Origin of the sequence: Acidovorax soli, assembly GCF_900107605.1 — a bacterium.
Taxonomy (GTDB): domain Bacteria; phylum Pseudomonadota; class Gammaproteobacteria; order Burkholderiales; family Burkholderiaceae_C; genus Acidovorax; species Acidovorax soli.
The window spans coordinates 1-55,014 of record NZ_FNQJ01000021.1; the positions used below are offsets into that span (position 1 = coordinate 1).

General features: G+C 63.0%; 55 protein-coding genes, 1 tRNA gene, 3 pseudogenes and 1 riboswitch (1 of these 60 only partly in view). Of the genes and pseudogenes, 28 read left to right on the top strand and 31 right to left on the bottom strand.

Annotated features, from left to right (window positions below; translation table 11 throughout):
• Positions 1-96: 96 nt before the first annotated feature.
• The 9 genes and pseudogenes from BLW02_RS13330 to BLW02_RS13370 form a co-directional block, all read left to right on the top strand.
• Positions 97-918: pseudogene (locus tag BLW02_RS13330) on the top strand (type IV secretion system protein); the annotation flags it as partial.
• 11 nt (positions 919-929) lie between these two features.
• A complete protein-coding gene (gene trbF, locus BLW02_RS13335; RefSeq protein WP_092699355.1) occupies positions 930-1,634 on the top strand; it encodes a conjugal transfer protein TrbF in 705 nt (234 codons plus the stop codon).
• Positions 1,631-2,620: a P-type conjugative transfer protein TrbG gene (gene trbG, locus BLW02_RS13340; RefSeq protein WP_092699357.1), complete on the top strand. Its 990-nt coding sequence runs from the start codon at positions 1,631-1,633 to the stop codon at positions 2,618-2,620. The genes trbF and trbG overlap by 4 nt, the downstream gene beginning before the upstream one ends.
• Positions 2,621-2,622: 2 nt before the next feature.
• Positions 2,623-3,894 carry a TraB/TrbI/VirB10 family type IV secretion system protein gene (locus tag BLW02_RS13345; RefSeq protein WP_092699359.1) on the top strand — a complete coding sequence of 424 codons (1,272 nt, stop codon included), beginning with the start codon at positions 2,623-2,625 and terminating at the stop codon, positions 3,892-3,894.
• The gene (locus tag BLW02_RS13350) at positions 3,891-4,136 is read left to right on the top strand and encodes a DUF2274 domain-containing protein (protein ID WP_092699361.1); all 246 of its coding nucleotides are present in this window, start codon (positions 3,891-3,893) and stop codon (positions 4,134-4,136) included. The genes BLW02_RS13345 and BLW02_RS13350 overlap by 4 nt, the downstream gene beginning before the upstream one ends.
• Positions 4,137-4,395: 259 nt before the next feature.
• A complete protein-coding gene (locus BLW02_RS13355) occupies positions 4,396-4,827 on the top strand; it encodes a hypothetical protein (protein ID WP_208859735.1) in 432 nt (143 codons plus the stop codon).
• 624 nt (positions 4,828-5,451) lie between these two features.
• Positions 5,452-7,482, top strand: a complete 2,031-nt coding sequence (locus tag BLW02_RS13360) for a hypothetical protein (RefSeq protein WP_092699363.1) — start codon at positions 5,452-5,454, stop codon at positions 7,480-7,482.
• Complete coding sequence (locus BLW02_RS13365; RefSeq protein WP_139285379.1) at positions 7,479-10,205, top strand: site-specific integrase; 2,727 nt, start codon at positions 7,479-7,481, stop codon at positions 10,203-10,205. Before BLW02_RS13360 ends, BLW02_RS13365 begins: the two co-directional genes overlap by 4 nt.
• A complete protein-coding gene (locus BLW02_RS13370) occupies positions 10,198-10,974 on the top strand; it encodes a hypothetical protein (protein ID WP_086926340.1) in 777 nt (258 codons plus the stop codon). The genes BLW02_RS13365 and BLW02_RS13370 overlap by 8 nt, the downstream gene beginning before the upstream one ends.
• Positions 10,975-11,021: 47 nt before the next feature.
• On the opposite strand, the gene BLW02_RS13375 is transcribed toward BLW02_RS13370, so the two are convergent.
• From BLW02_RS13375 to BLW02_RS20230, 7 genes are all read right to left on the bottom strand, one after another.
• Positions 11,022-11,243, bottom strand: a complete 222-nt coding sequence (locus tag BLW02_RS13375; protein WP_066785945.1) for a type II toxin-antitoxin system HicB family antitoxin — start codon at positions 11,241-11,243, stop codon at positions 11,022-11,024.
• A gap of 502 nt (positions 11,244-11,745) precedes the next feature.
• Positions 11,746-12,117: a hypothetical protein gene (locus tag BLW02_RS13380; RefSeq protein WP_232476455.1), complete on the bottom strand. Its 372-nt coding sequence runs from the start codon at positions 12,115-12,117 to the stop codon at positions 11,746-11,748.
• 61 nt (positions 12,118-12,178) lie between these two features.
• Complete coding sequence (locus tag BLW02_RS13385) at positions 12,179-12,853, bottom strand: hypothetical protein (protein ID WP_232476454.1); 675 nt, start codon at positions 12,851-12,853, stop codon at positions 12,179-12,181.
• A gap of 13 nt (positions 12,854-12,866) precedes the next feature.
• Positions 12,867-13,121 carry a hypothetical protein gene (locus BLW02_RS19715; protein ID WP_139285380.1) on the bottom strand — a complete coding sequence of 85 codons (255 nt, stop codon included), beginning with the start codon at positions 13,119-13,121 and terminating at the stop codon, positions 12,867-12,869.
• Between the two features lie 21 nt (positions 13,122-13,142).
• Entirely contained in the window at positions 13,143-13,760 is a 618-nt protein-coding gene (locus tag BLW02_RS13390; RefSeq protein WP_139285381.1) for a hypothetical protein, read from the bottom strand.
• A gap of 122 nt (positions 13,761-13,882) precedes the next feature.
• Entirely contained in the window at positions 13,883-15,154 is a 1,272-nt protein-coding gene (locus tag BLW02_RS13395; RefSeq protein WP_086926343.1) for a site-specific integrase, read from the bottom strand.
• Positions 15,147-15,386: a hypothetical protein gene (locus BLW02_RS20230; protein WP_026437435.1), complete on the bottom strand. Its 240-nt coding sequence runs from the start codon at positions 15,384-15,386 to the stop codon at positions 15,147-15,149. Before BLW02_RS20230 ends, BLW02_RS13395 begins: the two co-directional genes overlap by 8 nt.
• Before the next feature lie 175 nt (positions 15,387-15,561).
• On the opposite strand from BLW02_RS20230, the gene BLW02_RS13405 reads away from it, so the two are divergent.
• The 6 genes from BLW02_RS13405 (at position 15,562) to BLW02_RS13430 (ending at position 23,379) form a co-directional block, all read left to right on the top strand.
• Positions 15,562-15,756 carry a helix-turn-helix domain-containing protein gene (locus BLW02_RS13405; RefSeq protein ID WP_335622319.1) on the top strand — a complete coding sequence of 65 codons (195 nt, stop codon included), beginning with the start codon at positions 15,562-15,564 and terminating at the stop codon, positions 15,754-15,756.
• Between the two features lie 61 nt (positions 15,757-15,817).
• Complete coding sequence (locus BLW02_RS13410) at positions 15,818-17,560, top strand: type I restriction-modification system subunit M (protein WP_092699365.1); 1,743 nt, start codon at positions 15,818-15,820, stop codon at positions 17,558-17,560.
• On the top strand, positions 17,557-18,954 hold the full coding sequence (locus BLW02_RS13415) for a restriction endonuclease subunit S (protein WP_092699367.1): 1,398 nt from the start codon (positions 17,557-17,559) through the stop codon (positions 18,952-18,954). Before BLW02_RS13410 ends, BLW02_RS13415 begins: the two co-directional genes overlap by 4 nt.
• A gap of 362 nt (positions 18,955-19,316) precedes the next feature.
• Positions 19,317-19,616 (top strand): hypothetical protein, encoded by a 300-nt coding sequence (locus BLW02_RS13420; protein WP_139285382.1) that lies wholly within the window; start codon positions 19,317-19,319, stop codon positions 19,614-19,616.
• Complete coding sequence (locus tag BLW02_RS13425) at positions 19,613-20,143, top strand: DUF6036 family nucleotidyltransferase (RefSeq protein ID WP_086926346.1); 531 nt, start codon at positions 19,613-19,615, stop codon at positions 20,141-20,143. The genes BLW02_RS13420 and BLW02_RS13425 overlap by 4 nt, the downstream gene beginning before the upstream one ends.
• A gap of 83 nt (positions 20,144-20,226) precedes the next feature.
• Positions 20,227-23,379, top strand: a complete 3,153-nt coding sequence (locus BLW02_RS13430) for a type I restriction endonuclease subunit R (RefSeq protein WP_092699369.1) — start codon at positions 20,227-20,229, stop codon at positions 23,377-23,379.
• 383 nt (positions 23,380-23,762) lie between these two features.
• Here BLW02_RS13430 and cobA read toward each other — a convergent pair whose 3' ends face one another.
• From cobA to BLW02_RS13490, 12 genes are read right to left on the bottom strand one after another with little or no spacing between them, the layout of a single operon-like run.
• Entirely contained in the window at positions 23,763-24,509 is a 747-nt protein-coding gene (gene cobA / locus BLW02_RS13435) for a uroporphyrinogen-III C-methyltransferase (RefSeq protein WP_008906444.1), read from the bottom strand.
• Positions 24,499-24,849: a (2Fe-2S) ferredoxin domain-containing protein gene (locus tag BLW02_RS13440; RefSeq protein ID WP_008906445.1), complete on the bottom strand. Its 351-nt coding sequence runs from the start codon at positions 24,847-24,849 to the stop codon at positions 24,499-24,501. Before BLW02_RS13440 ends, cobA begins: the two co-directional genes overlap by 11 nt.
• A complete protein-coding gene (cobJ, locus tag BLW02_RS13445; RefSeq protein WP_086914286.1) occupies positions 24,846-25,865 on the bottom strand; it encodes a precorrin-3B C(17)-methyltransferase in 1,020 nt (339 codons plus the stop codon). The genes BLW02_RS13440 and cobJ overlap by 4 nt, the downstream gene beginning before the upstream one ends.
• A gap of 43 nt (positions 25,866-25,908) precedes the next feature.
• Entirely contained in the window at positions 25,909-27,033 is a 1,125-nt protein-coding gene (gene bluB, locus BLW02_RS13450) for a 5,6-dimethylbenzimidazole synthase (RefSeq protein ID WP_024814081.1), read from the bottom strand.
• Positions 27,030-27,809, bottom strand: coding sequence for a cobalamin biosynthesis central domain-containing protein (locus BLW02_RS13455; RefSeq protein ID WP_204246749.1), 780 nt, complete (start codon positions 27,807-27,809; stop codon positions 27,030-27,032). Before BLW02_RS13455 ends, bluB begins: the two co-directional genes overlap by 4 nt.
• Complete coding sequence (gene cobI, locus BLW02_RS13460) at positions 27,806-28,624, bottom strand: precorrin-2 C(20)-methyltransferase (RefSeq protein ID WP_008906449.1); 819 nt, start codon at positions 28,622-28,624, stop codon at positions 27,806-27,808. The genes BLW02_RS13455 and cobI overlap by 4 nt, the downstream gene beginning before the upstream one ends.
• Positions 28,617-29,972 carry a bifunctional cobalt-precorrin-7 (C(5))-methyltransferase/cobalt-precorrin-6B (C(15))-methyltransferase gene (locus BLW02_RS13465; protein WP_008906450.1) on the bottom strand — a complete coding sequence of 452 codons (1,356 nt, stop codon included), beginning with the start codon at positions 29,970-29,972 and terminating at the stop codon, positions 28,617-28,619. The genes cobI and BLW02_RS13465 overlap by 8 nt, the downstream gene beginning before the upstream one ends.
• Complete coding sequence (locus BLW02_RS13470) at positions 29,969-31,168, bottom strand: cobalt-precorrin-5B (C(1))-methyltransferase (protein ID WP_008906451.1); 1,200 nt, start codon at positions 31,166-31,168, stop codon at positions 29,969-29,971. The genes BLW02_RS13465 and BLW02_RS13470 overlap by 4 nt, the downstream gene beginning before the upstream one ends.
• Positions 31,169-31,849 (bottom strand): precorrin-8X methylmutase, encoded by a 681-nt coding sequence (locus BLW02_RS13475; protein ID WP_024814083.1) that lies wholly within the window; start codon positions 31,847-31,849, stop codon positions 31,169-31,171.
• Positions 31,846-32,736 carry a sirohydrochlorin chelatase gene (locus BLW02_RS13480; RefSeq protein WP_008906453.1) on the bottom strand — a complete coding sequence of 297 codons (891 nt, stop codon included), beginning with the start codon at positions 32,734-32,736 and terminating at the stop codon, positions 31,846-31,848. The genes BLW02_RS13475 and BLW02_RS13480 overlap by 4 nt, the downstream gene beginning before the upstream one ends.
• The gene (gene cobM, locus BLW02_RS13485; RefSeq protein ID WP_008906454.1) at positions 32,733-33,515 is read right to left on the bottom strand and encodes a precorrin-4 C(11)-methyltransferase; all 783 of its coding nucleotides are present in this window, start codon (positions 33,513-33,515) and stop codon (positions 32,733-32,735) included. Before cobM ends, BLW02_RS13480 begins: the two co-directional genes overlap by 4 nt.
• A 13-nt stretch (positions 33,516-33,528) precedes the next feature.
• Complete coding sequence (locus BLW02_RS13490) at positions 33,529-34,206, bottom strand: energy-coupling factor ABC transporter permease (protein WP_008906455.1); 678 nt, start codon at positions 34,204-34,206, stop codon at positions 33,529-33,531.
• A 230-nt stretch (positions 34,207-34,436) separates the two neighbouring features.
• Positions 34,437-34,677, bottom strand: a riboswitch (cobalamin riboswitch).
• A 294-nt stretch (positions 34,678-34,971) separates the two neighbouring features.
• Between BLW02_RS13490 and BLW02_RS13495 the strand changes: the two are divergent.
• The 8 genes and pseudogenes from BLW02_RS13495 to BLW02_RS13530 all read left to right on the top strand — a co-directional run.
• Positions 34,972-35,475 (top strand): annotated as a pseudogene (locus BLW02_RS13495) (tyrosine-type recombinase/integrase); the annotation flags it as partial.
• Between the two features lie 79 nt (positions 35,476-35,554).
• Entirely contained in the window at positions 35,555-35,983 is a 429-nt protein-coding gene (gene tnpA, locus BLW02_RS13500) for an IS66-like element accessory protein TnpA (protein ID WP_092699419.1), read from the top strand.
• Positions 35,980-36,312, top strand: a complete 333-nt coding sequence (tnpB, locus tag BLW02_RS13505) for an IS66 family insertion sequence element accessory protein TnpB (protein ID WP_159433789.1) — start codon at positions 35,980-35,982, stop codon at positions 36,310-36,312. The genes tnpA and tnpB overlap by 4 nt, the downstream gene beginning before the upstream one ends.
• A gap of 82 nt (positions 36,313-36,394) precedes the next feature.
• The gene (gene tnpC / locus BLW02_RS13510; RefSeq protein WP_092699421.1) at positions 36,395-37,906 is read left to right on the top strand and encodes an IS66 family transposase; all 1,512 of its coding nucleotides are present in this window, start codon (positions 36,395-36,397) and stop codon (positions 37,904-37,906) included.
• A 52-nt stretch (positions 37,907-37,958) separates the two neighbouring features.
• Positions 37,959-38,087: pseudogene (locus tag BLW02_RS13515) on the top strand (integrase); the annotation flags it as partial.
• Between the two features lie 411 nt (positions 38,088-38,498).
• Entirely contained in the window at positions 38,499-39,749 is a 1,251-nt protein-coding gene (locus BLW02_RS13520; protein WP_235516236.1) for a site-specific integrase, read from the top strand.
• A complete protein-coding gene (locus tag BLW02_RS13525) occupies positions 39,746-40,747 on the top strand; it encodes a tyrosine-type recombinase/integrase (RefSeq protein ID WP_092699375.1) in 1,002 nt (333 codons plus the stop codon). The genes BLW02_RS13520 and BLW02_RS13525 overlap by 4 nt, the downstream gene beginning before the upstream one ends.
• A complete protein-coding gene (locus BLW02_RS13530; RefSeq protein WP_008903159.1) occupies positions 40,740-41,759 on the top strand; it encodes a tyrosine-type recombinase/integrase in 1,020 nt (339 codons plus the stop codon). Before BLW02_RS13525 ends, BLW02_RS13530 begins: the two co-directional genes overlap by 8 nt.
• Before the next feature lie 415 nt (positions 41,760-42,174).
• Here BLW02_RS13530 and BLW02_RS13535 read toward each other — a convergent pair.
• Positions 42,175-42,250: transfer RNA gene (locus BLW02_RS13535), tRNA-Arg, on the bottom strand.
• Positions 42,251-42,631: 381 nt separating this feature from the next.
• Here BLW02_RS13535 and BLW02_RS13540 point away from each other — a divergent pair.
• The gene (locus BLW02_RS13540; RefSeq protein ID WP_092699377.1) at positions 42,632-43,444 is read left to right on the top strand and encodes a c-type cytochrome; all 813 of its coding nucleotides are present in this window, start codon (positions 42,632-42,634) and stop codon (positions 43,442-43,444) included.
• Between the two features lie 83 nt (positions 43,445-43,527).
• Here the strand turns inward: BLW02_RS13540 and BLW02_RS13545 are convergent, their stop codons facing one another.
• Together BLW02_RS13545 and BLW02_RS13550 are read right to left on the bottom strand one after the other, a co-directional pair.
• Positions 43,528-44,058 (bottom strand): DUF2946 family protein, encoded by a 531-nt coding sequence (locus BLW02_RS13545; RefSeq protein WP_092699379.1) that lies wholly within the window; start codon positions 44,056-44,058, stop codon positions 43,528-43,530.
• On the bottom strand, positions 44,051-45,115 hold the full coding sequence (locus tag BLW02_RS13550; RefSeq protein ID WP_208859736.1) for a YheT family hydrolase: 1,065 nt from the start codon (positions 45,113-45,115) through the stop codon (positions 44,051-44,053). The genes BLW02_RS13545 and BLW02_RS13550 overlap by 8 nt, the downstream gene beginning before the upstream one ends.
• 269 nt (positions 45,116-45,384) lie before the next feature.
• On the opposite strand from BLW02_RS13550, the gene BLW02_RS13555 reads away from it, so the two are divergent.
• Genes BLW02_RS13555 through BLW02_RS13565 form a run of 3 tightly spaced genes read left to right on the top strand, consistent with a single transcriptional unit; the run spans position 45,385 to position 47,427 of the window.
• Positions 45,385-45,978: a LemA family protein gene (locus tag BLW02_RS13555; protein ID WP_092699381.1), complete on the top strand. Its 594-nt coding sequence runs from the start codon at positions 45,385-45,387 to the stop codon at positions 45,976-45,978.
• Positions 45,979-45,991: 13 nt separating this feature from the next.
• A complete protein-coding gene (locus BLW02_RS13560; RefSeq protein WP_092699383.1) occupies positions 45,992-46,900 on the top strand; it encodes a TPM domain-containing protein in 909 nt (302 codons plus the stop codon).
• 2 nt (positions 46,901-46,902) lie between these two features.
• Positions 46,903-47,427, top strand: a complete 525-nt coding sequence (locus tag BLW02_RS13565) for a TPM domain-containing protein (protein ID WP_092699385.1) — start codon at positions 46,903-46,905, stop codon at positions 47,425-47,427.
• A gap of 101 nt (positions 47,428-47,528) precedes the next feature.
• Here BLW02_RS13565 and BLW02_RS13570 read toward each other — a convergent pair whose 3' ends face one another.
• From BLW02_RS13570 to BLW02_RS13610, 9 genes are all read right to left on the bottom strand, one after another.
• Positions 47,529-47,945, bottom strand: a complete 417-nt coding sequence (locus tag BLW02_RS13570; protein WP_092699425.1) for a F0F1 ATP synthase subunit epsilon — start codon at positions 47,943-47,945, stop codon at positions 47,529-47,531.
• A gap of 75 nt (positions 47,946-48,020) precedes the next feature.
• Complete coding sequence (gene atpD / locus BLW02_RS13575; RefSeq protein ID WP_092699387.1) at positions 48,021-49,427, bottom strand: F0F1 ATP synthase subunit beta; 1,407 nt, start codon at positions 49,425-49,427, stop codon at positions 48,021-48,023.
• A 33-nt stretch (positions 49,428-49,460) separates the two neighbouring features.
• A complete protein-coding gene (atpG, locus tag BLW02_RS13580) occupies positions 49,461-50,327 on the bottom strand; it encodes a F0F1 ATP synthase subunit gamma (protein WP_092699389.1) in 867 nt (288 codons plus the stop codon).
• A gap of 18 nt (positions 50,328-50,345) precedes the next feature.
• Entirely contained in the window at positions 50,346-51,899 is a 1,554-nt protein-coding gene (atpA, locus tag BLW02_RS13585; RefSeq protein WP_092699391.1) for a F0F1 ATP synthase subunit alpha, read from the bottom strand.
• Between the two features lie 41 nt (positions 51,900-51,940).
• On the bottom strand, positions 51,941-52,483 hold the full coding sequence (locus tag BLW02_RS13590; RefSeq protein WP_092699393.1) for a F0F1 ATP synthase subunit delta: 543 nt from the start codon (positions 52,481-52,483) through the stop codon (positions 51,941-51,943).
• A 9-nt stretch (positions 52,484-52,492) separates the two neighbouring features.
• A complete protein-coding gene (locus BLW02_RS13595; RefSeq protein ID WP_024813794.1) occupies positions 52,493-52,963 on the bottom strand; it encodes a F0F1 ATP synthase subunit B in 471 nt (156 codons plus the stop codon).
• Positions 52,964-52,997: 34 nt separating this feature from the next.
• Positions 52,998-53,267: a F0F1 ATP synthase subunit C gene (atpE, locus tag BLW02_RS13600; RefSeq protein ID WP_007847749.1), complete on the bottom strand. Its 270-nt coding sequence runs from the start codon at positions 53,265-53,267 to the stop codon at positions 52,998-53,000.
• 54 nt (positions 53,268-53,321) lie between these two features.
• A complete protein-coding gene (gene atpB / locus BLW02_RS13605) occupies positions 53,322-54,200 on the bottom strand; it encodes a F0F1 ATP synthase subunit A (RefSeq protein WP_092699395.1) in 879 nt (292 codons plus the stop codon).
• Positions 54,201-54,219: 19 nt separating this feature from the next.
• On the bottom strand, positions 54,220-54,693 hold the full coding sequence (locus tag BLW02_RS13610; protein WP_092699397.1) for an ATP synthase subunit I: 474 nt from the start codon (positions 54,691-54,693) through the stop codon (positions 54,220-54,222).
• Between the two features lie 287 nt (positions 54,694-54,980).
• Here BLW02_RS13610 and BLW02_RS13615 point away from each other — a divergent pair, with 287 nt between their 5' ends.
• On the top strand, positions 54,981-55,014 hold the beginning of the coding sequence (locus BLW02_RS13615; protein WP_092699399.1) for a YbeD family protein. It continues 284 nt past the right edge of the window; only the first 34 of its 318 coding nucleotides appear in the window; the start codon lies at positions 54,981-54,983; the stop codon falls past the right edge of the window.

Sequence of the window (55,014 nt, forward strand, 5' to 3'; positions counted from 1 at the left end):
CATCGCCATCACACCCGAGTCGTCATAATCTGGTCGTCCTGCCTGGGGGAATTTGGGGTGGCCAAGGGTGGGGGAATTTGACCTGGCCATCGGGGGCTTTTCGTGACGTTGATCGAGTTCAAGCTGACCACGCTCGCGGGCTTCGTGCTGGTGCCGTTCGCGCTGTGGAACAAGACGGCCTTCCTGGCCGAGAAGGTATTGGGCAATGTGGTGTCCTCGGGCATCAAGGTGCTGGTGCTGGCGGTCATCGTGGGGATTGGAACGGGGCTTTTTTCGGAGTTCAACATTCCCGCAGGGGCCGAGCCCTCCATTGACCAGGCGCTGGTCATCATGCTGGCCTCGCTCTCCATGCTTGCCCTGGGCATCTTTGGGCCTGGCATCGCCACTGGGCTGGTATCTGGTGGGCCGCAGCTTGGTGCGGGAGCCATGGCTGGAGCAACGCTGGGCGCGGCAGGCGCCGCCCTTGGCGTTGGCGCCGCTGCTGCCGGCACCGCTGGCGCGGTGGCTGCCGGCGCACGCATGGCTCCCGGCGCGGCGCGGCTTGCAGCCAGCGGTGCGCGTGGTGCCAAGGCTGCTTTCGCTGAAGGCTCCACCGCCGCGGGGGGTGGCATCAAAGGCGCCGCCGCGGGGGTGGGCAGCGTGGCCAAAGTCGGCGCGCAGGCTGCAGGTCAGAAGCTGGCGGATGGAGCGCGCTCGATGAAGGGGCGCATGGCCTCGGCATTCCGACCTGATGAGGCATCGGTGTCCAGCGCGGGCGCCGCAGATTCGCCCGCAGCGGCTGAACAGCCCGCCTGGGCCAAGCGCCTGCATCGCAGACAGCAGCTTACCCACGCCGCAACGACCACCGCCCACGCGCTGCGCGGTGGCGATGGTGGCAGCTCCAGCCAGGGGCCAAGCCTGCGTGATTCCGATTCATAAGGAGAACTCCCATGCGATTCAAACGACCGCAGGTGCGCTATGCCGACACACCGCAGCCTGCCACACCGTACCAATCCGCTGCCCAGGTCTGGGACGAGCGCATTGGCTCGGCCCGCGTTCAGGCGAAGAACTGGCGCTTTATGGCCTTTGGGTGTCTCACCTTGGCCGTGCTGATGGCGGGCGGGCTGGTGTGGCGCTCGGCGCAGTCCATCGTCACGCCCTACGTCATCGAGGTGGACAACGCGGGCCAGGTGCGCGCCGTGGGCGAAGCCGCCACGCCGTACCGGCCCAGCGATGCCCAGGTGGCCTATCACCTGGGCCGCTTCATCGGCCTGGTGCGCTCGCTGTCCATCGACCCGGTGGTGGTGCGGCAGAACTGGCTGGATGCCTATGACTACACGACCGACAAGGGCGCGGTGGTGCTCAACGAGTACGCCCGCGTGAACGATCCGTTCGCGCGCATCGGCAAGGAGTCGGTGACGGTGCAGATCAGCAGCGTGACCCGCGCCAGCGAGCAGTCCTTCAACGTGCGCTGGACGGAGACGCGCTTTGTGAACGGTGCGCTGGACCGCACCGAGCGCTGGAACGCGGTGATCTCGACAGTGCTGCAAACCCCGCGCACCGAGCAACGCGTGCGCAAGAACCCCCTGGGCATTTACGTCAACGGCTTGTCGTGGAGCCGTGAACTGGAAGCGAATGAAGGAGCAAAGCCATGAATGACCTTTTCCGTAAATCCACTGTGCTGTTGATGTTCGCCGCTTTGGCGGGCTGCGCCAGCCAGGGCAAGCCGCCGCCGACTATCTCGCTCGATGAGCCGGTGCAGGCCCAGCCGCTGCCCGAGCCGCCAGCGCCGGTGGAGGTGGTTGCCATGCCCGAGGTGCTGCCGATGCCGGCGCAGTTGAAGCCAGCATCTCAGGCAGAAGACGTCAAGCCCGCGCCGGAGCCGGCCGACGAGAAGGTGCGCGTGTCGCGAGCGAACACCGAGGCCCGCGTCGCGCCCACGCGAGAGGGCTACGTCAATGCGATTCAGGTCTGGCCTTTCACGGATGGCGCGCTCTATCAGGTCTATGCGGCCGTGGGCCGCGTGACTGTGATCGCGTTGCAGCCGGGCGAGGAGTTGGTGACAGTGGCGGCCGGCGACACGGTGCGCTGGATCGTCGGGGACACATCGAGTGGCAGCGGCGATGCGCTGCGGGTCAATGTGATGGTGAAGCCGATCCGCTCGGGATTGAAGACAAACCTGGTCATCACCACCAGCCGCAGGACGTACCTGCTGGAGTTGACCTCGACCGAGAAGACATGGATGGCATCGGTGTCCTGGGAGTATCCGAAGGACAAAATGCTGGCCTTGCAGCGCCAGGCGCAGGCGGCTAGCGCAGCCGCGCCGGTCGATGCCGGGCTGTCGCTGGAGAAGCTGCGTTTCCGCTACGCGGTCAGCGGCAGCAATCCGCCGTGGAAGCCGCTGCGCGCCTTCGATGACGGCGAGAAGGTCTATATCCAGTTCCCGCCGGGCATCGCCCAGGGCGAGCTGCCGCCGCTGTTCGTCATCGGCGCGCAGGGCGACGGGCAACTGGTGAACTACCGTTTCCGTGCCCCGTACTACATCGTGGATCGTCTGTTCGGCGCCGCCGAGCTGCGCCTCGGCGGTGACAAGGGTGACGTGGTACGGATCGAGCGCACAGACGGCACGCGGAGGAACTGACCATGAGCCAGGACGACACTCCCGACCTTGCCACGCCACAGGTGGGGAAGGTGGCGCCCGAGGCGGTGGCGCTGCGCGCCCAGCCGCGCCCGGTCACGCGCCTGAATCGGCGCACGCTGGCCATCCTCGTCGGTGGCCTGTCGGTCGCCGTGCTCGGGGCCACGATCTGGTCATTGCAGCCGCATCGACGTGGCGCGGGCGAGCAGACCGAGCTTTACAACGTCGATCGCATCTCGAAGTCCGAAGGGCTGGACGGCCTGCCGGCCGACTACTCCAAGCTGCCGAAGGTGCCGGAGCTGGGGCCGCCGCTGCCGGGCGATCTCGGCCCGGCCATCGTGAATTCGCAGCAGCCGGCCGTGGCCGCATACGCAGCCCCCGGCCACGATCCGAACGACGCCCTGCGCAAGGAGGCAGAGGCTGCGGCGGCTTCGTCGGTGTTCTTCCGCTCGGGTCGCCCAGGTCAAGCCGCCGCCACGGTGGCGCAGGCGGCGCCAGGGGCGCCTGGTGCTGCAAGCACGCTTGCTGCCTTCGATCCGCTCGCCGCCGGGCCGGCCTCGACGGCGGCGCCGCGCGCTGACCCGGCCACCACGCAGAACGGGCAGGATCAGAAAGAGGCATTCCTGAAATCCGGTTCCACAGAAACCCGCAATTCCGGCGACCTGAAGACGCCGGCGTCGCCGTATCAGGTCATGGCCGGTACGGTGATCGCGGGAGCGCTGGTGACGGGCATCAAGTCGGACTTGCCGGGCGACGTGATCGCCACGGTGACGGAGCCGGTCTATGACACGGCCACGGGCAAGTTCCTGCTGATTCCGCAGGGATCGCGCATCCTCGGACGCTACAACAGCCAGGTCAGCTACGGGCAGAGCCGTGTGCAAGTGGTGTGGAACCGGGTCATCCTGCCCGACACGTCATCGCTGACGCTCGACAACCTTGTCGGCACCGATCCGGCCGGCTATGCGGGCCTGGAGGACGACGTGGACTGGCACTGGGGCCGCGTCTTCGCGGGCGCGGCGCTGACCACGCTGCTGGGCATCGGCGCCGAGTTGGCCGCGCCGGAGAACCGCCAGGACGGTAACCGCATCGTCATTGCTGGGCGCGACAGCGCCCAGGACAGCATCAACCAAGTCGGGCAGGAGATGACCCGGCGCAACATGAACATCCAGCCGACGCTGACGGTGCGTCCGGGACTACCGATGCGGCTGGTCGTGGCCCGCGATTTGGTATTGCGTCCCTACCAGCCGATGTTCTATCAACTCGGGAGAACTCGATGAACACGACGAAGAAACTCCGCCTGGGGCCGCTTCCCCGCTTGGATTCCACGAAGATGACCTTCACATGTCCAGCCCGCTTGAAAACGGATCTCGATCGCTATGCAGCGCAGCACGCGCAGACCTATGGCGAAGCGGTTGATGCGGCGACGTTGATCCCGCACATGCTCGATGCCTTCATGGCTGGGGATCGTGGATTCAGGAAAGGAACGACGGTCAAGGCTGTCCCACCGAAACAGCCCTGATGGCCCGGCCATCGCACCACGCCGAAAGCGCAGCCCATGGGCTGCGCTTTCGCTTATGGACGAGGATGGCGACAAGCTGGCGCTACGATCTTGCCTGCTGCGATGCCCCCGCGTTTGCTACCGCGAAGCGCCCATGTGGCACCTAGCTTAAAAGGTGGCAAGAGCCCGCAGTGGCCAGAATCTGGTCTAACCTATTGCCCCATATGACCTTTTGCTTCGCTGCAAGTCTGCATCAAAGGCTTGACAACGGACATTTTTCATGGCCGCATTGGGCCAGGTGCTCAGTCCCCTCGCTGCCCTGACCGGGCGCTTTGAATCGGCATTGCTGGATGCGGCTCAACAACAACAAACCCACGACGAAGCGCAGATGGAGTCGGACTACCTGGGGCTGAAGCCCACCGAGCAGGCCGTGCTGTGGCGCATGCTGACGCAAGGTTCACGATACCGCCCTTACGATGCCGAAGCACTGCGCTTTTACCGGGAAAGAACTGGCCACCCAGTAAACGCTACCCAAGTTCAGCGGGCGCTGGAGGGTTTGCGACAGCGTATGCCCGCGTTGGTATGGAAGTCGGCCCGCGGTGAATACGCGCTAGAAGACGTGGCCATGCACCGCTGGTTTGAAAAGCGCGGCGGCGCAGGAAAGTGGCCACCCACACCGCCACAGGGCGTGCTGCCCCTTGATGATGATTGAATACAGGGCAGAAGGGAACAGCCCTCTTGTCCCATCGACCAGTTGCTGATCACATGCATAAAGTTACCGGGCAGTCAGCTTCTGATCGGACGCGCTCAATGGGCATTGACAAAGAGCCATCAGCTCCGCTAGATTAGCGCGAGCTAGCTTTATGGCCTGCTGGTGTGAGCCCGCCGCACCAAAAATACTTGCGGGCCCCTGAACAAGCTGGGCCCGATCCCAGCAAAAGGCCCCTAGGCCGGATATTTCTGCCTGCGCAGATATAAATTTCGTGGGCTTTTGCTCGCGATGGCTTTTTTGCCAAAAGTCTCTTTGAGGTCGTCCTGTACCTCAGTGGAGGGCGTTCGACTGAACGATCTCCGATGTCCGGAAATTAGGCCAGCAAAGCCAAGCCCCAAAAGTTGCCCTGATTAGGGGCTATCAATGCGGCGCGCTCACGCGCGCCCCTTCAATGCTGCCCGCCTGACGCGTACCACGTTCGGGCCGGCGCAGCCACATCACGAGCGGCGTCACGCCGCCCCCCTTGATGCCCGACACCTCGGCTGGCGCCGATCGAGGTGCATCCGCGCGCGCCTACATGGCCCTTCCCCCCTTTCTCGGCCCGGCTTTTTCTATGGAGTTGCTATGACTATTCCGGCGTCCTTCGTTTTCGCTCACACCTCCGTTGCCGTGGAGGGGCCTGATGCTGCGCGACTGCTTTTGAGCATCATTCCGGCGCCACCGCATCAACCGGGCATCGGCTTAGTCGCTAAAAATACCTTGACCTGCCTGACGGCACTGCTGATCGAAGTTCCCGCTGCCGGATCTCATCTCGCGCAACATATCTCGTTGCTTGGCAAGTTGAGCGACGATTCAGGCGCCTGCATTGCTCAGCCCAATGCAATGCTCGGCCTCGCGAGCGATTACCCAGCCTGGGCGTGGTTCGTATCTGCGAGCTTTCCTTACGCGCATCGACTCCAGAGCTTGGTCGGCAAGCATTTAGTCGCGGCCCTCCTGAAAGAAGCCTCCATAGAAAAGAGCTTCGTTCAAAAACTGCGCAAGCTCATCAAACAATCACACGACGAGATCCTGACAAACCAGCAGTTCGAAGCGGAGGTCACCAAGCTTGAAGGGCAAGCACATCAAAAGCTCCTGCAGTTGCTGGCGTTGCACTCCTGCTCCACGAACAGCGCGCAACTGTCATTTAACGCAGCGGTGACCTCCTGCCTTTCCAATCGACTGAGCTCCCTACGTCAAACCGAGCGCCAGGCCGTAGATACCGGCCAAACACTCAGCCGCAGCGAGCTCACACGCACCGTCGTCCTTCTTCTCGACCAAGCACAGCAGGGTCACTCTGATGACCTGGTCACCCTCATCTGCCTATGCGTTGGCCTCGGCCTAAACCTCGGCAAGCGAATACCACTGGTTTCCGGAGAAAGCGGACAAGGCTGGATGGCCTGGATCGATCCGGTTGCAGGCTCAACATACGTGGACTTGTCATTCGCACTGGCAGGTCTTGGTAAACGTTCAAGCCCGCGGCATCAAGCGTCCACGCTGATCCTGAAGCGCCCACTGCCGCAGGGTGTTGCCACCATGCTGCGAGAGGCCCACACGCAAAACAGCCAGTTGCGCACGCTCGCCGATCTGTGCATTAACAAACCAACCAGCCGCAAAAAAATCTCGTTGCCGGGGGTTCATCACAGCGCTTCGTTGGCCGGACTGATGAACTCCGCGCGATCGATTTCATTAGCGACCACCGACAGGCGTGATATCTCTGCCTACGCGACTCTTGCCCTTGAACTGGTAAACAAATCCGATCTCCATTACGTCTGCCCACGCGAGCGCGAGATCTGGCAGGCCTGCTCCGACTTCTATGACGCCGTCGGCCTGGGGCCAGCAGTACCGCAAAGTGGTGGCAACTCCAACCTCCGCATCGGCTCCCGCCTGACACCATCGGCGGATTGGATCAAAGAAGTATTTGCAAGCGCTGGCGATGAACTGCTCGCGAAAAAGTGTGGTCGCAGGTACTCGTTGCCATCATTGATCGAGCACCACAACGCGTGCGCGCGTTACGTCGGCCTCTTGATGCAGTTTGTCGTCGGAGGCCGCGACCGCCGCCTTATCGACTTTCGTGCGAGCGTTTGGAGCGGCACCACGACCTTCGGCTTGATGGAAGACAAGCCCTTGAGTGCCACGCGAGGCACGACACCGATCCCCATCCCAGCAGCGCTCTCCGAGCAGCTCAAGCTTTGGCACGCGCACATCGCCGCGCTGGATAAGCGGCTATTGAAATTGCAAGCCCCCGGCTCTTCGGCCGCCTTTCAACTCATCCGCCAGATCAGGGAACTCCAGAACTTGCCCATGCTTTTTTTGCTGGACACGCATGGCGCCCCCGTCCCCTTGAGCTCAGATGTCCTTTTCACAGGCCCAGCCAGCCAGCTCAACCGGGACTTTGGTCGCCATTCTCTGCCGGATCTTTTGCTGGATGCGGGCATGCCATTCGAGGATATCCAAGACTGGCTCCGCCATTTCTCGCCGGGAATCTCAACGCACGAACTGAATTCCAACCGCGTCAAGTACCACAGCACCGAACGCCTTATTTCAGGCATCGACCAAGTGCTACTGGAGCTGAACATCCGACCCAGGTCCGGCCTGAGCAAGGAAATCGCTCCATGACATCTCTGTCACAACCCTGGACAACAACAAAACGAAATCCAGTCCTGATTCCGGCCTTCAGCGCTCCCGGCGGGGTCGCTCGCTTCGACAGCTTTATTCGATCGGCCGACCGGCTGGTGACCCAACTCGCGCCTTCGCATGCCCTGATCTTGTGCGCCATCCTCTACGAAGGCATGGGCTCATCCGCAGAGCTATCGAACTTCCTTCATGCCTTGGTGTCATCGCACTCCACCTGTGACGGCCACTACGTCCAATGGTCCGATGAACAGGACCGTCTGCATAGCCGGGCGCTCGATCCACGCACGCGCATCGCATTGTTCCGAGTCCCCAGTGGAACGTTGCCCAAGAAGGACCTGGACTCCTTCCATCAAGTATTGCTGAAGAACTACCCAATGGCCCAATCCCAGATGGGCAAGGACCTCTGGCATCTCATCTTCCACGACGCGCTGGCCTGGCTACATCAGCACATCCCCAATTTTTGTCTGGGGATGCTCACGGGCAGTATTCCCATCACGGCACTGCCCCGCGATGTGCTTACGCGATGGAACCTACGACAAAAGGACGTGCACTGGGAAACGCGGGATGCTGCAGATGATGATGCTCTCAGTCCCTCCCACGACGGAGCATTGGAAATACTCCTTGAGATGGAGGCGCCCATCAACCGCCGCGCTCGGTGCCTGAAGGAGATTCAAGACCTGTTTACTCTACCCAACCAGGCAACAGACATCCGGCTTTCTGATCAGCGTTGGCGAACAAGCCTGTACAGCAGGTTGGCCATGACCGCCGACTTGATTGCACGCCAAGGCACAGAAGGCGATGCGCTGGTCCTGCTGTGGGTGCACCACCTGCTTAGCGTTGGCAGCGTGCGCCTGAAGAATCCTTCCGTCGCAACAATCTCTCGCTACGTCAGCGCTACCGCGGGGCTCATCTCCGAAAACTACACTCAATGCCCGTGCTCTGCAGTTCACATGGACGATGAACAGTGGATCGCCTTCTTCGATGCACTGAAGCATGCCGTTAACAGCGACCCACAACGCCCGGCCCTTGCCTCCTTCCATCAGTTTTGCATCCAGACATTTGGCGCCCCGCCGATGGCGCAGGTACTTTTTTCGGGTGACGGAAACACCACGGTAGTGCACGCCAACACGGTCTGGTCCCAAGAAATCCACGGGGCCCTGGAACTTGCCCTCACTGCCAGCAGCGATGCACGCATCTGCGCCAGTGTGCAAGCGCTGCTGGCTCTTGCCGCTATTTTTCCCCTGCGCATCGGCGAGGCACAAGCCCTACGCCTAGAGGACTTCGTCATCACTGAAGAAGGCATCGAACTCCGATACCACCCTCGGCGAGGGCAGCATCAAGGTAAAAGCTACAGCGCGAAGCGATGGATGCGCAGCTTCGGCGAGCCGGCGTGGGTGGCGTGCGTAGCCAGCTGGATCAAGCGCAGGAAGAGTGAAGAAGAGGGCAGACATGGCAAGTCTGCTCTGCTGTTTGGAGATCCCCACAGCAGCCATCGCACCTACATGTTTGCCGCCTGCAGCCGACTGGTCAACCGCGCTCTTAAGCAAGTCTGCGGCGACAAATCAGTTTCCTTCCATACGCTGCGGCACGCATGGGTCAACCGCAACATCATCCATCAGCTGGATCAGCCTTCTTCTCGTCCAAGCCCCGTTTCCTGGTTGCAAAAAGTTGCCGCTGAGGTGGGACATGCCCAAGTTCCGACAACCCTGCAGCACTATTTCCACCGACCCGACATGGCCTTGCGCTGCTCTCTGAACAGCTATTGGCAGACGAGGCCACTTACCGCTGAAGTCGCAGCCTTCTGGACCGGACGTTCCGCTGCCGCATTGCGAAAGGCTAAACAACGCAGTGAGAACAAAGCGGAATTCTTGTGGTCTTGTCTCTTCGAGACATCCACTGGGCTGGCTGTACGCCAAGCGCCGCCCCCATCTCTGCTGGCGGCGTTGCCGCCGCCACCAATAGCGTCAATCGGCCTGATGCATGTACGCAAGATCCTCTGCGATCTTCACACTGGCATACCAGTCGAGGCTGTGGCTTCTCGCTGCAGTGTCCCTTTGGCCACCGTCTTGGAAGTGATCGATCGTGCTGTATTGATCGCCAACCAGCTTCTTGTCTTGGGAAGTGTCCGTGGTCGCCGCCTGATCCTCGAACATGCCACGCGGGTGATCAAACTTGCACGGCTACTTCAGATCTTTATGGATTGCGATATTCGGCCGACGGTCACCGATGAACCTTCCTGGCAAAAGTTGGCACCTCAAAACATTGCTCCTACGTTTGCACAGCGCAATGCCGTGCGCTCATGGATGCACTGCCGCGATGGGCAAAGCATTGCATTGCGACCCGATGGATCGGCCGACGACCTTTTGCGTTGGCTGAGCGACGGCTCCGTTCCTGGCAGCTGCATTGTCCTTCGAGTTCCAATGAAGCATGTTGCTGATCCTCATTCTCGCGCTACGACTGTGCGCAGTGATTCAGCCAGAAGTGCGCAAGATCAGCTAGGACAGTACTTCGGAACCTCCGTCACGATTGAAGGGGTTCGCCAACGGAAACTCGAACAACCTCCCTACATGCTGATCTCAAGAAAGCCTTTCACCAAAACATCCAAGCCTTGCCCTTCCGCCAGATTGCGCATGGGATCTTTTCATGGCCTTATGTTTTCCATGGCCGTATGGCACGGCATGATTGGAATGGATGCGCATGAGTAAGGACCAAGAAATATTTCGGGTGTTCATCAACTCGGTGCAAAAGGCCAGAGATCCCGCCAAGGAGCAGCGGGAGATCATGCTCGTGCAGAACACGATGAACACGGTCTTGGGGCAGCTGTCTGAACAGGACCGCCTGTACTACTCTCTGGAGGTAGACCCGGGCAAACTTGACCAGTGGTTAGTGGTTTCCTGCTGTGACAGTCTTCAGCGCAGGCTCTTTGAGGACAGAAAAGCGCCTTACTCAGCATCCTCCACCGAGGATCCGCTTCTCGCTGGAACAGTCATGCAAGCGACTAACGCATTGAAGCACCTGAGAACATTGTCTACCTCGACGGGCTTGAGCCCTGATGACTTCATCGATGCCATACGCACCACTGCGCCAGCATTGATCCGCCTGCTTACGGACCGGGAAGAAACCACGAGCTTCCGGACCAGCGATGGCGTGACTATCTCTGTGGATCCAATCTACCAATCGCGAAGAACAATGCTTCCCGACCCCGTCTCCGTTCGCTTTCGTGTAGACATGGTAGGTCGCGAGAAAGCTGTTATTGAGCCGACCAAGGAACATCGATCGCAACTGAAGACCAAGAGCAAGCAGATCCAGCTTCACTGGCTTCCGCTGGAGCATCCATTTCTGTATGAAATTCTCCTGGAATCCATGGAGTCACGAGCACTCGTTGAGGTTGACGCATGCCGCTATGTCAATCGGATAGGCCAAACCGTTAATTTGTCTTTTCTTAGGATGATTGAATCGCCCGATGACTGTTGACATACATGAGGAGCGCTCGAATCTGTGCCTTTGCCTTCGGGTAATGTTTACGTTGGGGTGGCAGGGGCATCCACCGTCATTGCGGGTACGCGGAGTTCGATGCGGATGGCGCGCGGCGTGACCTCGCCTTGCTCCAACCGCTCGGCCAGAACGCGCAACGCTACGGCCTGGGCCTTCGCCATGGCATCTTCAGCCGTGGCTCCCAAGGCACGTGCTCCCGGCAGCTCCGGGACAACCTCGGCCAGAAACCGTCCGTCGTTGTCACGCATGCACTCCAACGTGTAGTTGGCGGCGCAGGGGCCAGAAGGTTGCGTTTGGCTCGTGGCCACATATATGCCGAACCAGGTAATCACGCCGCCGATAAGGCATAGGGTAATTAAGCCCACCATGGCGCATATTCCTTTCATCTTGTAGAGAACTGCCAAGCAGATCTCATGCGATACCGATCAACGCCTGCGCACCAGCATGGGTTGCCTCACTCGCCAACATAGACAGGGGCGCGATGTGTACTTTGCGTCAGGGCCTTCGCGGCGGTCTACCGCGCGAGCGGTTTAGTCCTCCGCTGCACAGCCGACTTCAAGTGAGCCCACTTGCAGTGCCCGCACAAAGATCCTGCAGTCTTGCGTCCAACCTTAAAATCGTCTTGAGCTACAGTCCAATGGCATTGGAGAGCACTTCGTCGGTAAATCCCATGAGCGTGCCAGCGCGAAGCGCACCTTGCGTCAACACATGGTCTTCGATCAACAGCGCCGGGGTAACGAGCCAAAGCGTTCAGACGCCCAAAGCGCTTTCGTCCACTGGCCACTGCAGCTCTCGCGCAACCCTGCGCATGATCCATACGCACTGCGCATCTGTGCACCATCGCTTGGCCAGAAGACCTTTTAACGCAGTCTTCACCGTCGCTTCCTGGCCCCCTTCAAAGGTGGGCAGCTTTCGCTGGCAGTACGGAACCATCTGCGAGACCAGGTCGTCACACATCTGAAAGGCTGCCACGACTTCTGAGGGCGAAGTACCTGGCGCATAGAACTTTCCATCTTCCTCAACGAGGCTCATCTTCGGCTGGGCGCCTCCAATGGCAGAGGGAACCGCAGTCACCGGGAAATCATCCGGCACGCCTGGATAGCTGGCACGGTCAATCGTCATATCAATTCCTTGCGTACTACTTCGCCATACAGCCGGTACTGCCCTGTCCATTCAAACCTCTTCAGGCCTTCACTTCAGGGGCAGTGTGGTGGGCGGGAGCCAGTACGGCCCGCTCGCGCAGCCAGCTTGCTTTGTCGTATACAAAGTCCGGAAACTCTTGGGTCAAGGTGGTTTTCTGCAAGATGAGTTCTCGGGCCAAGTGCGCCACTTCTGCCAGCTCCTTTTCATTTCTTACTTCAAACGGTGCCACAAGGCTGACACCCATCGCCCAACTGAGACGCTCCCATTTCCATGAGGGCCGAACCTCCAAGTCAATCCCATCCCGGGTCAGCCGTTCTTCAATTTTCTGAAGCTTTGCGTAGTGCTGTGTCTGGGCCTCGGAAGGTGCGCGGCTGGTGAAGCTGCTCAGTTTTTTCCGCTTGCTCGACTTGCCAACCATCTTGTAGCCTTTGGTCCCGCCCTCAAAGAGCCAGTCATCCCGTGGGCCGTCACCCGCCTCGTCCCAAGCCATGGAAGAAATAGCCTCCCCATAGATGTGTCGAGGGTGATGCCACCAGACGATGATGCGCCGCCCGTTGAGGATGAAACCCACGTCATCCCAATACGACAGACTTTCAGGCCCCATGTTCCAGTAGGCGTGCGGGATGAACAGACCGCCATCTGAAAGACGCCACTGTTGCATGCGGTGATACTCACGCATGCGCCTACCCAAATACTCATAATGCGGATTTCTCATGTGGATTCCTTGGTCAACCCTTGGGTGCTAAGGCCCAGGCAGACGTCGACAGGCGCAGCCAGGGACCCAGTGTTTCCTTCAAACAACTGTGGCAAAGATCGATATCCACCCGCGTTCCATCGCCCAGGGGCGATCCCCAGCCCGCGTCGAACCCCAGCTGCAGGAAGTTGTTCAGGCCATCGCCCTCATCGTGTCGCGCCTGCGTTCCACAGCGGTCGCAAATGAGTTCCGCGACGAACGGTGTCGACATCAATTCATGAACTCTCATTTTGTGCACCTTGATTGATAGCTAAGGCATCTGCATCATCACACTGCCAAGCGCAGCCTGTATACGCGCTACCTGCTGCGGGTCAGCCGTGTCGTCATGTTCCATCCCCAGCACTTGAGCAAGTGTGTATCCCAGATCCGCGTGGCAGCGTCGCAGTTGCCTGAGGGGCTCTTCCAGTAACGCTTTGTGTGCCGAGGCTATGCGGCTGCGATAGAAGCGCATGGTTTCGGCATTCTGGGCAGCAGGCCGCCCCAGGACTTGTTGGTAGGCACACCAATAGTAGCCACAGGATTGCACAAAGGCGGCGACTGCTGCCAACTCTCTTTCGTGGCGGTGCAACAGTCTCGGGTAACGGCTCGCTTGGTTTGCGGCGCGTTCGCAAAGGTCCAGAGGCATGGTCGCCGGCTCTCCCGCAGGAGTTGCCACGGGATGAAGATAGGCACGCACCAGGCCATCATCGCCAAAAAGATTGCGAATGAATGCGTTCAGCGCGCCCTGTGCAGCATCGGGCATACGAGCGTAGATCTCGTCGCGATATTGCGTGATCACGTCACAGTCATGTTGCTGCACGCGCTCCGACATGAGCGTGCGGAGGGAGATGCGGTTACGGTTTCGATGCAAGTGAAGTGATGCGGTCATATGAAACTCCTTGGCACTCGAAGTGCAGATTCGGCCAATCGGGCTTACAGGGTGGGCGCAGGCAAGGCTCCGCCCTGCCCTGCGCGTCGGGCACTTGGCGTAGGTTCAAAAAAGCGATGTGGTTAGGTAGTGGTTGCCACTGCCGGTGAAGCCTCAAGCGCCAGGATCACGGGGGTCACGTTCCCCGTGACGGGCGCTAACGAGATGTGCTGCTTGAGCAAGCGCTCCATGGCAGAGCCGTCCCGGCGCGTCAGGTTGGGCACATACCGGCTGTAGACACGGAACAGCATTTCGGTGCTGGTGTGACCCAACTGTCGCGCAATCCATTCCGGCGCTTCCCCGGCAGCAAGCCACAGCGTTGCCGCCGTATGCCGCATCTGGTAGGCCCTGCGGTGCTCCAACCCCAGGTGACGTAGCAGCGGCGCCCAGACCCGGTTGAGGAAGTTCTGGTTATCAATGGGCTTGCCACTGCGCAAGCTGAATACATACTCCGAGTCAGGGTGCCGAGTCTTGAACTGCGCCTGCAGGGCATCGAACACCATCTCGTTCATCTGGATGTCGCGCATGCTGCCATCCGTCTTGAGCTCGTCTTCCTCGTTGAGCACGATCGACTCACGCACCAGGATGAGCCGACGCTCGAAATCGATGTACTTCCATTTGAGACCATGCACCTCTCCGGTTCGCATTCCTGTGAAAAAGCGCACGGTGAAGTAGTTGCGATAGTCCGCCCTCGCGGTGGACAGGATGCGCTGCACGTCCTCCAGCGTGAAGGGCATGACATCGCTGCGCTTCATCTTCAAGGGTTTGATATTGCGGAAGGCGGACGTAAACTCGAACCGGTCGGCCGCTTCGTTAAGGATCTGTCGCAAAGGCTTCATGATGGAGTTGATGCGTCGGTTGGATAGGGTGTTGCTGGACTTTCGGGCGGGAACTTTGGCGAGTGAAGCCCGAAATGCCAGTACGTCTGCCTTGGTGATCTGGCCGACCTCCTTGTCCCCGAAAAAGGGGATCAGGTATTTGTCCAGTGCACCGCGTTGCGTGATGCTGTAGCTGCGCCGCCATGTCACCTCGGCCTCTACGAACCACACCTCGGCGAAGTCGCTAAACAGCGGGGTTGTGCTGGGAGGCTGCTTCAACGCGCCTGGTGCAGGCCCGGCAAGCATGGGCTCCTGCGGGGGGTCTGTCTCCACGGCAGGCAAGGGTTTGCCGAAGGTTTTTTGGTAATCGAAGGCGCCCAGGGCGATTTCTCCTTCGATGCGCTCCAGCACCTTCAGTAAGCGCTTGCGGTTGGCTGAGGTGTCGGGCAACGTGGTGTATTCCCGCAGCCGCTGCCCCGCATATCGGAAGTCCAGGAACAGCGTCCCTTTACTTTCCAGGCGGCGGATACTACCCATGAATCACACCTCCATTGGCCAGCGGTATGCCCTCTGCACATACGGCCGAATACTGAGTCATGTCTGTTTCGATGTGCTCCCAGATATAGAGAGTTTTGCGTCCACCGAAAGGGCGGATGTAATGCCGACCCTCAAGTAGGACGCTGTCCTTGAGCCTGTCCCGGATGGTCCGTGCGTCGTACTTGATGCGGTCTGACAACTCGTCAGTGGTCAGATAGGTACACGATGTCATTTCTCTCTCCTTGCAATGGTGGACAATCAGGATTCAAAAAAGTCACGCACTGCGTTTTTTTGTCATCCTGGATGGCATTATGAGCGCGAAATCGCCCTTGTCAATGACTTTTTGTCGTTCTGAGCGATATTTCTACATGGAGAATGTCTTGATCAAGTGTCACCTGTCCAGGCTTATGGGAGAACGAAAGCTCAAGATCAGCGACCTTGCGCGGGACACTGGTCTCCATAGGAACACCATCACGCTGCTCTACCAGGAGACGGCTACACGAGTTGATCTGGATGCGATCAACACCTTGTGTGGCTACTTCAGCGTTCCGGTAGGTGAATTGTTCGAATACGTCCCAGACAGTACGTCGGACCAAGAATGACAACCCGTCCCCTGCGGCACAACACGAAGTTGCCTCAGAGATCTGCGTATAACCACCATCAATGAACCAACAAACCCTCTCCGCCTTCATCTGGTCCGTGGCCGACCTGCTGCGCGGCGACTACAAGCAATCCGACTACGGCAAGGTCATCCTGCCCTTCACCGTGCTGCGCCGCCTCGACTGCGTGCTCGAATCGACCAAGCCCGCCGTGCTGACCGAGTTGGCGGCCAAGCAGGCACAGGACGTCAACCCCGAACCCTTCCTGCTGCGCAAGGCGGGGCAGAGTTTCTACAACACCTCCACGCTCGACCTCAAAAAGCTGCTGGGCGACCCCGACCACATCGCGCAAAACCTGTTCAGCTACGTGCAGGCGTTCTCACCTGCCGTGCGCGACGTGTTCGAGCGCTTTGAATTCCACACCCAGGTCGAGCGGCTGGCCAAGGCCGGGCTGCTCTACCAGGTGGCAGAAAAGTTCACCCAGATCGACCTGCACCCCGAAGTGGTCAGCAACATGCAGATGGGGCTGGTGTTCGAGGAGCTGATCCGCAAGTTCGCTGAAATCAGCAACGAGACCGCCGGGGAGCACTTCACCCCGCGTGAGGTCATCCGGCTCATGGTCAACCTCATCTTCATTGAAGACGACGCCATCCTCAGCAAGCCCGGCGTGGTGCGCACCATTTACGACCCCACGGCGGGCACGGGCGGCATGCTCAGCGTCGCCGGCGAATACCTGGCCGAGCACAACCCCCAGGCGCGCCTGACAGTGTTTGGCCAAGAACTCAACCCCGAGTCCTACGCCATCTGCAAGGCCGACATGCTGATCAAAGGCCAGGACGTGGCCAACATCGCCTTTGGCAACACCCTCAGCGACGACGGCCATGCGCACAAGCGGTTCGACTACATGCTCTCCAACCCCCCGTTTGGCGTGGAATGGAAGAAGGTCGAAAAAGAAGTGCGCAAGGAGCACGAGCAGCAGGGCTACAACGGCCGCTTTGGCCCCGGCCTGCCCCGCGTGAGCGATGGCTCCATGCTGTTTTTGCTGCACCTGCTCAGCAAGATGCGCCCCGCGACCGAGGGTGGTAGCCGCTTCGGCATCGTGCTTAACGGCTCGCCGCTGTTCACCGGCGGCGCGGGCAGTGGCGAGAGCGAAATCCGCCGCTACGTGCTGGAGAACGATCTGTGTGAAGCCATCGTGGGTCTGCCCACCGACATGTTCTACAACACCGGCATCAGCACCTACGTCTGGATCATCAGCAACCGCAAGCCCGAGGCCCGCAAGGGCAAGGTGCAGCTGATCGACGCCAGCGGCATGTGGCAGAAGATGCGCAAGAGCCTCGGCTCCAAGCGCAAAGAACTCAGCGACGCCCACATCGAGCGCATCACCCGCCTGTTTGGCGACTTTGCCGAGGCCGAGCACGACGGCAAGCCCATCAGCCGCATCTTCGACAACGAAGCCTTCGGCTACCACGCCATCACCGTCGAGCGCCCGCTGCGCGATGAAGCGGGCAACGTGGTGCTGGGCCTCAAGGGCAAGCAAAAGGGCAAACCCCAGCCCGATGCCAGCCTGCGCGACACCGAGAACGTGCCCTACACCGAAGACGTGGCCGAGTATTTCAAGCGTGAGGTGCTGCCCCACGCCCCGGACGCCTGGATCGACCCAGAAAAGACCAAGGTGGGCTACGAAATCCCGTTCAACCGGCACTTCTACGTCTTCAAGCCGCCGCGCCCTCTGGCGGAGATTGATGCCGATCTCAAGCAAACAACCGACCGCATCCTGGACATGATCAAGGGGCTGTCGGCATGAGCTTTCCGAGATACCCGGAGTACAAGGACAGTGGTCAGGATTGGCTTGGAACTATTCCGAGCCATTGGACTGTCATGCCATTGGCCAAGATAGCCCTGGGGCCAGGCTCACTTTTCATCGATGGGGACTGGGTCGAGAGCAAGGACTTGGCGGATGACGGCATTAGGTACATCACGACCGGCAATGTTGGCGAAGGCAGATACAAGGAACAAGGCAGCGGATACATCAGTCAGGCCAAGTTTGACGAACTGCGATGCACAGAAGTGCTACCCGGCGATGTATTGATCTCGCGTCTCAACCTGCCGATAGGCCGCGCTTGTGTTGTGCCTGATCTGGGTGAACGAATCATCACTTCAGTGGATAACGTGATCACCCGCCCGGATAGCGGTTATTCCCGGGCATATCTTGCCTACATGCTTTCAAGTGCATCGCACTTTGCAAACATGGAGATTTTGGCTCGCGGCACCACCATGCAGCGCATCAGCCGCAGCACTCTCGGGCAAGTCCGATTCGCATTTCCAACTGAAGAACAAACCACCATCGCCACCTTCCTCGACCGCGAAACCGCCAAGATCGACGCGCTGGTGGCCGAGCAGGAAAAGCTGATCGGCCTGCTGCAGGAAAAGCGCCAGGCCGTCATCTCCCACGCCGTGACCAAGGGGCTGGACCCGAACGTGCCGATGAAGGACTCGGGCGTGGAGTGGCTGGGGGAAGTGCCGGGGCATTGGGAGCCAAAGCGGCTCAAGTTTCTTGCTTCAAACATCAAAGCTGGCCCGTTTGGCTCTGCATTGACTAAGGATATGTACGTCGGCTCTGGATACAGGGTGTACGGGCAGGAGCAGGTGATCCCCGGTGATTTTGCTATCGGTGATTACTACATCGACGAGGCCAAGTTTGCAGAGTTGTCCCAGTACGAAACCCGGACAGATGATGTGCTAATCAGCTGTGTTGGCACGTTTGGGAAGATTGCCGTTGTGCCAGCGGACGCTGCGCCGGGAATCATCAACCCACGCCTTATTCGCTTGCGTACGGCGAAAGATGTCATGCCGCTTTTTCTTGCTGAGGTTCTCAGGAGCACCGTAACCTTCGAGCAGTTCTCGGTTCTCAGTAGGGGCGGTACCATGGACGTAATCAACATCGGAACGTTAAGCGACATCTGGATTGCACTCCCACCAATAGCCGAGCAATCAGCGATCCTGAACGAAATCACTACGCAGATGGCACGCTTTGACGCGCTGATGGCCCAAGCCCAATCCGCCATCACCCTCCTGCAAGAACGCCGCACCGCCCTGATCTCCGCCGCCGTCACCGGCCAAATCGACGTGCGCGGGCTGGCGGGCGGTGCAAATGCTCCTGATTCAATAGCTGCTAGCGATTATCCAGCAAGCGCTTGAGGCCAATTTTGCTTCAAACCCACCCTATCCCCTTGCCGCATGAAGCCTTCAAGGCAACCATCGTCGCCTTATGAGCAACAAACAGAACGGACCGCCATAGCGCCCTTGCATGGGCAGATGGGTAGTGAACCGGCGGCCAGGAAACTGAGAAATAAATCGCCCATCCCCGCATTTCTGAGAAAAATCCCCTGGCGCTGAAAATTCCCCCCGATTGTTCGGGCGCAACGCCGACGCCAAGTTCTGCGGGCGCTGTCCAGCAAGGCGCCTCCACGCAAACGCCCTCTGACAGCCCTCCTGCTACCATTCAGTCATCTCATTTCCAGACGGTCCCTCACCCAAGGTTTTTCATGCAAGCGCCCAACATGCAAGCACGCCAAGGCAAGCAAGCGCAGGACGAAGCGCTGCGGTCCTTGCACCGCTATGTCTACGAGCAGCTGCAGTCAGACCGCAAGGATGAGATCCTGCAACATGCGCGCCAGCGCATCGGGCTGTGGAAACAGGGCCGCCTGTGCAGCGATTACTACATCCGGTTTTGGTCTGGTGTGGTGAGCTCGGGCGACAGTGCTGTTTACAAGCAGAAAGTGCTGGAAGCGTCGGAGCGCCGCTCGCTGGGAATGATGCAGAACACGCCCTTTTCGTTCTTGCTGCGGGAATTGCGTTGAACCGCGAACAGCTTCATGCACTGCTGACGCAGGCCAAAGCCATCGTTCACCACACAGACTTCGTGATCGTTGGCTCGCTCTCCATCCTGGGCGCCGTCAGCGACCCACCCCGCACGATGGTGATGTCCATTGATGTGGATACCTATCTGAAGAACGACCCCCAGCGCACCTACGAACTGGCCCAGGCACTGGGCCAGGGCTCTGTGTTCGAGGATGAATTCGGTTATTACCTGGACCCGGTATCCCCCAGCCTGCCCTCGTTCCCGGAGGGGTGGCAGGAGAGGTTGATTCCGCTGGATTTCGGTGACGTGAAGGCTTTTTTTGTGCAGCCTGACGATGTGGCAGTTTCCAAGTACATGCGCGGCGAAGAACGCGACCTGCGTTGGCTGCTCGCTGGCCTGAAAAGTGGGCTCCTCGACATGCACACCATTGAACGTCGGATTGCGAGCGCACCGGCATTGGAAGGGGAGCTGCCCGCTGCCCGCAAAAGGATGGCGCGGCATCGCAAGGCATTGAAGCTCACCTGACCCCCGCTGAATCCAAGGCCAGGCATGGAGTGCAGTCACGGTGTCCCCATGAGACAAACAGCATCGGAAGGAACCTGCAGCCCATGAGCTTGCACAACGAAATCGCGTTCGAGACCGACATCTGCAACCACCTGGCAGCGCAGGGCTGGCTCTATGGTGAACCAGGCACCGAGGGCGACGCCAGCGGCTACGACACCCCCCGCGCCCTGTACCCCGCCGACCTGCTGGCCTGGGTGCAGGCCACGCAGCCGCAAGCCTGGGAGGCGCTGGTCAAGAACCACGGCGCAGCGGCCCCGGCCATGCTGCTGGACCGCCTGCGCAAGGCGCTGGACGACCGGGGCACGCTCGAAGTGCTGCGCGTGGGCATCGACCTGCTGGGGCTTAAAAGCCCGCTGAAGCTGGCGCAGTTCAAGCCCGCGCTGGCGATGAACCCCGACCTGCAGGCGCGCTACGCCGCCAACCGCCTGCGCGTGGTGCGGCAGTGCCGCACCGGGCATGACGACATCATCGACCTGGTGCTGTTCTTGAACGGCATCCCCGTGGCCACGGCGGAAATCAAAACCGACTTCACGCAGGACATGAACGCGGCGGTGGACCAGTACCGCTTTGACCGCATCCCCAAACCCAAGGGCCGGCCGTTTGCCGAGCCGTTGCTGGACTTTCCGCGGGGTGCGCTGGTCCACTTTGCCGTGAGCAACCGCACGGTGATGATGGCCACGCGCCTGCTTGGGCCCGCCACGCGCTTTCTGCCCTTCAACCAGGGCGACCACGGCGGCGCGGGCAACCCGCCCAACCCCGCAGGGCATCGCACCGCCTACCTGTGGGAGCAGGTGTGGCAGCGCGACAGCTGGCTGGAGATCATTGGCCGCTACCTCGTCACCCAGCGCGACAGCAAGAAGAAGGTGACGGGCTTCATCTTCCCGCGCTACCACCAGCTCGATGCCACGCGCAAGCTGCAAGCGGCCGTGCTGGCCGAGGGCGCCGGGCACAAGTACCTGATCCAGCACAGCGCGGGATCGGGCAAGACCAATTCGATTGCCTGGACGGCGCACTTTCTGGCCGACCTGCACGATGCCGACAACCACAAGCTGTTTGACAGCGTGCTGGTGGTGAGCGACCGCAACGTGCTCGATGCGCAGCTGCAAGAGGCCATCTTCGACTTCGAGCGCACCAAGGGCGTGGTGGCCACCATCAAGGGCGAAGGCGGCAGCAAAAGCGGCGAGCTGGCCGAGGCGCTGGGCGGCAGCAAGAAGATTGTGGTTTGCACCATCCAGACCTTTCCGTTCGCCCTCAAGGCCGTGCAGGAGCTGGCCGCCACCCAGGGCAAGCGCTTTGCCGTGATTGCCGACGAAGCGCACAGCAGCCAGACGGGCGAAGCTGCAGCCAAGCTCAAGCAGTTGCTGAGCGCCGAAGAACTCAAAGACCTGGCAGATGGTGGCGAGGTCAGCACCGAAGACCTGCTGGCCGCGCAGATGGCAGCCCGGGCCAACGACACCGGCATCACGTATGTGGCCTTCACCGCCACGCCCAAATCCAAAACACTGGAGCTGTTTGGCCGCCGCCCCAACCCCGAGCAGCCCGCCGGGCCAGGCAACCTGCCCGCACCGTTCCACATCTACAGCATGCGCCAGGCCATCGAAGAGGGCTTCATCCTCGACGTGCTGAAGAACTACACGCCCTACAAGCTGGCCTTCAAGCTGGCGAACGAGGGCAAAGAGTGGGACGAGAAGCAGGTCGAGCGCAGCGAGGCCATGAAGGGCCTGATGCGCTGGGTGCGCCTGCACCCCTACAACATCAGCCAGAAGGTGGCGGTGGTGGTGGAGCACTTCCGCGAGAACGTGCAGCCCCTGCTGAGCGGCCACGCCAAGGCCATGGTGGTGGTGGGCAGCCGCCAGGAGGCCGTGCGCTGGCAGCTGGCCATGCAGAGCTACATCCAGGACAACGGCTACCAACTGGGAGCGCTGGTAGCGTTCTCGGGCGAGGTGAACGACCCGCAGAGCCTGCCCGACCCGGTGACGGAAAACAGCATTCAGCTGAACCCGAATCTCAAGGGCCGCGACATGCGCGAGGCGTTTGCCACCGACGAATACCAAGTATTGCTGGTGGCCAACAAGTTCCAGACCGGGTTTGACCAGCCCCTGCTGTGCGGCATGTACTTGGACAAGCGCCTGGGCGGCATTCAGGCGGTGCAAACACTGAGCCGCCTGAACCGGGCCTACAGCGGGCCATTCGGTGTGAAGGACACCACCTATATCATGGACTTCGTGAACGAGCCGGACGACGTTCTGGCTGCGTTCAAAACCTATTACGAAACCGCCGAACTGGCCGGGGTGACCGACCCGCACCTGGTTTATGACCTGCGCGCCAAGCTCGATGCCTCGGGCCACTACGACGAGTTCGAGGTCGAGCGCGTGGTGCTGGCCGAGTTGAACCCCAAGGCCACGCAGGCCATGCTGGTGGCCGCCATCGAGCCCGTGGCCGACCGGCTGCTCAAACGCTACAAGGCGGCGCGGCAAAAACAACAGGATGCAGAGGGCAGCGCCATTGCAGATGGCCCGGCAGCGCAGCAGGCAAAGGATGAGCTCGCGGCCCTTGTCCTGTTCAAGCGCGACCTGGGCACCTTCGTGCGCGTGTACGCCTTCCTGGGCCAAGTATTCGACTACGGCAACACCGCCATCGAAAAGCGCGCCATCTTCTTCAAGCGCCTGCTGCCCCTGCTGGACTTCGGCCGGGAGCGCGAAGGGGTGGACCTGTCGAAGGTGGTGCTGACCCACCACCGGCTGAAGGAGCAAGGCCAGCGCAGCCTGGCGCTGCACGACACCGACGGCGACTACAAGCTGCAGCCCCTGACCGACACCGGCGCGGGCGCGGTGCAGGACAAGATGAAAGTGCTGCTATCAGAGATCGTTGCCAAGGTGAACGACCTGTTCGACGGCGAACTCAGCGACGACGACCGGCTGGTGTATGTGAACCACGTCAAAGGCAAACTGCTGGAGTCCGACATCCTGGTGCAACAGGCCAGCAACAACAGCAAGGGCCAGTTCGACAACTCACCCGACCTGGACAGCGCACTGACCGACGCCATCATCGACGCCTTTGATGCCTACACCACCATGAGCAAACAGGCGCTGGACAGCGAGCGGGTGCGCTCCGGGCTCAAGGCCATCTTGCTGGGGCCGGCGCAGTTGTATGAGGTGTTGAGGGAGCGGGGGGGCAACAGATTCAATGCTCAGTAGCCATGTCTTGCGCTCGTGAAACGCTACTAGGCTCAGTGGAGTTGATTTCTATGGGGCTGGCAGGTGATGGCCAAGAGCAAGCTTCATGTCTTACGGGCGAACTTCCGCTTCAGGCTGACTGCCGTCACCTTCGGTGTACGACTCAATGATCGCTGATACACACACAGCTGACGCTGAACCGATTGCGGATCGAACGCCGGGTCCTCCTGCAGGACAAGCACTGAGTAGGGGACGCACGGGACACCGCTAACTTCGAGAAGCAGTGCAACACTAGCGTTGGCTGCCGGAAATGTGTCCGAATCCCCAAATTGTCTGCTGCGCCAGGCAGCAGCGATCAGCTCCAAGGAGAGTCAGCGCCCTTGCCGTCGACTCAGACACTCGCATCATTCTTCAAATGACGGGCTCAGTCGCACCGTTTCGCCAATGATCAGCAAGCCCGGTCGAGGACCGTAGGGGGGAGCGATCTCGACCAAGCGGCGCAATGGGTGGGCCAGAACGGACTGTGTGGGTCGGGCACCGTCCTGGACGATGGCCGCGGGTGTGTCGGGCGGCAGCCCGTGGGCGATCAAGGCCTGGGCAATCTGCGCCAGACGCTGAACGCCCATGTAGAACACCCGGGTCTGCCCCGCACCCGCCAGGGCTTGCCAGTCGTGACTGGCCTGGTCGTCCGCCAGATGGCCGGGCAGAAACACGCAGCTGGCTGCAAGGTGGCGGTGAGTCAGCGGAATGCCAGCCGCGGCGGAGCAGCCGCTGGCGGCTGTCACACCGGGCACCACCTCGAATGCAATGCCGGCCGCCTGCAGCGCCAGCACTTCCTCGCCACCACGTCCGAACACATAGGGGTCACCACCTTTGAGGCGAACGACGCGCAGGCCCTGGCGCGCATGCCCCACCAGCAGGTCATGAATCTCTTCCTGCGGGACCGCGTGGTGTCCCAGCGCCTTGCCCACGTACACACGCCGGGCGGCGGCCGGGATCAGCGCCAGCACATCCTCGGCGATCAGCCGATCGTGCACCACCACTTGGGCCTGTTTCAGCCGGTTCAGCGCGCGCAGCGTCATCAGGTCGGCCGGTCCCGGCCCGGCGCCAACGATGCAGACCGAGCCCGCAGCCGGCGTCTCACTCACCATCGATGACCCCCGGTCCCTGGTGGAACACCAGATCGGCGACTACCTGTCCGCCCACCAGGTGCTGCCCGATGATGCGGTCCATGTTGTCGGGGGTCACGCCGTGGTACCAGGTGCCGTCGGGCTGCACGCACAGGATGGGGCCGCCCTTGCAGGCAGCAAAACAGCTCACGCGGCTGCGCTTGACGCGAAGCGCGCCTTCGTTCAGCCCGGCGGCCTTGAACTTCTCGCCCAGGCTGTCGAACAGCACCTGCGCCGCGCCGTCCTGCGTGCAGCGCGTGCCGGTGCAGACCAGCAGGTGCCGGCGGTAGTCGCCGATGCGGGGTTTTTCTGTGCTGCTCATGCCTCGGTCTCCTCTGTGCCGGCCTCGGCCGGTGCGTGTGCATCGGGCGCCGCCAGCACCTGTGCGATGTAGTCGGCGGGCAGGCGGTGTCGGCTGGCGAGTTCGACCAGTCCCGCGCCGGCTGCGTGCTCGGCCCGCAGCCCCTCGATCCAGCCCAGCAGGCCACTGGAGAGCGAGCGGCCGGCCTTCTCGCCTTCGCGGGTCTCGAAGCCCTGGCCCACGTCGTATTTGTTGGCGTAACCGCGCGGGGTGACCATCAGCCCCTCGCGCAGGAAGGTGCTGCTGTTGCCGATCAGCACGGTGCTGAGCATGCCGATCTCCTGTTCGGCCATCTGGTCCAGGGTGGTGTGCACGATGTGCTGGCGGCGCCGGTAAGCGCTCTTGACGATCGCCACCGGCGTGTCCGCCCGGCGGTGGCGCAGGAACAGGCGCTGCGCCTCGACGATCTGGCGCGTGCGGCGCCCGCTCTTTGGGTTGTAAAGCGCCACCACGAAGTCGGCCGCGGCGGCGGCGTCCAGGCGCCGGGCGATCACCGGCCAGGGCGTCAGCAGGTCGGACAGCGAGATGGAGCAGAAGTCGTGCGTCAGCGGCGCGCCGACCAGGGCCGCGCAGGCGTTGATGGCCGACGCGCCGGGCACGATCTCCACCGCCACATGGTCCTCCGGCGTCCAGCCGGCCTGGAACAGCACCTCGTAGGTCGGGCCGGCCATGCCGTAGACGCCGGCGTCGCCCGACGAGATCAGCGCCACCTTCTTGCCGGCGCGGGCCGCGGCCAGCGCGTGCACGGCGCGGTCCAGCTCTTCGGTCATGCCCTTGCGCACGACTTCCTTGCCGTCCAGCAGGTCGGCCACCAGCTTGATGTAGGTGACGTAGCCAACCACCACGTCGGCCTCGGCGATGGCGGCGCGCGCGCGGGCGGTCATGTGGTCGGTATGGCCGGGGCCGATGCCCACCAGGCTGATGCGGCCGGTGGTGCCCGCGTTGCGCGGGGCAGTGACGGGGGTGTCTGTGGTCATGTCGTTCCTTGGGACGGGCGGGGGTTCAATGGCAAGGCCGCGGTCAGCTGTGCAGCGGTTGTTCGGTGGTGGCGCTGGTGTCGGTGTTCCAGGACGGGGCCCAGTTGTTCTCGGTGAACAGGGCCGGCACCGGACGCGCCTGGCGCCACTGTTGCTGGATGAGCAGGGGTGTTTCGTAGAAGCGATCCACCGGACCGATGCACAACAGGCCCAGCGGCACGGCGCCCGCGGGCAGCGCCAGCAGCGTGTGCAGGTCGCCGGGTTCGAACAGCGACACCCATCCGAGACCCAGGTGTTCGGCGCGCGCGGCCAGCCAGAGGTTTTGCACGGCGGCGCCCGCCGAGCACCACGCCATTTCGCTCGCCAGCGTGCGGCGACCGAACAGCGTGCCGTCGTCTGGCGCCAGCACCAGCGCCCACAGTTCGGCGCACTCGCGCACCCCTTCCACCCTCAGTGCCAGGAACTCAGCCGCACGGGGGCCCAGGGCCTGCGCGGTGCGCATGCGCTCCTGGTCCACGGCAGCGGCCAGCCGGTCGCGCAATACAGGGTCGGTGATGCGCAACACCCGCAGCGGCTGCATCAGGCCCACGGACGGCGCGGCGAGCAGCGCCGATTGCAGGCGGGCCCGCACGTCTTCGGCGACCTGCGCACCGGCAGTGAAGTGGCGCATGTCGCGCCGCACCTGCATCAGCGCCTGCACGGCTTCGCGTTCGCTGGCTGTGAAACGGCGCGCCGGATCGGGGTTGGCGACACAGGGCGGGATGGCTGTGCGCGGCATCACCCGCGCCACCGACACCGTGGCGTTGCGCCCGTCGCCGCCGCGCAGCCGGTGCTTCTCGACGCACAGGGCGGAGGCCTCGGTGGTGCCCGCGGCCAGCAGCGCCGCGGCTTCGGAGACCGAAGGGGTGCCGGTGTGGCGGCGCACGGTTTCGGACGGGTGGGGCACCACCACCTCGGCCAGCTGGGTGGCGGGGTAGAAGTGCAGCGGCCAGCCGGCCTGCGCGGCCAGCGCCAGCAGCGCGGGTTCGTCGGCCTTGAGCGTGATGCTGCCCACGCCGGTCACCTGTCCGCGCTGAAGGCCGGCCACGGCCAGGGCTTCGTCGACCGCTCGCGCCAGCGTAGCCAGGGGCGTGCCGCGGTCGCAGCCGATGCCCAGGGCCACCTTCATGCCGCGGCCTCGGTGGTGGCGTCGTTGCCGGCCGGCAGCGGCGGGCGGTACACCACCAGCCGCTCGTGCAGCGTCTGCCAGAGCGTGTCGTCCACCGGGCGGTGGGTGATCCACAGCACCGCGCGGTAGCGGGCCAGATCCACATCCTCCAGGCGCGTGTGGCGGTGGATGTTCGGCGGCAGCGGGGTGGGGCGGGTCCACCAGTGCGGGCTGCCGGCCTCCTGCACCACGGCCACCGGTTCCTCGTTGACCACCGCGGCCGAGACGCGGGTGATGTTGAGTTTGGGCGCCTCAACCAGCCAGCCCAGCTCACGGCCCAGGATGTCGACCGGGATGGTCTTGCCCACGTCCGACGCGGTGGTGAGCACCGCCGTGGCGCCCAGCAGCGCGGCCACGGTCTCGGCCATGGCGTTGGCGCCGCCCACGTGGCCCGAGAGCACGGGAATGACGAACTGGCCGGCGTCATCCACCACCAGCACGCCGGGGTCCTCGTCCTTGCTCTTCAGGTGGGGTGCGATCAGCCGCACCACCGCACCCAGTGAGACGAAGAACACGATCTGGTCGAAGGCCTGGAAGAGCGACCCGATCTGGTCCTTGAACGCGCCTTCGTACGCCTGCACCGGGTTGGACAGGCCCCTTGTGGCTTCTGCAAACTTGGCCGCGACACAGAGCGACGCCTGAGGCAGCTGCCGCGCCAGCGTGGCCGCCTGGGCAGAGCCGTGTTTCGTGATGGCGACCAGGCAGACGCGGGGAGGGGCGGTGATGTCCGGGTTCATGGGGTGGTCTCCAGTGGCGGTGGGCCGCTCTTTTTCAGGCAGCCCTTGATGCGCTCGCCGCGCACGCGATGAGGGTTCTTCACGATCAGCAGCGAGAGGTAGCTGACCTTGCTGCCGCGCAGCGTGAGCAGTTCGGGGCCGGACAGCCGGCGCTCGTCCAGCGCGCCCACACGCTCCACGAAATGCGCGCCGGCCAGCAGGTCGCGCGCCTCCAGCCAGTCCAGCAGGTCCTCGATCAGCGGCTTGATCTTCATCAGCACCAGGGTGTCGAAGTCGGGCAGCAGCCGGTCGACCGCGCCCACGCCGTAGGCCGCCGGCACGATGGCCACTGTGTCGTCCTGCTCGGCGAACGGTTCGCCCACATCCGCACAGGCCGCGGTGAACGAATTGACTCCTGCGATGGTGCGCACCGGCACCCGCTCGTCCAGCCCGCGCAGGGTGCGCGCGAGGTGGCCGAAGGTGGCGTAGGTGGAGGCATCGCCCTCGACCAGGAACAGCACCTCGCGCCCGGCCTGCAGCCAGGGCAGCACGGTCTGCGCGGCCTTCAGCCAGGCGCGCGCCAGCTTCTCGCCGTCGTGGGTCATGGGAAACAGCAGCGGCGTGTGCGTTTCGGGCAACGGCAGCCCGGCGCGCATCACGATGTCCAGCGCATAGCTGGGCGTCTTGCCACTGCGCACCGGGTAGACCCAGATGGCGTCGCGGCACTCCAGCGCGGCCCAGGCCGCGCGGGTGATCAGGCCGGGGTCGCCCGGGCCCAGCGAGATGCCGTGCAGGGTGCCCATGCGCGGGGTGGTTGAAGGCGTGACGTCAGCCATGCGCCGTCTCCTCGGCCGCCACCACCGGCCCGTGTTCGCCGTGGCCCATGGGGCCCACGCCGGCGCACACCAGCCACACCGGGTTCTCGGCCGCCATGCGGTGCATGTGCAGGATGGGGCGGCTGCGCGCCGCCTGCAGCTGCAGCACGTCCCAGTCGGCGTTCAGCTGCTGCAGGGCCTGGGTGGCGGTGGCCAGGTTCTCCAGTGTCACGAAGTTCATCACCAGCCGGCCGCCGGGCCGCAGGCGCCGCAACACCTGCTCGATCAGTCCGGCCAGCTCGCCGCCCGAGCCACCGATGAACACTGCGTCGGGGTCGGGCCAGTCCTCCAGGCCCTCGGGCGCCTTGCCGTGCTGCAGCGTGTAGTTGCTGACGCCGAAAGCTGCATGGTTGCGCCGGGCGATGGCGTGGTCGGCCTCGTTCTTCTCGATGGCAAACACATGGCCCTGCGGGCACAGGCGGGCGGCCTCCAGGCCCACCGAACCGCTGCCGGCGCCGATGTCCCAGACCACGCTGTCGGCGTGCAGCTGCAGCCGCGCCAGGCTGACGGCGCGCACCTCCTGCTTGGTGATCAGGCCTTTCTCGGGCTGGCGCTGCTCGAAGGCGCTGTCGGCCAGGCCGAAGCGCACCGGTTGCGGTCGCGGCCGGGTGCGCCACAGCAGCACCACGTTCAGCTCGGCAAAGCGCATGCTGGCCGCCTCGGTGGGACTGAGCTGCGCATGCACCTGTTCGTCGGGCTGCAGCAGGTCTTCAGCCACGGCCATGTGGAAGTCGCTGCCCAGACCTTCGGCCAGCAGCAGGCGGGCGATGCGGTCGGGGCAGTTGGCCGGGCTGGTCAGCAGCAGCAGGCGCTGCTCGGCGCGCAGGGCCTGGGCCAGCGCGTACAGGCCGTGCGAGGGTGGGGCACCGCGCTGCCACTCGCCTGCGTCGGCGGCGTGCACGGAGACGATGCGTGCGTCCTGCCAGGCCAGGCCCACGCGGGCACAGGCCAGTTGCAGGGTCGAGAGGTTGGGCAGGATCTCCAGCGCGTCCAGGCACAGGTGCTGGGCAAGGTAGGGTGCGATGCCGTGGCACAGCGGGTCGCCGGTGGCCAGCACCACGCAGGACTGGTGGGCCTCGCGTGCGGCGCGCACCCAGCCGGGCACGGCCTTCAATTGTCCTGTCAGGTCGTGGGTGAGGGTGCCGGGCTTGAGTGCGTGGCGGAACAGCGCCAGCGTGCGCGCGCCGCCAATCACCACGTCGGCCGTGCGCAGGTGGGCCAGCGCGGTGGCGCCGAGGCTGGCCACGCCGTCGTCGAGCACGCCGATGACGCGGCAGCGGTTGGGATCGTGGGAGGGCAGGTCGTTCATTCGGTGTCGAAGTCGAAGTGGTGGGTGTGGCCGATGCCGGTGCGGCCGGCGGTGGCGGGGCGGGGGCGCGCCTCGACGGGGGCCGAGCGCACGTCGGCCACCAGCTTGCCGCTGAAGTCGCACACCAGCACGCGCAGCGCAAACGCGTGGCCGTAGCGCTCGGGCGCGGTGAGTGTGTCGATGGCGCGCTGTGCGAGCGCCTGGTGAAAGGCCGGGCCCAGGCCGCGTTCGACCATCAGCTCGGCGCCGAAGCGCGCGGTCTCGGCGGCGGCGATGGCGGCGCAGTCTTCGTCCGTGGCGCCGATCTGCCGGGCGATCTCGGCGACCAGGTCGGTGTCCACCACGTTGCGGTTGGCGTGGGTGATGGTCTCGCCCTGGGCGATCTTGGTCAGCTTGCCCACCATCACGCCCAGCACCACCTCGGGCAGGCCCTGGGCCACCACCTCATCCAACGCGTAGCGCAGGAAGTCGCCCATCTGCACGAAGCAGGCGGCGGGCAGGCCAGGGCGTTCCGCACGCAGCGTCTGCATAGCAAATGTCTCGGTGCGGCCGCCGGTGGTCAGCGCCACCACACCGTGGTCCAGCGTGGCCGCCACCTGGATGCCCTGCACCACGCTGGCCCGCCAGGCGGCGGTGGAATAGGGTTTGACGATGCCGGTGGTGCCCAGGATGCTGATGCCGCCCAGGATGCCCAGCCGCGCGTTGGTGGTCTTCTTCGCCATCTCCTGGCCGCCGGGCACGCTCACGGTGACCTCCAGCCCGTGCTGTGTGAGTAGCCTCGGCGCGGCCTCGCGCAGGTTGTCGGCGATGTTCTGGCGCGGCACCGGATTGATGGCCGGACCGCCCACCGCCAGCCCGAGGCCAGGCAGCGTCACCGTGCCCACGCCGTCGCCGGCCACGAACGCGATCTCACCTGCCTTGCCGGGCAGCAGGCGCAGGTCCACCGTGAGGTGCGCGCCGTCGGTGCAGTCCGGGTCGTCGCCCGCGAACTTCACCACCATGGCGTGGGCGCTGTGCGCATCGCAGCGCCTGTCGTGCACGTCAAAACGCACCCGCTGGCCGTTGGGCAGCAGGCTCTCCATGGCGTCGGGCACCTGCCCGGTTTCCAGCCCCTGCGCCGCGGCCCGGGCGGCCGCGGCCGCGCAGGCGCCGGTGGTGAAGCCGGTTCGTGTACCGCGCGGGGTGGTGCTTTCCATTCAGGCGCCCTCGGCGCGTTGCTGTGCCTCGGCCAGCGCCAGCAGCGCGTGCAGGGCGGCGACCACCAGGGTGGAGCCGCCCTTGCGGCCGCGGATGACGATCCAGGGCACGTCGGCGATCTGCGCCATCAGGTCTTTCGACTCTGCGGCCGACACGAAACCCACCGGCATGCCCACCACCAGGGCCGGGCGCACGCCGTCCTCCATGATCAGCCGCACGAGTTCGATCAGCGCGGTGGGCGCGTTGCCGATGCCGACGACGGCGCCCTGCAGCAGGCCCAGGCGGTGTGCCTTGCGCATGGCCTGCACGGCGCGGGTGGTGTTCTGCGCCTGCGCCTGCGCAATCACGTCGGCGTCGCTGATGAACTGGTGCGTGGACATGCCGAAGTGCGCCAGGCGCGGCCGCGACAGGCCCGAACAGATCATCTCCACATCGGCCACCACGGGGGTGCCTCCGCGCAGCATCGCGGCCACGCCCGCACGCACCGCGCCGGGGTGGAAGTCGGTCAGGCCGTTGAACTCGAAGTCGGCGTTGGCGTGGATCATGCGGCGCACGATCGGCCACTGCTCGGCCGAGTAGGCGTGCCGCCCGGCCTCGGCGTCGATGATGGCGAAGCTGTCGTGCTCGATGGCCTGGCCGGCGGCGGTGAGCTGCTCGGTGACGGTGTTGACCGTGCTCATGCGGCAGCACCCTCGTGCGCATGGCTGTGCACGTGCACCGGGGCGTGCGTGTGCTCGTGGGAGTGCCCATGGCCCATGTCGTGTGCGAGCTCGCGGTAGCTGCAGCCGTCGCAGGGCAGCTTGCTGTCGGGCACACCGGCCAGCAGGTCGTGCACGCGCTGCTCCACCAGTTCGAAGATTTCTTTCTCGAACCCGAAGTGCGTGCCGCAGGCAAAGCGGATCTGCGGGTACTGCGCCCGCAGGTGGTCCACCTGGCGGTGGATGCGCTGCATCAGCGTGCCGGTGTAGAGGTAGTAGGGCAGCACCACCACTTGGCGCAGGCCGATCAGCACCTGCCGCTGCACCACGCGCTCCAGCCGCGGAAAGGTGATGCCGGTGAAGGCCAGGTCCACCAGCTCGTGGTCGCTTTCTTCCTGCAGCCAGCGCGCCATCTTGGCCATGTCGCCGTTGGCGCCACGGTCGGACGAGCCCCGGCCCAGCAGCACCACGCCGGTGGTGGTGGGGTCGGGCATGTCCAGCGTGGCCATGGCCTGGCGCAGGCGGCGCTTGAGGATGGCGAGGATGGGGTCGCAGGCGCTCAGGTGCGGGCCGTAGAGGAACTCGACGCCGGGTGCGTGCTCGCGGGCGTGCTCGATGGCCTCGGGAATCTCCATCTTGGCGTGACCGGCGGCATTCAGGATCAGTGGCAGCACCAGCACGCGGCGCGACGACCGCGCCGCGGCCAGCAGGCCATCGTGCAGCGAGGGCGCGGCAAATTCGATGAAGCAGACCTCGATGCGCCAGGCCGGCTGGCGCGCGCGCCACTGGTCGACGAAGACGCGGATTTCCTGGTTGCCGGTGTCCTCGCGCGAGCCGTGGCCCACCAGCAGGATCGTGGTGTGATTCATGTCGTGGCTTTCCTGAAGCGGTGTGTGAAGCCCGGGTCGTAGAGCCGGGACCGGGTCAGCTCGGGCCAGTGGCGCGCGCCCAGCGTGGGGCTGGCGATCACCATGGCCTGGCTGACGATGCCAGCGTCGCGGCACTGTTGTTTGATGGTGGCCAGCGTGCCGCGCACGATGCGCTCTTCGCCGGGCCAGCTGGCCTTGTGCACCACGAGCACCGGCGCGTCGTCGGACCAGCCGGCGGCGCGCAGGCCGGCTTCCACCTTGTGCAGCAGCGTGATGGACAGAAAGATGCACAAGGTCGTGCGGTGCGCCGCCAGCGCGGCGAGGTCCTCGCCGTCGGGCATGGGCGTGCGGCCTTCCACCCGCGTGAAGATGGTGGTCTGCGTGACCTCGGGCAAGGTGAAACTCTCGACCGCCGCCGCCGCCGAGGCCATGGCCGAAGACACGCCCGGCACCACCGCCACCGGCACGCCCGCGGCGTCCAGCGGCTGCACCAGTTCGATGAGCGTGCCGTAGAGGGCCGGGTCGCCGGTTTGCAGGCGCACCACGGTGTCGCAGCGCGCCGCGTTTGCGATCAGCCAGGCCGACATCTGCTCCAGCGTCATGTCCTTGCTGTCCGCGATCAGGCAACCCGGCGGTGCCCAGCGGGTGGCCGCCTCGTTCACCAGCGAACCGGCGAACAGGATGGCCCCGGCGCGCGCGATCAGGTCGCGCCCCTTGACCGTGACCAGGTCCGGGTCGCCCGGACCCGCCCCCACAAACCAGACCGTTCCGAGGCCCATGGTGTGCCCCCGGTCAGGCGGCCTGGTGCAGACGGCGATCCACCACCGCGCTGCCCTGCAGGCCACGCAGCGTCTTGGCCAGTGCGAGCACGGCCAGATCGATCAGCGGCTCGGCCAGCACCACGCTCATGTAGGCGGCGCCGAAGCTGCCGATGCTCACCAGGTTCTCGGCGCCCAGGCCACGCCCGTAGAGCGCCCAGAAACCCACCCACAGCACGATGCCGCCCTGGTAGGCCAGCGACAGCTTCAGGGCCTGGCCGTAGCGCAGATCCACATAGGCCATCTGGTCGGGAATCACGCGGCGAGCCAGCGCCGCGGTGGCGAACAGCGGCACCAGCAGCGTGGTCACGTTCATACCGTACTGCGGCAGGTCGAAGGGTGCAAAGAACAGGCCCTGGATCAGCAACCCACCCGCCAGCCCGATGGCCGCGGGTGCCGCGCCGAACAGCAGCATCAGCGTGGTGCCCAGGATCAGGTGCACCTCGGACACGCCCACCGGGTGGTGCGGCAGCACCTCGAAAAAGCAGAACACCAGCGCCGTGGCCAGCGCGGCCCGTAACAGCAGGGCCGCTGCGCCGTCCTTTCTGATCGCGTCCGCGGACAGCTTGGCCGTGTAGCCGATGCAGGCGGCCGCCGTGGTGTAGCTCAGGGCGAGCTTGGCCCCGTCCACCAGACCTGGTTCGATGTGCATGAAGTGACTCCTTGGGTTGGATGCGTTGGACACAACGCGGTTAAAAAGTCGGCAAAGACCCAAGGGAGAGGTGAGGACAGGTTCCGTCGGCGAACGGACAGCCCCCGGCGAGCGCACGCGCAGGCGCTGGCACAGACTCGCAAAGCAATGCGAAGGGACGACATGAGAACACCGGCGAAGACCCCTCACCGCCTTCCCCGACGGTGTTTGGGTAATGCGGCTGCGCTTGGGGCGCAGCCTCCTTGTTGGCCGGTATCCGGGCTGACAGAACGTTTCTCAAAGCCTTCCCGGTGTGACCCAGTGGCGAAATTTTGAGAAATGGGGGCCTTGGCAATGCCTTGGACCACCCGTCTGCTTACCGTTGCGGGGGCAGCGCAGGTTAGGTTCGTCCGTGTGGGACTCGCCCTCCTGCTTCCCGTTGAACTGCGATGCCTGAACAGCATCGCGAGCACCAACAGCTTTTATTCTATACCCCCAAAAATTGCTCGGAGCGTTTGAGCGGCAACGTTGCAATCCTAGAGCTCGTGCATCGGAGCATGGAGCACAGGCGAGAGGCTCGTATTGGCTGACACTCCGCACTCCAATGCTGCACTCCTGAAGCTGAAGTGCTTGCTTAGTGGGTGGGGAGTCCCCTTCTGCAGGTCTGTCTCGATCTCGCTCGCACCCACCCGGTCACATAGTTTCAGATGACGACTTGACCCAGAACAAGACGAAGGAAGGTATCAGGCGCAAGCTGTCGGCCCCTCAACTCGATGGGAGACCATCATGGAAACTCCGAGCAGTTCCGTTCACCACGAGCCTTGGAACAAGGGAAAGATAGTGGGGCAAAAGGCACCCTTCAAGCTGAAGGAGATATGGGCGTTACGGGTGCGCCTACAGATGCAAGGGCGCGTCCGAGAACTTGCGCTCTTCAATCTGGGCATCGACAGCAAACTACGTGGTTGCGACCTCGTGGCCCTCAAGGTTCGTGATGTGTGTCACGGGGACCAACTGGCCGCGCGAGCCATCGTCATGCAACACAAAACGCAGCGACCGGTGCAGTTCGAAATCACCGCAGCAACCCGAGACGCGCTGCAGGCATGGATCCAGCTGGCAGCGTTGAAATCGGATGATTTCCTGTTTCCAAGCAGGTTGCACGAGTCTCCGCACCTGGGGACTCGGCAGTACGCGCGGATTCTTGGGCACTGGGTGGACGAACTCGGGCTGGATCGCGCCGACTACGGGACACATTCGATGCGGAGAACAAAGGCGACACTGATCTATCGTCGGTAAGCGGCTGGCAAACCCATCTTGAATGACCTGATCGGTCTGAGCAAGATCATGTGCACGCAACATGAACGTGGACACGATGCTCAAAGACCCTCAGACCCAGCGATATGCGCAGCGCCGTACGCACCGCACCTACACCCCGCAATTCAAGGCCGAACTGGTGGCCATGTGCCAGAAGCCCGGCGCATCGATCGCGGCGGTGGCCCTGCAACATGGCATGAATGCCAACTTGCTGCACCGCTGGCGCAAGGAGTGGGCGCAGGGACTACACCGCCTTGAAGGTGGCATCACTACGACAGTCGCAACACCTCAGACCCCGGCCTTCATTCCTATCGAGCTGAGCCACGCAGCGTCAACGGCCGCCAGTGAGCAGCCCAGCGTTGCCTCCTCAACGCCAGCGGCCGACATCCGTATCGAATGCCAACGTCCCGGCATGTCCGTGACTGTGCACTGGCCCTTGTCTGCCGCGGCCCAGTGCGCCCAGATGCTGCGCGAGTTGCTGCGGTGATCCGCATCGATGCGGCCTGGCTGGCCACCGCCCCCCTGGACATGCGAGCGGGAACCGACACCGCCCTGGCGCGGGTGATCGCCACCTTCGGCGCGGCCCATCCGCACCACGCCTACGTCTTCGCCAACCAGAGAGCCAATCGCCTGAAGGTTCTGGTGCACGACGGCGTGGGACTGTGGCTGGTTGCGCGCCGGTTGCACCAGGGCAAGTTCGTCTGGGCGCCGCCGGGCAGTCCGAACGTGGCACTGGAACAAGCTCAACTGGACGCCCTGGTACTGGGCTTACCCTGGCAACGCGTGGGCTCGCGCGGCGCCATCACCGTGATCTGAATCTTCGGTTCGACGATGAATTCATGGCAATTGGGAGATGTGCCAATGGCCTTGGCTGTTGGTGATTGGCACACTGCGGGTCATGGTGATCGACGAGCAAGCCCTGGGCGAACTGGACGCAGAGCAACTGCGCGAAGTGACCCAGCGCCTGCTCACCGAATTGCGCCACCAGCGTGCCCTCAACGAGAAGCTCGCCTATGAGTGCGCGCTGCTCAAGCGGCTGAAGTTCGCCGCCCAATCTGAGCGTCACAGCGCCGATCAGCGCAACCTGCTGGAAGAGGAACTCGACAGTGACCTGGCCGCCGTCGCGCACGAGATCGAGCAATTGCGTCCGGCACAACCTGCTGCCCAGAAGCAGCAACCCAAACGCACACCGCTGCCGGCCAATCTGCCACGGCGCGAGATACACCACGAACCCACGTCCACGACATGCCAGTGCGGCTGTCAGCTCAAACGCATCGGCGAGGACATGGCCGAGAAGCTGGACTACGTGCCGGGTGTCTTCACCGTGGAACGTCACATCCGGGGCAAGTGGGCCTGCGCGAAGTGCCAGACCCTCACGCAGGCGCCGGTGGCCGCCCACGTCATCGACAAAGGCATCCCGACAGCTGGCCTGCTGGCCCAGGTGCTGGTGGCCAAGTACGCCGACCATCAGCCTTTGTATCGGCAGGAGAACATCTTCGGTCGTGCCGGTCTGGCCATTCCAAGATCCACCCTGGCGCAATGGGTGGGCACCTGCGGAGCGCGGCTGCAACCACTGGTCGATGCCCTCAAGGCCGAAGTGCTCCAGCACCGGGTGCTGCACGGCGACGAGACCCCGGTGGCCATGCTCAAACCGGGCAACGGCAAGACACACCGGGCCTACCTGTGGGCCTATGCCCCGGGAGCGTTTGAAGCCACGCGCGCCGTGGTCTATGACTTCTGCGAGTCACGCGCGGGCGAACACGCCCGAGCCTTCCTGGGGGACTGGCGCGGCAGTCTGATCTGCGACGACTACGCCGGGTACAAGGCCAGCTTCAGCCAAGGCGTGACCGAAGCCGGTTGCCTGGCACACGCCCGGCGCAAGTTCTTCGACCTGCACGCGGCCAACAAGAGCCAGATCGCCGAATTTGCCCTGACGCAGTTCGCCCGAGTCTATGAGATAGAACGGGAAGTCCATGCTCTACCGGCACCGAAACGGCTGCAGGTGCGTCAGCAGCACAGCCGGCCGATACTGGACGCCTTGCACGAATGGATGGTGCTGCAGCGCCAGCAGGTGGCGGGCAACTCGGCCACAGCCAAGGCACTGGACTACAGCCTCAAGCGCTGGGCGGCGCTCACGCGCTTTGTCGATGACCCGCAATTGCCGGCTGACAACAATTGGATCGAGAACCAGATCCGGCCCATTGCCCTTGGGCGCTCGAACTGGTTGTTTGCCGGTAGCCTGCGCGCGGGTCAGCGAGCAGCGGCCGTGATGAGCCTGATCCAGTCGGCACGCATGAACGGGCACGACCCATATGCCTACCTCAAGGATGTGCTCACCCGGCTGCCCGCGCACAAGGCCAGCCGCATCGAAGAGCTCTTGCCGCACCGCTGGCAACCCGCCGACATCTGAGCCTCAGCCTTGACCGCCAGCAGAGGTCAACATGGGTTCACCGCGCGCATACTATCGTCGTACCAAAAACCTGCGAGCCGTGCAGTTGCTGCTGGGACACTCGAAGCTCGAATCGACCGTGAGATACCTCGGCATCGAACTCGATGATGCTCTCGAAATCGCGGAGCAGACGGAAATTTGAGCAGGGTATGAGTGGCCGATTTCTACTGGGCGCCCAGCGGCCACCCCTTTCGCGTGGAACTAAGGTTCACGACATCTGCCTCCCCTTCACAAGAAGGGAGTGCTTTGTTTGCCACTGATTTCCCGCGATATACACGCAGTCGTTGGACAAAAAAAGATCGAGACCGTTTGGGTGACCGCTTCGTCGACGAGAGCAGTCGTTGTGTGGTTCCCGGCGAACTACTGCAACCGCTGCTTATGGAGAGCTCTCCATAAGCAGCGTTATGCACAGCACGCAGTTATGGACAGTTGGCCAGTCTGAACGCGCCAGAGGCTGTGATCGCCCTGGTAGATCGCAAGGAGGCGGTGCCGTTGAACTGGACATAAGTTCGCAGTCGGCGCATGAATGGTGATCTCACAACTGGAGATCACCATGGACTTGATTCTTTCGATGCACCCGATGGCCAGGGCATGGCTGCTCGATGGCCCGCTGTCTTCATACGTCGGGGCGTTCCAGGCATTGCTGGAGCGCGGCCGGTACGCCGAAGGCAGCTCGGAGACTGCCCTTCGTGCCTGGTCGCACTTTGCCCACTGGATGGCGAAGTGCCAGGTATCTGCCGAACAGATCGACGAAGCCCTCGTCGAGCAGTTTCTGGATTCGCATCTGCCGCGCTGCGACTGCCATCCCGCGGCTCTGCGTACACGCAGCGGCTTGAGCGCCAGTCTCGGACACCTGCTCGCCTTGTTGCGGGAACAGCATGTCATCGTGGAACTGCCAGGCCCCAGCGGTCCCATTGCAGAAGAACTGAACCGTTACAACGTCCACATGCGCGACGCCCGCGGCCTGGCGATAGGCACGCGCGAGGATCGGCTGGTACTCGTAGGTCGTCTGCTGCAATGCAAGTTCGCGGGCAAGGCCATCGCCATCGGCGAGTTGCAGCCGGAAGACGTTCGCGGCTTCATCGCAACCGAGCTCACGCGGGTCAGCAGCGGGTCGCATTCCAGCGCGGTCACTGCTGCGCTGCGGGCCTACTTCCGATACCGCGGGACCTGCGGTGACGCAGTGAACAGCCTGCTCGGCGCTATCTCGTCGCCGGTGCGATGGAGCCAAGCATCGTTGCCGCGCGCGCTGACGACCGAGGAGGTCCAGCGCCTCGAAGCGCATTGCGCCGAGGCCAAGCGGGCTCCGCTGCGCCTGCTGGCCATGGTGCGCCTGGCCTTGGATCTCGGACTGCGCGTGGGCGAGATCGCCAAGCTGGAGATCGGCGACTTCGATTGGCGTGCCGGAACGGTGACCTTGAAGCGAACAAAGTCCCAGCGCCAGGATGTCCTACCGCTGCCGGTGCTCACCGGGCAGGCTCTGGCGGAGTACATGAGACACGAGCGGCCCGCAACCACGCTGCCATCGCTGTTCGTCCGTCGGTTGGCGCCACACGACAAGCCCATCGGCGTCGATGCAGTGAGCCAGGCAATCGGGCGTGCCCTGCGAGGTGCCGGCATCTCACGCGGTTGCCATTCGTTGCGTCACACGCTGGCCTGTCGCCTGGTCAACAGCGGCAGTTCGATCAAGGAGGTCGCCGATGTGCTTCGGCATCGATCGCTGGACACCTCGTTGATCTACGCCAAGCTCGACTTGCAACTGCTTGCCGAGGTCGCTCTGCCTTGGCCTGGGAGTGCATCATGAGCGCCGCAGCATCGGCGAACATCGACCTCACCGCCAAGGTGGAGCAATACCTGGCTGAACGCCTGCGCCTCGGGTTCAAGCCGTGCTCCTCTGATCTCGCTGTGCGCAGCTTCACTCGCTTCATGGTCGGAGAGGGACGCGACATCGCGTTGACGGTAGACGTGATGGTCCAGTGGGCGCACCAGGTACAGCCTCGGTATCTCGTGGGCGGCCGGGCCAATGTCGACACGGCAGCGCGCCGACTGGCAACGCTGCGCCCCTTCATGCGCTGGCTCCAGCAGTTCGATCCGACTGTCGAAGTTCCTGACGATTCCAGCTTCGGTCCGATCCCGCGCCGCGTGGCGCCTCACATCTACAGCGAAGCCGAGATCGCGGCATTGATCGTCGCTGCCCGCCGACTCGGCCCCTCGGATGGCCTTCGTGCCACCACCTATGCAACGCTGTTCGGTCTGATCGCATCGGCCGGGCTTCGGGTCTCTGAAGCGATCAACCTGGCCGACTCGGATGCAGATCTGGACGGCGGCATCCTGACCATACAGCAGACCAAGTTTGGCAAGTCCCGCATGGTGCCGCTGCACCCCAGCGTGATCGGTCCGATGGCAGCCTACCGGGCCTTGCGCCGCCAGTACGTGCCTGCGAAGCCGCAGATGACATTCTTCGTGGGCTCGCGTGGCGTGCACCGGGGTGAACCGCTGGGAGATCGGCAGGTGCATCGAGTGTTCTGTCAGCTGCGCGAGCAATTGGGTTGGATCGATCGCGGCGGCCATGGCCGACCGCGGGTGCATGACCTGCGCCATAGCTTCGCCGTGAGACGGATGATCCTGTGGCACCAGCAGGGAGCGAACCTTGACCAACGAATGCTGGCCCTGTCCACGTACATGGGCCACATCAATATCTCCAGCACGTACTGGTACCTGAGCGGCGTGCCGGAGTTGATGGCGTTGGCCGGCGCTCGATTCGAACGCTTCGCCGACGTCGCGGAGAACGACGATGAGTAGTTCTGAACACCGCAAGCCCGCTCCGCCGAGCTTCGCGACGCTGGTCCAGTCCTTCTTCGCCGAGCACCTGACGCAGCAGCGCGCGTTGAGCCCGCAGACCGTTGCGGCCTATCGGGACGCGTTCGTGCTGTTCCTGGACTTCGCCCAGGCGCAACTGCACAAGACGCCCACGACGCTGTCGCTCGCCGACCTGACGCCCGCGCTGATCCTGGACTTCCTCGATCATCTCGAACGCGATCGGCACAACACCGTTCGCAGCCGCAATGCGCGACTGGCCGCGCTGCGCTCGTTCCTGAAGTTCGCGGCCCGGCGAGACGTGACGGCACTTCAGGTCGTCGAGCAGGCGCTCGGCGTGCCGATGAAGCGCTTCGAGCGGCCGATGTTCGAGTTCCTGACACGCGAGGAGATGCTGGCCGTGATCGGCGCGCCAGGAGCGGATTGGATGGGCCAGCGAGACAAGCTGCTGCTGGCCCTGCTGTACAACACCGGTGCCCGCGTGTCGGAGGCAATCGGCGTAAAAGTGGGCGACGTCGTGCTGGCACCCGCCGCCTGCGTGCATCTGCATGGCAAGGGACGCAAGCAGCGGTCGGTGCCGCTCTGGCGATCGACGGTCAAGGTGATCCGCGCCTGGCTGAAGTTCAACCCGGACCTGACTCCCACGTCGGCGCTGCTGCCCAACCGTGGCGGACAGGCGATGACGCGGTCCAACGTGACGCAGCGCCTGGCATTGGCCGTCAAGAAAGCCGCGCTCACGACGCCGAGCCTGGCCGGGAGAACGATCTCTCCACACTGCCTGCGTCACTCGACCGCTATGCACCTTCTGCAGTCGGGCGTGGACATCAGCGTGATCGCTCTGTGGCTCGGACACGAGAGTCCGGCGACAACGCATCAGTACATAGAGGCCGATCTCGCCATGAAGGAAAAGGCACTGGCCAGGCTTCAGGATCCCAATGTGGTCCCACAGCGGTTCCGGGCAGAAGACGATCTGTTGAAGTTCCTCAAGACCTTGTGATTACGTGAAGTTCAAAGACGCGACCGCAGCCCTCTTGCGAGGGCGGCGACGCCGCGCTGCCGGACCAACTGTGCATAACTGCGTGCTGTGCATAACGCTGCTGAACAGTCATTTGATTGCTTATCCCCCAAGTGGGAAGGTTTAGCAGTCAACGGAGCATCCATCAAGAGATGACGGCAAGCTGAAGAACTTTCGATGGGCCACGGGCCCAATGGTCAAAAATCCCTTGAAGCTTCATCTCTGCGCTATGGCAGGGCCACGCATGGGCCACAGGCGGGCCATGAACACAGACGTCAGAAAACTGTGACCCTGAGCCTCAAGGCCTTATTGGCTGCTGAGAGCGGTCAACTCTGAGACTTGAACCAAAATTTGACTGTATCGTGGGCCATGGAAAACTCACGTAAGTCCTTGATTTTGGTGCGGCTGGCGGGGATCGAACCCACGACCCTCGGCTTCGGAGGCCGATACTCTATCCACTGAGCTACAGCCGCAACTCTTAAAAGACCAATACTCAAAATTCCGCTGACAGCCCGGATGACTATAGCCTTCGGAGGCCAATACTCTATCCACTGAGCTACAGCCGCACTAGATGCACTGCACAAACCCTCCGATTATTGCACGCGCAAGCACTCGAACACCCACAAATCCATTGCGAAATCATGCGCTGAGCGCATCCAATCGGAACAACCAGAGGTCAGAGGCACCGACACACCGCTGCGCCTGCGGCCCACCTGCCTCAGACCGGCGACCTCGCTTGTACCACCCGGAGTCTATGCACCTCTATCGAAGGCGTAGCAGTCTGCACTGGCAATACATCATCGCACCTATAATCAAAGGTTGATTTCATCAAGCCCCGATACACTGAGGACGTCATGAGCGACAACAACCATCACGAAGAAGCGCATACCGGCCCAATCAAGAACCCCAAGCAGCTGCTGGTAGCGGTCATTTTCTCGTTTGTGATTCCTATCTTCGCCATCATTGGCCTCGTCCTGTATGTCACCTCAGACAACAAGACGGCGGCGGGCTCGGCCAATCCCGAAAAAGCCATTGCCGAGCGCATCCAGAAGGTGGGATTGGTGGAAATCCGCGACGCCAACCGCCCACTGCGCGGTGGTGAGGATGTCTTCAAGGGCCAATGCGCCGCCTGTCACACCACGGGCGCAGCAGGCGCTCCCAAGCTCGGGGATGCTGCCGCCTGGGGCCCACGCATCAAGACGGGCCTGGACGCACTGGTTCAGTCCGCACTCAAGGGCAAGAATGCCATGGCACCACAGGGTGGTGGCGAGTTCAATGACACCGAGATAGCCCGTGCGGTGGTCTACATGGCGAATGCTGCTGGCGCCACCTTTGCAGTACCAGCGGCCGCAGGTGCTCCTGCGGCTCCCGCAGCTCCAGCCACTGCCGCTGCCGCGGCACCGGCGGCAGCCGCAACCACCACGGCATCGGCCAATGGCGAGAATCTGTACAAGCAGGCTTGCCAGGTGTGCCATGGTGCCGGCATCGCAGGCGCACCCAAGTTTGGAGACAAAACCGCCTGGACTCCTCGCCTGGCTGCTGGCATGGATGCGGTGTATGCCAATGCCGTGCAGGGCAAGGGCGGTATGCCAGCACGCGGCGGCACCCAGGCATCGGATGCAGACCTGCGTGCTGCCGTGGATTACATGGCTGCTGCGGCCAAGTAATCCCAGCTCCTGGACCTGAGCCGACCCGTGGGGTCGGCTTTTTTGTGTCCGCAATGGGCGGCACCCCCACCCAGACGGACGCGTCAGCGCTGCGAACTGTGCGCCTTGGGACTCAACACAAAACCGTACCGGCCCGGCAGTTCGCTATTGAGCGCCGCTTGCGGCGACCAGATCCCCTGGTCCACGGCGTCCGCCACCAACCCCATGTCCAGGGTGTGAACCAGGCCCACTCCGATGGTAGAGGGCAAAAAAATCCGACCGAACTCATCCTGCAAACAGTCCAACGCAACGGCTTTGGCGCCCGTGTGGGTTCGTAGCGAAAAGTCTGGTTCGACCCGCCACACCCAGGGCGCGCATTCCAGCTCAACGTATACCCGCTGTGGACCATTCTGAAAAAACCACTGCCCCTGGGCGTCCTGCTCGTAGTTGCGCTCAATGAAGTTGATGAGTTTTTCGTGCTGCAGCAAGGAGCCCCGACTCTGGGGGAAAGGCCCAGCCGCCTGCACGGCATCGTCACGCAGGTACCACCGCCCGCGCGCATCAAGACCTAGCCAGCCGTAGCAAGCGGGAACATTGGGCCACTTGGCAAGGGCCTGTTTGACGATGTCATCCATGGGCCGATTGTGCTCCGTTCAGCGCCACGCCTGCGTCCGGCGATCCATGGGCATGCTGGTGCAGCCACATCGCCACCGCTTGCGGCATGGCACGCACATGCCCTGGCAGGCAGCCCTGTGCAAAACCCACATGCCCGCCGTGCAGCGGCTGCCACAAACGGACATACGGCCCCACCTCGCTGGCGGTCGGCAAACTTGCTGCCGGCACAAAGGGATCATTGCGGGCATTGACCGCCAGCGCGGGGATGCGGATGCGGTGGAGCAAGGGCTTGGCAGAGGCGCGACACCAGTAGTCCTCTGTGTTTCTGAAGCCATGCAAGGGCGCGGTGAACACGTTGTCGAACGCATACAGATCACGCGCCCGCAGCAGCGTATCACGGTCAAACAGACCCGGATGCTGCGCCAGCTTTTGCAGGGCTTTGGGAATGAGCGTACGCATGAACATGCGTGTGTACACCTGCCGATTGAACCCCCGACCAATCGCCCTGCCCCCGGCCGCCAGATCCAGCGGCGAGCACACCGCTGCCACGGCATCAGCACAGCGCCCTGCCTGCGCTCCGGCCTCTGCTGCCCACCGCAACAGTGCGTTGCCGCCCAGCGAGACACCCACCGCCAGCAGCGGCCCACGGTGGGCCGAACGCAGGCGCTGCAGAATCCAGCCCATCTCTTCGTAATCACCCGAATGGTAGGCCCGGGGCGCTCGGTTGATTTCACCGCTGCAGCCGCGAAAATGGGGCAGCGCGCAGGCCCAGCCGCGTTCGCGGGCCACATCGGCAAAAGCCTCGCCGTAGTGGCTGCGGGAAGAACCCTCTAGGCCATGGAAAACCACCAGCAACGGCCGCTGCATGCCCGGCGGCACGCCGTCTGCGAGGTAGTCTACGTCCAAGAAATCTGCGTCGGGCGTCGTCCAGCGCTCGCGCCGGTAAGGCAGCGGCGCCCCCGCCACACGCCGCGAATACAGCGCCGGCCAGATCGTCTGCAGCTGCCCTCCGGGCAACCAGCGTGGTGCCGCATAGTTCAGGGATTCCTGGGCACATTCAGCAGGTTTTTCAGGCATTTTTTCTCCCTGCACAAGCCATTCCGGCCACCCATTGCTGACGCGCCTGGCAAGTCGCCGCTTCAAAGGGGACTGCAGGGGCACGCTAGGTAGCGGCATCGCTGTCTGCACGGGTCATGGGTTGGGGTGGCGGTCGCAAGACTGGTATTGTGCGTTGTCCCGGACGGCGCCAGCGTTGCCCGGGTCTTGGGGCCACGCCCGCCTTGCGGCAGAATTCGAAGGCACTTGGCTCTTTGCAATCCCGCTTCTTCAGACACAGGCCCGCCACCATGAAACGTCTTTTTGCCCTTCTCACGGCTGCACTGCTCTTGACAGGCTGCGGCTACAACGATTTTCAGCGCCTGGATGAACAGTCCAAGGCCGCCTGGAGCGAGGTGCTCAACCAGTACCAGCGCCGCGCCGATCTGGTGCCCAACATCGTCGCCACGGTGAAGGGTGAAGCCAGCTTCGAGCAGGATACGCTGACCAAGGTGATCGAGGCCCGCGCCAAGGCCACCTCCATCCAGGTGACGCCGGCAACCCTCAATGATCCCGCCGCTTTCGCCAAATTTCAGGCCGCGCAGGGAGAGCTATCGGGTGCACTGTCACGGCTGATGGTGGTGGCCGAGCGTTACCCTACCCTCCAGGCCAACCAGGGTTTTCGGGATTTGCGCGTGACGCTGGAAGGCACGGAAAACCGCATTACCGTAGCCCGCAACCGATACATTCAGACAGTGCAGGAATACAACGTGCTGGCGCGCAGCTTCCCCACCAACCTGACCGCCATGGCGTTCAGCTACGCCCCCAAACCTGTTTTCAGTGTACAGAACGAGGCGCAGATCACGACGCCCCCCGCGGTGGATTTTTCGGCATCCAAACCCTGATATGTGATCATTTATGCCTTTAGCGCTTATCCGCATTGCGCTATTAGCTATATTATTTATAGCGATTGACTGGAGCGATGCCCGCGCTGACACGCTGCAACCTGTTCCGGCACTCACCGCCCGCGCGCTGGACCAGACCGGCACGATGACCCCCAGCCAGCTGCAGGCGCTGGAGCAGCAACTGGCAACCCTCGAACAATCCCGAGGCGCGCAGGTGGTGGTGCTGATGGTGGCCACCACGGCCCCCGAAGACATCGCCAGCTATGCCAACCGCGTCGCCAACGACTGGAAAATCGGCCGCCGCGCAGTGGGTGATGGTGTGCTGGTGCTCGTGGCCAAAGACGACCGCAAGATGCGGCTGGAGGTCGCCAAGACGCTGGAAGGGGCCATTCCTGACATCGCCGCGGCCCGCATCATCGACACCGCCATGAAGCCGCGCTTTCGCGAAGGCGATTTTGCCGGCGGCCTGCAAGCCGCTGTCACGCAGATTGCCGCCCGCATCGCCAACGAAGGCCTGCCCGAACCGCCATCGCCGGCGCGCACGTCAGCCCAGAATGACGCCATCGACTGGGGTGAATGGGCCATCTTCCTGTTTCTGGGCGTCACGGTGGTTGGCCCCGTGGTCCGCGCCCTGCTCGGCAATGCCGTGGGCACGGTGCTGACCGGGGCCTTGGCGGGGGTCGTGGCTTATGTGGCCACGGCCAGTGTGCTGCTGGCCGGCCTGGCGGGCCTGGCCGCGCTGGTCTACACGTTGCTCAGCGCCTCCTCCCGTGCCATGTCCGGGCACGGGCGTGGCGGCGGCTGGGGTGGAGGCACCGGCGGCGGTGGTGGCTGGAACGGCGGATCTTCCCGCGGTGGCGGTGGTTTCAGCTCGGGCGGTGGTGGCGATTTTGGGGGCGGTGGCGCCTCGGGAGACTGGTGAACATGGCTGGACCTTTTTCCTGGATTGGCGCCCTTGCCCGCCTGTTGTGGCACCGTTGGAATGATCCGTTCGTACGCCGCGCGCTGCCGGAAAGCGCCCTGCAGCGCCTGACTGCCCGCATCGCGGCCAGCGAACGGCGGCATACCGGTCAGATCCGCATCTGCGCCGAAGGCGGCCTGCCCTGGAGCTATCTGCTGCGCCAGGCACCCGTTCGTGAGCGCGCACTGATGATGTTCAGCAAGCTGCGTGTGTGGGATACCGAGCACAATAACGGTGTGCTCATCTACCTCCTGCTGGCGGAACACTCGATCGACATCGTGGCCGATCGGGGGCTGCACGCGCATGTCGCCAGCAGCGAGTGGCAGCAGATGGTTGCCCGCATGTCATCCGCCTTCCGCGCGGGATATTTCGAACAGGGTCTGGATCAGGCCGTGGACGAGGTGACAGCACTGCTGTGCCGCCATTTCCCCACCCGCGCCAGCAGGGATCGCCCCAACGAATTGCCCGACGAACCGCATATCCAGTGACCTGGGTGCATCACGGCATGATTTGCCGTGGATTGCAAAGTGCCCATGAAAAAACCCGGCCAAGCCGGGTTTTTTCATGGGCGATCAACCGAAAGGTCAACTCACCGCTTCTGGCGGAACTTGCGCAAGGCGGCGATCTGCGCGGCCATGACGGCCAGTTCGGATTGCGCCTTGGCCAGATCGATCTCGCTCTTGGCGTTTTTCAGGGCTTCTTCTGCAGCAGCCTTGGCAGCATTGGCCTTCTCGTCGTCCAGATCCTTACCACGGATGGCGGTGTCGGACAACACGGTCACGCAGTCGGGCTGAACTTCCAGAATGCCGCCGGCCACGAAAACAAACTCTTCGCTGCCATCGGCCATTTCAATGCGCACCGAGCCGGGCTTGATGCGCGTGATCAGCGGAGTGTGGCGTGGGTACACACCCAGTTCGCCCGCTTCGCCGGGCAGCGCAATAAAGCGCGCTTCACCGGAGAAGATGGACTCTTCGGCACTGACCACATCGACGTGGATGGTGTTCATCATTGCTCCTGGGAAAAGATGGTTGGCAGGATTGGCGAAAGGCTGGCCGGCCGGAACCGGTCAGCCATTGCGCAATCAGGCCACCTTCTTGGCCTTTTCGAAGGCTTCGTCAATGGTGCCGACCATGTAGAACGCCTGCTCTGGCAGGTGATCACACTCGCCGTTCACGATCATCTTGAAACCACGGATGGTTTCCGACAGCGGAACGTACTTGCCGGGCGAGCCCGTGAACACTTCGGCCACGTGGAAAGGCTGCGACAGGAAACGCTGGATCTTGCGCGCGCGGGCCACGGCCAGCTTGTCTTCAGGTGCCAGTTCGTCCATGCCCAGAATGGCGATGATGTCACGCAGTTCCTTGTAGCGCTGCAGCGTGCCCTGCACGGCGCGGGCCGTGGTGTAGTGGTCTTCACCCACCACGTTCGGGTCCAGCTGGCGGCTGGTGGAGTCCAGCGGATCCACGGCGGGGTAGATACCCAGCGAGGCGATGTCGCGCGACAGCACCACGGTGGAGTCCAAGTGGGCAAACGTTGTGGCTGGCGAGGGGTCGGTCAAGTCATCGGCTGGCACGTAAACGGCCTGGATGGAAGTGATCGAGCCGACCTTGGTGGAGGTGATGCGCTCCTGCAGACGGCCCATTTCCTCGGCCAGCGTAGGCTGGTAGCCCACGGCGGAAGGCATGCGGCCAAGCAGAGCGGACACTTCGGTACCGGCCAGCGTGTAGCGGTAGATATTGTCCACGAAGAACAGCACGTCGCGGCCTTCGTCACGGAAGGATTCCGCGATGGTCAGACCGGTCAGGGCCACGCGCAAACGGTTGCCTGGGGGCTCGTTCATCTGGCCGTAGACCATGGCGACCTTGGACTCTTCGAGCTTCTCCAGGTTCACCACGCCGGAATCGGCCATTTCGTGGTAGAAGTCGTTCCCTTCGCGGGTACGCTCGCCCACACCAGCGAACACCGACAGACCCGAGTGGGCCTTGGCGATGTTGTTGATGAGTTCCATCATGTTCACGGTCTTGCCCACGCCGGCGCCACCGAACAGGCCCACCTTGCCGCCCTTGGCGAACGGACACACGAGGTCGATCACCTTGATGCCGGTTTCCAGCAGCTCTTGCGAAGGCGACAGTTCGTCGTACGCAGGGGCCTTGCGGTGGATGGACGCGGTCAGGTCCTGGCTGACAGGACCACGCTCGTCGATGGGCGCGCCCAGCACGTCCATGATGCGGCCCAGCGTTGCCTTGCCCACGGGCACGGTGATGGGGCTGCCGGTGTTGGTCACCATGATGCCGCGGCGCAGGCCGTCGGAAGAACCGAGCGCAATGGTACGCACGATGCCATCGCCCAGCTGCTGCTGCACTTCCAGCGTCAGGGTCGAGCCTTCGAGCTTCAGAGCATCGTAAACCTTGGGCATCTGGTCGCGTGGGAACTCAACGTCCACCACAGCGCCGATACATTGAACAATCTTGCCTTGCACTTGAGCCATTTTTCGCTCCAATTTAGATGTTGGTTGAGCTGCTTACACAGCAGCGGCGCCGGACACGATTTCCGAAAGTTCTTTCGTGATCGCTGCCTGGCGCGTCTTGTTGTAGACCAGCTTCAACTCGCCAATGACGCTGCCGGCGTTGTCGGTGGCGGCCTTCATGGCCACCATGCGTGCCGACTGCTCGGACGCCATGTTTTCCGCAACCGCCTGGTAGATCAGGGACTCGACATAACGGACCAGCAGCTCGTCAATGACGCTCTGCGCATCGGGCTCGTAAATGTAGTCCCAGCCATGCTCCGTCTTCTCGGCATGCATCTGCTCGGACGACAGGGGGAGCAACTGCTCCACCACCGATTCCTGCTTCATGGTGTTGATGAACTTGGTGTAGCTCAGGTACACCGCGTTGATCTTGCCTTCTGCATAAGCATCGAGCAGCACCTTCACCGGACCAATCAGCTTGTCCAGATGGGGCGTGTCGCCCAGACCCGTCGCATGCGAAACCACCTTGGCGCCGACACGGTTCAGGAAACCCAAACCCTTGTTGCCAATGGCCACGGCCTCGGTGGACACGCCAGCGCTCTGCAGCTCACGCAACTTGGTCGTCACGGCACGCAACACGTTGGTGTTCATGCCGCCGCACAGGCCCTTGTCGGTCGTCACCACAATCATGCCCGCCACCTTGGCATCGTTCACTTTCATGAACGGATGCACGTATTCGGGGTTGGCGTGGCCGAGGTTGGCTGCAATGTTGCGGATCTTCTCGCTGTAGGGACGGGCGGCACGCATCCGGTCCTGCGCCTTGCGCATTTTGGATGCAGCCACCATCTCCATGGCTTTGGTGATCTTCTTGGTGTTTTCCACCGATTTGATCTTGCCGCGTATTTCCTTGCCTGCTGCCATGATGGCTCCTCGTCCGGTTTAAGCGAACGACTTCTTGAACGCGGCGATCGCTGCGGTCAATTCGGCTTCTGCGTCCTTGTCCATGGCCTTGGCCTGTTCCAGCTTGGCCAGCAGTGCGGCGTAGCTGGTCTTCAGGAACTGGTGCAGGCCGTGTTCGAAGTCGAGAACCTTCTTGACATCGATGTCGTCCATGAAGCCCTTGTTCACAGCGAACAGCGTGGCGGCCATCAGCGAGATGGACAGCGGGCTGTACTGTGCCTGCTTGAGCAGTTCGGTCACGCGGGCACCGCGGTCGAGTTGCTTGCGGGTGGCTTCGTCCAGGTCGGAAGCAAACTGCGCAAACGCGGCCAGTTCACGGTACTGGGCCAGGTCGGTACGGATACCGCCGGACAGGTTCTTCACCAGCTTGGTCTGGGCAGCACCACCCACGCGCGACACCGAGATACCGGCGTTGATGGCGGGACGGATACCGGCGTTGAACAGGCTGGTTTCCAGGAAGATCTGGCCGTCGGTGATCGAAATCACGTTGGTAGGCACGAAAGCGGACACGTCACCCGCTTGCGTTTCGATGATCGGCAGTGCGGTCAGCGAACCGGTCTTGCCCTTCACGGCGCCCTTGGTGAAGGCTTCGACGTAGTCGGCGTTCACGCGGGCTGCGCGCTCGAGCAGACGGCTGTGCAGATAGAACACGTCGCCAGGGTAGGCTTCACGGCCTGGTGGGCGGCGCAGCAGCAGCGAAACCTGGCGGTAGGCCACAGCCTGCTTGGACAGGTCGTCGTACACGATCAGGGCGTCTTCACCGCGATCGCGGAAGTACTCACCCATCGTGCAACCCGAGTAGGCCGACACGTACTGCATGGCAGCCGATTCGGAGGCCGACGCGGCCACCACGATCGTGTATTCCATGGCACCGGCTTGTTCCAGTGCGCGCACCACGTTCTTGATCGACGAAGCCTTCTGACCGATGGCAACGTAGATACAGGTCACGCCCTGGCCCTTCTGGGCAATGATGGCGTCGATGGCCACTGCCGTCTTGCCGGTCTGGCGGTCACCAATGATCAGCTCGCGCTGGCCACGGCCCACGGGCACCATCGAGTCGATGGACTTCAGGCCGGTCTGCAGGGGCTGGTCCACCGATTTACGGGCGATCACGCCCGGAGCAACCTTTTCGATCACATCGGTGAGCTTGGCGTTGACAGGCCCCTTGCCGTCGATAGGCTGGCCCAGGGCGTTCACCACACGGCCGACCAGCTCGGGGCCCACCGGCACTTCCAGAATGCGGCCCGTGCACTTGACGGTGTCGCCTTCGGAGATGTGCTCGTACTCGCCCAGAATCACGGCGCCGACGGAGTCGCGCTCGAGGTTCAGTGCCAGGCCATAGGACGGCTGGCCGTCAGCGGTGGCGGGGAACTCCAGCATTTCGCCTTGCATCACGTCCGACAGGCCATGAACGCGCACGATACCGTCAGACACGGACACCACGGTGCCCTGGTTGCGGATGTCGCTGCTGGCGGCCAGCCCTTCGATGCGGCTCTTGATGAGTTCAGAAATTTCTGCGGGATTGAGTTGCATGACTCTTTCCTTCTTTCTTTGGTTCGCGAGGCCTCGCCGCGTTATGCGGTGAGGGCTGCTTTCATTTGTTCAAGACGGGCCTTGACCGAAGTGTCCAGCACCTCGTCACCCACCACTACGCGAATGCCACCGATCAGGGATTCATCCTGCTGCGCGGTGAGATTGAGCTTGCGGCCGAAACGCTTTTCCAGCGCAACGCCGACCTCGGCCAGTGCCGCACCGTCCATGGGAAAGGCGCTGTACACCACGGCATCCGAAGAGCCGCTGCGGCGATTCACGAGGGCGCGAAACTGCGCAGCCACTTCGGGGAGCGTATTGAGGCGCCCGTTGTCGATGACCGTGCGCAGGAAATTCTTCGCCATGTCGGGCAGCGCAGACCGCGCCACGCCCGTGAAGACGTCAAACACCTGGTTCGCCGTCACCTTGGGGTTGTCTGCCAGCTGGCGCAACTGGGGGTTGGCGGCAATCGCCGCCAGTTCATCCACCCAGGCAGCAGTGCTGCCCAGATCGACGCCCGCACCCGCCGTAGCAGCCTTGAACAAGGCATCGGCGTAAGGGCGTGCAATGGTGGCGAGTTCAGCCATGATGTCCCCTTACAGCTCGGTCTTGAGGCGGTTGAGCAGATCGGCATGGACACCGGCATTGACTTCCTTGCGGAGAATCTGCTCGGCACCCTTGACGGCCAGTGCTGCCACCTGCTCACGCAGGGATTCGCGGGCTTGAACCGTTTGCTGCTCGGCTTCGGCGCGGGCAGCGGCAACAATCTTGTTGCCTTCCTCGGTGGCGCGGGCCTTGGCCTCTTCCACGATGGCCTGGGCACGACGGTCGGCGTCCGCAAGACGCGAGGCCGTTTCGTTGCGCGCCTGCGACAGCTCCTTCTCGACACGCTGGTTGGCAGCAGTCAGCTCGGATTTGGCACGGTCGGCAGCGGCGAGGCCATCGGCGATTTTCTGGGCTCGCTCATCCAGCGCTTTCGCGATCGGTGGCCACACGAATTTCATCGTGAACCACACCAGGATCAGAAAGACAATGGCCTGAACGAACAGGGTCGCATTGATACTCACGGCAACACCTTTCTAGAGTGGCGTTGAACGGGACTTACTTGGGCAGGTTGGCCAAGAACGTCGAAGCGAAGGGGTTGGCGAATGCGAACAGCAGAGCGATAGCCACGCCGATCAGGAAAGCCGCGTCGATCAGACCAGCCAAGATGAACATCTTGGTTTGCAGTTCGTTGATCAGTTCGGGCTGACGGGCCGACGATTCGAGGAACTTGCCACCCATCAGTGCGATGCCGATGGAAGCGCCGATAGCGCCCAGACCAACGATCAGACCACAAGCCAGAGCGACGAGACCGAGAATGTTTTCCATGATGACTCCTGAGTTAAAAAAGAAAAGTTAAGGGAAAGAAAACGAAAGGGAAACTTAGTGCGCGTTGTGCGCCTGACCAAGGTAGATCAGTGCCAGCATCATGAAGATGAATGCCTGCAAGGTGATCACCAGAATGTGGAACAGCGTCCAGATGGTGCCAGCGATGACGTGGCCCACAGGCAGCAGCACACCCGACAGCGACAGCGCAGCCGCACCACCCATGAGGGCAATCAGCATGAACACCAGTTCGCCAGCGTACATGTTGCCGAACAACCGCATGCCATGGGACACGGTGTTGGCCACATATTCAATGATCTGCATGAGCAGGTTCACCACGCCCAGGATCAGGGCGAAGATGGGATTCTTGCTGGTACCGAACGGAGCGGACACCAGCTCGTGCGCCCAGCCGCCCGCGCCCTTGACCTTCACGCTGTACCAGAAGCGCAGGACCAGCACGGCAAAAGCCAGGCCGAGGGTGGTGGACAGGTCGGCGGTCGGGACGACGCGCAGGTAGGCATGGCTTGGATCGTGCCCGGCTGCACCGTAGATTTGGGCCCAGAGGGCGGGCAGCGCATCCACAGGCAGCATGTCCATGAAGTTCATCAGGAAGATCCAGACGAACACCGTCAGACCCAGCGGTGCGATGAACTTGCGGCTTTCGGCGTTGTGAATGTTGGCCTTGGCCTGGTTATCCACCATTTCGACCAGAATTTCCACAGCCGCCTGAAAGCGGCCAGGAACACCGGAAGTCGCCTTGCGGGCGGCCGACCAGAGAATCAAAAGCGTGAGAGCACCCAGAACCAACCCCACGATGATGGAGTCATAGTTGAAGACGGTGAAGTCGACAATCTTGGTCTGGTTGATGTTTTGAAGATGCTGCAGGTGGTGAACGATGTATTCACTTGCAGTCGGAGCGTGCGCTTCTGCGGCCATCGGACAACTCTTCTCTCTATCAATCGGTTTTTCGGACACCAGGCCGCACCCAAAGTGCCACCCAGTACGTTTTCATTGTGATCACCATTCCCACCAGCAAGGCGATCCAGCTCAATCCCGGCACCAGCCGGGGGGCCGCTGCCAGCAGCGCCACTGTCAACACGATCTTGGCGACTTCCCAGCCAAAGAACCCCACCATGGCTGCCCGCGGATTGCCAGACGCCTTGCGGCGAAACACACCACGGGCAAACAGCGCAGCCGGAACCACCACCGCCAGGGCACCATAGGCGGCAGACCAGCCCACCGACGCCCTGCCCGTCAAAATCCAGGCCACCAGAGCCACCAGCATTCCAACCAGCGCCTGACCCGCCACCACCTTCCACACCGAAATGGGAGGATGGCGACTGCGCCACTGTTCAGCCTCTTGGGCCGTCAGGGGCTTGAAGTCAGATTCTTCAGCCTCAGATTCAGTCTCTGGCGCGATTGTTTTCATTGTTCAATGACGCCCGCGTTAAAGACCAGAAATTTACAAAGCCTCTAATTATAAGTAAAAACCCGTGAGGCAAGACAAAAACCTGCATCCCGGGGCCAGGATCGATGCTTGGCGCGCGCCGTTGTGGTGATGCGCCAACGACCATGCCTGAACTCGCCACACCTAGCGCGCGCCCCACCGGCGCAAATCCGACCAACCATCCTTATGCCCTTGCGAGGCCTGTAGCGCACAATGCCAAAGCGTTGCCAGCTATTGAATCCGCAGCAGATACCACGATCCCCAGCACCATGACATCTTCCACTCTACCGCCCGCAAACGGCA

Excerpts from the sequence above, each read along its gene's own strand:
- trbG (WP_092699357.1), top strand. The coding sequence starts at position 1,631 with ATGAATGACCTTTTCCGTAAATCCACTGTGCTGTTGATGTTCGCCGCT.
- BLW02_RS13525 (WP_092699375.1), top strand. The coding sequence starts at position 39,746 with ATGAGCGCCGCAGCATCGGCGAACATCGACCTCACCGCCAAGGTGGAG.
- BLW02_RS13570 (WP_092699425.1), bottom strand. The coding sequence starts at position 47,945 with ATGAACACCATCCACGTCGATGTGGTCAGTGCCGAAGAGTCCATCTTC.
- atpE (WP_007847749.1), bottom strand. The coding sequence starts at position 53,267 with ATGGAAAACATTCTCGGTCTCGTCGCTCTGGCTTGTGGTCTGATCGTT.
- BLW02_RS13565 (WP_092699385.1), top strand. The coding sequence starts at position 46,903 with ATGGCTGGACCTTTTTCCTGGATTGGCGCCCTTGCCCGCCTGTTGTGG.
- BLW02_RS13355 (WP_208859735.1), top strand. The coding sequence starts at position 4,396 with ATGGCCGCATTGGGCCAGGTGCTCAGTCCCCTCGCTGCCCTGACCGGG.
- BLW02_RS13375 (WP_066785945.1), bottom strand. The coding sequence starts at position 11,243 with ATGCGTGACAACGACGGACGGTTTCTGGCCGAGGTTGTCCCGGAGCTG.
- BLW02_RS13490 (WP_008906455.1), bottom strand. The coding sequence starts at position 34,206 with ATGCACATCGAACCAGGTCTGGTGGACGGGGCCAAGCTCGCCCTGAGC.
- BLW02_RS13385 (WP_232476454.1), bottom strand. The coding sequence starts at position 12,853 with ATGAGAAATCCGCATTATGAGTATTTGGGTAGGCGCATGCGTGAGTAT.
- BLW02_RS13395 (WP_086926343.1), bottom strand. The coding sequence starts at position 15,154 with ATGGGTAGTATCCGCCGCCTGGAAAGTAAAGGGACGCTGTTCCTGGAC.
- BLW02_RS13455 (WP_204246749.1), bottom strand. The coding sequence starts at position 27,809 with ATGAACCCGGACATCACCGCCCCTCCCCGCGTCTGCCTGGTCGCCATC.
- BLW02_RS13475 (WP_024814083.1), bottom strand. The coding sequence starts at position 31,849 with ATGAGCACGGTCAACACCGTCACCGAGCAGCTCACCGCCGCCGGCCAG.
- BLW02_RS13555 (WP_092699381.1), top strand. The coding sequence starts at position 45,385 with ATGAAACGTCTTTTTGCCCTTCTCACGGCTGCACTGCTCTTGACAGGC.
- BLW02_RS13590 (WP_092699393.1), bottom strand. The coding sequence starts at position 52,483 with ATGGCTGAACTCGCCACCATTGCACGCCCTTACGCCGATGCCTTGTTC.
- BLW02_RS13420 (WP_139285382.1), top strand. The coding sequence starts at position 19,317 with ATGCAAGCACGCCAAGGCAAGCAAGCGCAGGACGAAGCGCTGCGGTCC.
- cobA (WP_008906444.1), bottom strand. The coding sequence starts at position 24,509 with ATGGTGAGTGAGACGCCGGCTGCGGGCTCGGTCTGCATCGTTGGCGCC.
- BLW02_RS13470 (WP_008906451.1), bottom strand. The coding sequence starts at position 31,168 with ATGGAAAGCACCACCCCGCGCGGTACACGAACCGGCTTCACCACCGGC.
- BLW02_RS13520 (WP_235516236.1), top strand. The coding sequence starts at position 38,499 with ATGGACTTGATTCTTTCGATGCACCCGATGGCCAGGGCATGGCTGCTC.
- BLW02_RS13610 (WP_092699397.1), bottom strand. The coding sequence starts at position 54,693 with ATGAAAACAATCGCGCCAGAGACTGAATCTGAGGCTGAAGAATCTGAC.
- BLW02_RS13440 (WP_008906445.1), bottom strand. The coding sequence starts at position 24,849 with ATGAGCAGCACAGAAAAACCCCGCATCGGCGACTACCGCCGGCACCTG.
- atpA (WP_092699391.1), bottom strand. The coding sequence starts at position 51,899 with ATGCAACTCAATCCCGCAGAAATTTCTGAACTCATCAAGAGCCGCATC.
- BLW02_RS13390 (WP_139285381.1), bottom strand. The coding sequence starts at position 13,760 with ATGACCGCATCACTTCACTTGCATCGAAACCGTAACCGCATCTCCCTC.
- BLW02_RS13545 (WP_092699379.1), bottom strand. The coding sequence starts at position 44,058 with ATGGATGACATCGTCAAACAGGCCCTTGCCAAGTGGCCCAATGTTCCC.
- BLW02_RS13530 (WP_008903159.1), top strand. The coding sequence starts at position 40,740 with ATGAGTAGTTCTGAACACCGCAAGCCCGCTCCGCCGAGCTTCGCGACG.
- bluB (WP_024814081.1), bottom strand. The coding sequence starts at position 27,033 with ATGAAGGTGGCCCTGGGCATCGGCTGCGACCGCGGCACGCCCCTGGCT.
- BLW02_RS13415 (WP_092699367.1), top strand. The coding sequence starts at position 17,557 with ATGAGCTTTCCGAGATACCCGGAGTACAAGGACAGTGGTCAGGATTGG.
- BLW02_RS13405 (WP_335622319.1), top strand. The coding sequence starts at position 15,562 with ATGGGAGAACGAAAGCTCAAGATCAGCGACCTTGCGCGGGACACTGGT.
- atpG (WP_092699389.1), bottom strand. The coding sequence starts at position 50,327 with ATGGCAGCAGGCAAGGAAATACGCGGCAAGATCAAATCGGTGGAAAAC.
- BLW02_RS19715 (WP_139285380.1), bottom strand. The coding sequence starts at position 13,121 with ATGAGAGTTCATGAATTGATGTCGACACCGTTCGTCGCGGAACTCATT.
- BLW02_RS13560 (WP_092699383.1), top strand. The coding sequence starts at position 45,992 with ATGCCTTTAGCGCTTATCCGCATTGCGCTATTAGCTATATTATTTATA.
- BLW02_RS13380 (WP_232476455.1), bottom strand. The coding sequence starts at position 12,117 with ATGACGATTGACCGTGCCAGCTATCCAGGCGTGCCGGATGATTTCCCG.
- atpD (WP_092699387.1), bottom strand. The coding sequence starts at position 49,427 with ATGGCTCAAGTGCAAGGCAAGATTGTTCAATGTATCGGCGCTGTGGTG.
- BLW02_RS13360 (WP_092699363.1), top strand. The coding sequence starts at position 5,452 with ATGACTATTCCGGCGTCCTTCGTTTTCGCTCACACCTCCGTTGCCGTG.
- BLW02_RS13345 (WP_092699359.1), top strand. The coding sequence starts at position 2,623 with ATGAGCCAGGACGACACTCCCGACCTTGCCACGCCACAGGTGGGGAAG.
- atpB (WP_092699395.1), bottom strand. The coding sequence starts at position 54,200 with ATGGCCGCAGAAGCGCACGCTCCGACTGCAAGTGAATACATCGTTCAC.
- BLW02_RS20230 (WP_026437435.1), bottom strand. The coding sequence starts at position 15,386 with ATGACATCGTGTACCTATCTGACCACTGACGAGTTGTCAGACCGCATC.
- BLW02_RS13550 (WP_208859736.1), bottom strand. The coding sequence starts at position 45,115 with ATGCCTGAAAAACCTGCTGAATGTGCCCAGGAATCCCTGAACTATGCG.
- tnpA (WP_092699419.1), top strand. The coding sequence starts at position 35,555 with ATGCTCAAAGACCCTCAGACCCAGCGATATGCGCAGCGCCGTACGCAC.
- BLW02_RS13410 (WP_092699365.1), top strand. The coding sequence starts at position 15,818 with ATGAACCAACAAACCCTCTCCGCCTTCATCTGGTCCGTGGCCGACCTG.
- cobM (WP_008906454.1), bottom strand. The coding sequence starts at position 33,515 with ATGGGCCTCGGAACGGTCTGGTTTGTGGGGGCGGGTCCGGGCGACCCG.
- BLW02_RS13350 (WP_092699361.1), top strand. The coding sequence starts at position 3,891 with ATGAACACGACGAAGAAACTCCGCCTGGGGCCGCTTCCCCGCTTGGAT.
- BLW02_RS13480 (WP_008906453.1), bottom strand. The coding sequence starts at position 32,736 with ATGAATCACACCACGATCCTGCTGGTGGGCCACGGCTCGCGCGAGGAC.
- BLW02_RS13365 (WP_139285379.1), top strand. The coding sequence starts at position 7,479 with ATGACATCTCTGTCACAACCCTGGACAACAACAAAACGAAATCCAGTC.
- BLW02_RS13465 (WP_008906450.1), bottom strand. The coding sequence starts at position 29,972 with ATGAACGACCTGCCCTCCCACGATCCCAACCGCTGCCGCGTCATCGGC.
- BLW02_RS13430 (WP_092699369.1), top strand. The coding sequence starts at position 20,227 with ATGAGCTTGCACAACGAAATCGCGTTCGAGACCGACATCTGCAACCAC.
- tnpC (WP_092699421.1), top strand. The coding sequence starts at position 36,395 with ATGGTGATCGACGAGCAAGCCCTGGGCGAACTGGACGCAGAGCAACTG.
- cobI (WP_008906449.1), bottom strand. The coding sequence starts at position 28,624 with ATGGCTGACGTCACGCCTTCAACCACCCCGCGCATGGGCACCCTGCAC.
- BLW02_RS13540 (WP_092699377.1), top strand. The coding sequence starts at position 42,632 with ATGAGCGACAACAACCATCACGAAGAAGCGCATACCGGCCCAATCAAG.
- cobJ (WP_086914286.1), bottom strand. The coding sequence starts at position 25,865 with ATGACCACAGACACCCCCGTCACTGCCCCGCGCAACGCGGGCACCACC.
- BLW02_RS13370 (WP_086926340.1), top strand. The coding sequence starts at position 10,198 with ATGAGTAAGGACCAAGAAATATTTCGGGTGTTCATCAACTCGGTGCAA.
- trbF (WP_092699355.1), top strand. The coding sequence starts at position 930 with ATGCGATTCAAACGACCGCAGGTGCGCTATGCCGACACACCGCAGCCT.